Here is a 43,195-nt window from a genome sequence, read left to right as displayed (position 1 = left end):
GGCCCGCCTGGGCCTGGGCCCGGGGCCCGCCTGGGCCTGGGCCCGGGGCCCGCCTGGGCCTGGGCCCGGGGCCCGCCTGGGCCTGGGCCCGGGGCCCGCCTGGGCCTGGGCCCGGGGCCGGGGCTGGGGCTGGCCTGGGTCCGGGACTCGTCTGGGTCTGGGTTCCTAGCCTGCGAGCTCGCGCCCTTGGCCCCAGCTCCGGACCACGGTCAACGACTCTGGGCGATTCGTTTACGACATCAGCTCCAAAGGGAGACTGGGGTGGGTGCTCGACCCTGCTGGGCCGGTCGTTTCCACGCGCTGTTCCGCCCGACGGCGTCCGCCGCAGTTCGTGCCGCCACCGCGATCCGACGCAGATCACAGTCCCGAATCACACTCCCGAATCACAGCCCCGAATCACAGCTGCGCGTCACGGTCGCGGATCACAGTCGTGGGGTGGGCGCGGGCCCCGAACGGAGGGCGGGGGCTACCGTGCGGGTGTGGCGCTCTCCCTGGCGATCTCGCCCTGCCCCAACGACACGTTCGTCTTCCACGCGCTGGTGCACGGGCGGGTGCCCGGCGCGCCGCCGGTCGAGGTGACGTACGCCGACGTGGACGTCACCAACACGGCGGCCGAGCGGGGCGCGTTCGACCTGGTGAAGGTGAGCTTCGCGGCGCTGCCCTGGCTGCTCGACGACTACCACCTGCTGCCCTGCGGCGGCGCCCTCGGTCGCGGTTGCGGTCCGCTGGTGCTCACCAGGGGCGACCGTGACGGCGGGCCGGACCGCACCGACCTGACCGGCGCGACGGTGGCGGTGCCGGGCGACCGGACCACCGCGTACCTGCTGTTCCGGCTCTGGTCGGCCGGGCGACCGCCGGCCCGGATCGAGGTGGTTCCGTTCCACGAGATCATGCCGGGCGTGGCGGCTGGGCGCTACGACGCTGGGCTGGTCATCCACGAGGCCCGGTTCACCTACCACCGGCACGGTCTGAGCGCCCTGGTCGACCTGGGCGAATGGTGGGAGGCCGATACGGGCCTGCCCATCCCCCTCGGCGCGATCCTGGCCCGGCGCGGGGTGGTCGACCCGGAGGCCGCGGCCGGCTGGATCCGCGAGTCGGTCCGGCAGGCCTGGGCGGACCCGGCGGCCAGCCGGGAGTACGTGCTGACGCACGCTCAGGAGATGGAGCTCGACGTGGTCGACCGGCACATCGGCCTCTACGTCAACGAGTTCACCGCAGACCTGGGCGAGGCCGGTTTCGCCGCGGTGGCGGCACTGCTCGACCGGGCCGCCACCGCCGGCCTGGTGCCTCAGACCTCCAGCTCGCGGGCCACCGCGTGGACCAGCTGAGCGATCTTCTGCGCGGCCTTCTTGTCCGGGTACCGACCCCGGCGCAGGTCCGGCTGGACCTTCGCCTCCAGCACCTTGATCATGTCTTCGACCAGGCCGTGCAGCTCCTCGGCCGGCCGACGGCGCAGCTCTGCCATCGACGGCGGCGCATCCAACAGCTTGACCCCCATGGCCTGCGCGCCCCGGCGGCTGTCCACCACGCTGAAGTCGACCCGCTGGCCACCCTTGAGGTCGGTGACACCCGCCGGCAGCGCCCCCTTGGGCAGGAACACGTCGCCGCCCTCGTCACTCGTGACGAAGCCGTATCCCTTGGCCGTGTCGTACCACTTCACTCGACCCGTAGGCACCTGAAAACCCCTGCTTCACTTGAGCCGCTACTGCTCCAAGGCTAGCTGGATCATCCCGTCGAGCGCCGCTGGGAATTCAGTGAGCTCGTCCAGCACCACTTCCGCGCCGGCCGCGCGCAGCTCGTCGGAGGAGCAGGGGCCGGTTGCCACACCGATGCCGGGCACCCCGGCCGCTGCCGCCGCCACCATGTCCGCGACATGGTCACCGACGTAGTGGGTCGCGCCGTGCTCCCGCAGAGCGGTCGCCTTCTGCTCGGCGAACAGGTCGCCGGCCAACTCGTCGACAGTGAGACCGAGGTGGTCCAGGTGCAACCGGGCCAGCCGGCCGATCTTGGACGTGACGACAAGCACCCGGCCACCCTGCGCACGGATCGCGTCGATGGCCTCCCGCGCGCCGGGCAGGAGAAGCGTCGGGGTGATCGCGTACGCCGGGTAGAGCTCGCGATACACCCGCACGGCCGACTCGACCTGCTCCGGCGGGAACCAGTGCGCGATCTCGGTACGCAGCGGCGGCCCGAGCCGGGACACCGCCAGTTCCGCGTCGACCGGCACACCGGTCCTCGCGGTCAGCGCCCGGTACGCCGCGGCGATGCCGGGGCGGGAGTCCACCAGGGTCATGTCGAGGTCGAATCCGACGGTCAGTGCGGGCATGTCGAGAAACGTACCGGCTACTCCCAGTCGACCGGACGTCCGAGGGGCGCGGAAGCCCGGTACCGGGCTAGCGTGGAAAGACGATGACCACCTCACTCGCCGACCACCTGCGGTCGCTGCCCGACGAGTCACTGGCCGCGCTCCTCCAGCTGCGGCCGGACCTCGTCGTGCCCGTGCCGGCCGACGTCTCCGCCCTGGCCATCCGGGCCCAGTCCCGGGTCTCCGTGGCCCGCGCGCTGGACGGTCTGGACCAGTTCACCCTTCAGATCCTCGACGCCGCCCGCCTCACCCGGAGTCCGGACGACGCCACCACGGCCACCGACACCGTGCTCGCGATGGCGACCTCGGGGCCGCAGCCGCCGGCTCCGACGGCCGTCCGGGCCGCCGTGGGGCGACTGCGTGCACTCTTCCTGCTGTACGGCCCGGAGCACGCGCTCCAGGTGCTGCCCGCCGTCGACGAGGTCTCCCCGTACCCCGCTGGGCTCGGCCGACCGGCCGCTGAGCTGGACCCGCGCACGGCCGCGCTCTGCGCGGACCCGGCGAAGCTCCGACGGACGGTGCTCGCCGCCCCGCCCTCGGCCCGGGCGATCCTGGACCGGTTGGCGGCCGGCCCGCCGGTGGGCAGCGTGCCGCCGGGGGCGTTGCAGGCCCCGCCGCTCGGTGCGGAGGACCCGGTCCTGTCCGACCCGACCAACGGGGGCGCCCCGACCGGCTCCCCGGTGCGGTGGCTCGTCGACAACCGGTTGTTGGTCCCGGTGACGACCGGTTCGTCCACGGCCAGCGGAACGGTGGAGCTGCCCCGCGAGGTCGGCCTGCTGCTGCGCCGCGACAGCGGCCCGCTCGGGCCGCTGCGTACCAGCCCACCGCCGGTGGCCGCCGCGCCGCGCGAGCCGAAGGCGGTCGACTCGGCCGGGGCCGGGCAGACCATGGAGGTGGTCCGGCACACCGAGGGGCTGCTGGAGCAGCTCGGCGACGAGCCCGCGCCGGTGCTGCGTTCGGGTGGCATCGGGGTACGGGACCTGCGCCGGTTGGCGCGTACCGCCGGGCTGGACGAACCGACCACAGCGCTGCTGCTGGAGGTGGCGTACGCGGCGGGGCTCCTCGGTGAGCTGGAGATGCCCGGTGCGACCACCGGCCGGTACGGAGCGGATCAGCAGGTGCTGCCGACCGGCGGGTACGAGGTGTGGCGGGCCGCCTCGCTGGCCCAACGGTGGGAGCAGCTCGCCCGAGCGTGGCTGACCATGACCCGGCAGGTGGGGCTGGTGGGCCGCCGTGACGACCGGGACCGGCCGATCACCGTGCTCTCCTCGGAGGCCGAGCGGGCCAGTGTGCCGGCCACCCGACGGGCGGTGCTCGGCGTACTCGCCGATCTGGAGCCGGCGACGGCACCCACCCCGGAGGAGGTGCAGGAGCTGCTGGACTGGCGGGCACCGCGTCGCAGCCGGGGCCGGGACGCCGCCCACCGGGAGGTGCTGGCCGAGGCCGCACAGCTGGGCGTGACGGGGCTGGGGGCGCTCACCTCGTACGGTCGGCTGCTGCTGGGGGATCTGACGTCGACCAACGAGCGGGGTGACGACCCGCTGGGCGTGCACGCCGACGTCGAGAGCGGCGACCCGTCCAGTGCCGCTCGGGCGCTGGACGCCCTACTGCCCGCACCGGTCGACCATTTCCTGGTGCAGGCCGACCTGACCGTGGTGGTGCCCGGCCCACCCGAGCCGGCGCTCGCCGTCGAGTTGGAGGCGATGACCGAGCTGGAGTCGGCCGGCGGGGCCAGCGTGCACCGGGTCACCACGGCGAGTGTGCGGCGGGCCCTGGATTCCGGCTACACGGCCGACGATCTGCACGACGTGTTTCGGCGCCGGTCACGTACCCCGGTGCCGCAGGGGCTCACCTACCTGATCGACGACGTGGCCCGTAAGCACGGCGGGCTGCGGGTCGGCCTGGCTGGGGCGTACCTGCGCAGCGACGACGAGACGCTGATCAGCGAGGTGTTGGCCGACCGGCGGCTGGAGTCGTTGGCGCTGCGCCGGCTCGCGCCGACGGTGCTGTGTACGCAGTACCAGGTTGGTCGGCTGCTGGGCGCTCTGCGCGACGCGGGGTACGCCCCGGTGCAGGAGGACGGCACCGGCAGCACGGTGCTGGCCCGGCCGCGGATCCGGCGGGCCCCGCCCCGGGTGTCGGTGACCACCCGGACGATCGACCCGCTGGCCGCCCCGAAGCTGCCCATGCCCCGGCTGCTCGGCGTGGTGGAGCACATCCGGCGAGGCGACGCGGCGGCGCGGGCGGCCCGACGGGCACCGGCGGTGGTGCGCGGCGGTGCGCCGGGGCTGGGCGGCGGCCCGGTGCCGGCGCACACCCACAGCGAGGCCCTGGCGGTGCTCCAGCAGGCGGTCCGGGACAAGGCGCTGGTCTGGGTGGGTTACGTCGACGCGCACGGGGCGACGGCGTCACGCCTGCTCAAGCCGGTCTCGATCGGTGCCGGCTACCTGCGGGCCGAGGACGAACGGACCGAGATGCTGCACACGTTCGCACTGCACCGGATCACCGCGGCGGTGGTAGCGGACTGACCTCCACCGCGCGGGCGCCGTCGGTCAGCGGCGGCTGCGGCGTACGGTGCCGACCACCGAGATGATCAGCAGCAGCGCGAAGCCTGCGCCGGCGGATTCCCCGACAGAGTCCACGAAGCCCTGTTGGAGCACCAGCCAGCCGAAGAGGAACCACCCGAGGAGGAGCGTCGCCGCGACGGCGTACGCGATCACCGTTGCTCGGGACACCTCGTCGGGTGGTGCGTGCTCATGCTCCGCGATCACGTCACGGTCGACCGTCATGCCCAGCCTCCCCGCCGGTCCGGCACTGGACTCCAAGGGTGACACTCGTTAGTCCGGTCGGACAGGGGGTTACCGCCGCGATTCGCTCCGTGTCACTCAGGTGCCGGGGCGCCGGCCGATGAGCACCACCCGGGTGCCGACCTTGCCGAGCTCCCACATCCGTACGGCGTCGGCGTGCAGCAGGTTGACGCACCCGTGCGAGCCGATCGACTTGTCGTGCAGGTAGGTGGTGGTCTCGTGGAAGCCCATCCCCTGGGTGAAGTGCTGCCAGTACGGCAGCCACACCTCGTACGGGTTGGACCACTCCTTGGGGTTGCGGTAGTTGACGGCGTACGTGCCGGCCGGGGTGCGGTAGCCGGACATGCCGGTGCGGGTCACCGTCGGAGCCATGATCACCTTGCCGCCGCGGAGCGCCCAGACGGTCTGCCGGGTCAGGTCCACGCAGAACGTGGTGCCGGTGCCGGCCTTGCAGCGGGTCGTGTCGGTGGTGGCGAGGCGCTGGGCCACGTCGAGGGTGGTGGGTCCGGCGCGACCCTCGACGGGGCGAATGCCGTACCTCTTCTGGAACTTCTTGATCGCCGCGCAGTCGGCGGCGGACTGCCGGCCGTCCACTGTCACCGCCCCGAACCCGCCCAACCGGGCCAGGTGGGTCTCCACCGCCCGCTGGTGCTGCCCCTGGGGGCAACCGGCGACGGTCGGCGTACCGGTGCCGGGGGTTTTCGTGGGTGCCGGGCGGGTCGGCTTCGGCGTGGGTTTCCGGGAGGGTTTCGGGGTGGGCGAGGCCGGGGTGGGCCGGCCGTGCTGGTCGGGCCCGGGTGTGTCGCCCGCCCCCGTTGCCTGTTCCGCGGCACCGGCTGGGGCGGCTCCCCCGCCACCACTCCCGCCGGACTGCGGATCGAACGCGCACGCTCCCGCGCCGACCAGCACGACCACCACGAGGGCAACCAGCCGGGAAGTGATCCGGACATGCTTCATGGGCCCTCCCCAGACAGTCGTCCCTTTACTAGACGTTCGTGAGTGCCGTCACGGTTGCGCCCGGTGAGCATCTTTCTTCCGCAGTCCCGCATCGTGCAACACTGGATGGTCGGCCAGCAGCGGGTATGCGACCCGTTCGGGCCGGTCGGCCAACCGAGGAGAGGACGCTGGCGTGAGCGGTGGACCACTGATCGTGCAGTCGGACAAGACCCTGCTGCTGGAGATCGACCACCCCGACGCGCAGGCCTGCCGGATGGCGATCGCGCCGTTCGCGGAGCTGGAACGCTCGCCGGAGCACGTGCACACCTACCGGCTGACCCCGCTGGGTCTGTGGAACGCCCGCGCGGCGGGCCACGACGCCGAGGGTGTCGTGGATTCGCTGCTCAAGTACTCCCGTTACCCGGTGCCGCACGCGCTGCTGGTGGACGTGGCCGAGACGATGGACCGGTACGGCCGGCTTCAGCTCGCCAACGACCCGGCGTACGGGCTGGTGCTGCGCGCACTGGACCGGCTGGTGCTGATCGAGGTGGCCAAGAGCAAGAAGCTCGCCGGGATGCTCGGCGACAAGATCGACGACGACACCATCCGGGTGCACCCGTCCGAGCGTGGCCGGCTCAAGCAGGCGCTGCTCAAGCTGGGTTGGCCGGCGGAGGACCTGGCCGGTTACGTCGACGGCGAGGCGCACCCGATCGAGCTGGCCGAGGCCGGCAAGGACGGGCGCAAGCCGTGGACGCTGCGGTCGTACCAGCGGGAGGCCGTCGAGGCGTTCTGGGCCGGCGGGTCGGGGGTGGTGGTGCTGCCCTGCGGCGCCGGCAAGACCCTGGTCGGCGCGGCGGCGATGGCCGAGGCGAAGGCGACCACCCTGATCCTGGTCACCAACACGGTCGCCGGCCGGCAGTGGAAGCGGGAGTTGATCGCCCGTACCTCGCTGACCGAGGAGGAGATCGGCGAGTACTCCGGCGAGCGCAAGGAGATCCGCCCGGTCACCATCGCCACGTACCAGGTGCTCACCTCGCGGCGCGGCGGCGCGTTCACCCACCTGGACCTCTTCGGGGCCCGCGACTGGGGCCTGGTCGTCTACGACGAGGTGCACCTGCTGCCCGCGCCGATCTTCCGGTTCACCGCGGACCTCCAGGCCCGCCGCCGGCTGGGCCTGACTGCGACTCTGGTACGCGAGGACGGCCGCGAGGGTGACGTGTTCAGCCTGATCGGGCCCAAGCGGTACGACGCGCCGTGGAAGGACATCGAGTCGCAGGGCTGGATCGCACCGGCCGAGTGCACCGAGGTCCGGGTGACGCTGACCGACGCGGAGCGGATGTCGTACGCGACGGCGGAGGCGGAGGAGCGCTACCGGATGGCGGCGACCGCCCGCACCAAGCTGCCGGTGGTCAAGGCGCTGGTCGACCGGCACCCGGACGACCAGGTGCTGGTGATCGGCGCGTACATCGACCAGCTGCACCAGCTCGGCGAGTACCTCGACGCGCCGATCATCCAGGGCTCGACCACCAACAAGGAGCGGGAGCGGCTGTTCGACGCGTTCCGGTCCGGTGAGTTGCGCACCCTGGTGATCTCGAAGGTCGGCAACTTCTCGATCGACCTGCCCGAGGCGGCGGTGGCGATCCAGGTGTCCGGGACGTTCGGGTCACGCCAGGAGGAGGCGCAGCGGCTCGGTCGGGTGTTGCGCCCGAAGGCCGACGGTCGGCAGGCGCACTTCTACACGGTGGTGTCCCGGGACACGATCGACACGGAGTACGCGGCACACCGGCAGCGCTTCCTCGCCGAGCAGGGCTACGCGTACACCATCGTCGACGCCGACGACGTCCTCGGCCCGAAGCTACCGACCGTCGACTGACCCGCGCGCGGCCTTGATCGACTCGGTTTTCCGGCCTTGATCGACTCGGTTTCCAGGAAGTCGCGGTGTCCGGGACGCTCCGATGCCCCGGTTTCCTGAAAGCCGAGTCGATCAGTGGGTTGGGCGCGGGCGCGGGGCAGGGACGAGGTGTCTCTCGCGCTCGCCATGGAGCTGATGCCGTAGACGAATCGCCCGTCCGGCGTGGACGGCGGCCACGGGCAACTCCGGTCGGCCGGCCTTCGCCCAGCGCACCCCGAGCGGGCGGCCTCACCCAGCTTGCTCCGAGTGGGCGGCGAGCGTCAGCGCTTGCGGGATTCCGCGACGAAGACCCCGCGCCCCGGACGGCCGACGAGCACGCCCTGTTTCCGCAGCTTCCCCACCGCACGACTGATCGTGGACTGCGAGACGTCGTACTCGTCTGCCAGCACGCGCCCGGACGGGAGCTGGGACCCAGGTGAATAGGTCCCGTCCTTGATCTTCTTCAGGAGATCGTCGAGCAGCTCGTCCATTGTGGGCGGGATCGGCACGTGGAGCCCCTTGCAGTCGGTTGGCTCGCTCAGTATTGATCAGCCGCTCCGACGCAGGCAACGCATGTAGCGCGAGTGACACAGGTGGGTAGATGACTCGGAGACGTTCTTGACATAGGTGACTCAGTGTCGGTAGCGTCGCTCTCGGTGATGCGGTGCTGCTGCGGTCGGTTGGCGCCTCTCGTACTGGTTTCGCATCGCTGCCAAGATCCGACCCGTCGAGACTCCACCCGCCGCGCTCCCCGGCGCGGTCCTGCCGCCGTACCCCCGAACGGCCGCGGGCGGGCGGTCTCCGCCGAGCGCAACCGGCGGAGACCGCCCCTCCACGTCGATTCCATCCGACGAAGGGCAGTCACCGTGCGCAACCTGATCCTTCGGCTAGCGAGCCGACGCGACGAACCATGTCCGACGAGAAGGCGGGACGAGTCGCCGCACCCAGGGCAGCTCCTCGAACGGCGCCGCTACCAATGAGCGACCGTTGGGTGATCCACCTGCCGATCACCGCACCTGACCTGCTGCGCGCCCGGATCTTCGCGCGTACCGCCGCTCGGGTGTTGGTCCGGCTCAGCGCGCGGGTCGAGCCGGGCGGGGTGACGGTCTCGGCGGAGGACCAGCAGGGCGTACGACATTGGGTTTTCTGTGATCGACCACTGCCCGGCGGCGCCCGGTGCGCCCTTCCCACCGACCACCTCGCGCCGTGCGCGCGACGACCGGGTCAGCCCTGACCGACGACGCTCACCGGGAGAAACGGTCGACCAGCACCGCCAGCCGGCGGTCGTGGCCCGGGCGGCGGAGCCGGCCGCTGCGCATCAGCGTGACCAGCCCGTGCAGGCCGCTCCAGAATGTCTCGGTGACCGTCTCCAGGTCGTCGTCCCCCGCCACTGGGCGCACCGTCTCGGCCAGTTCGGCGAAGCCTCGGGCCAGGTCCGTCGGGACGTCCTGAGTGGCGAACGGCAGGTCCACGGCGAGGGTGAACATCGCGTCGTAGATCGCGGGACGTTGCTCGGCGAACGTGACGTATGCCGCCGCGACGTCGGCGATCGCCTGCCGGGGACTGGGGGCCGAGGCCCGGGCCGTGGCCAGGGCGTTGGCCAGTTCGGCGAAGCCCTCGACGGCTACCGCCGCCATGATGGCGTCCTTGCCCTTGAAGTGGCTGTAGAGGACGGGCTGGCTGTACTCGATCTCGGCGGCGAGCCGGCGGGTGGTCACCGCGTCCCAGCCTTCCGCCAACGCCAGGTCGCGGGCTGCGGTGATGATCGCCTGCTCCCGTTCCGCCCGCTCGCGCTCCCGGCGCCCCTGTGTCGACATGACAGCCATCCTAGCACCGCTAGCGTTTCTGTCGATGCTCTGCTAGCGTCGCTCTCATATCTAGCAGCGCTAGGAATTGGAGCAGACTCATGCTGGCACCCCTCGCCTACGGGCTCGCCGTCGTACTCAGCCTCTTCGTCGCCTTCATCGGCGCACGGTTCCTGCTGGTGCCCCAGGCTGCGGCCGCCGGGTACGGCGTGCCGGCCCGCCCGGACGGTGATCCCGCCTACCTGACGGTCAAAGGGCTGAAAGACCTCACCTTCGGGCTGCTCGGCCTCGCCCTGATCGCCTTCACGACCGCCGACGCGGTCGCGTGGTTCATGCTCGTCGTCGCGCTCGTCCCGCTGGGCGACACCCTCATCGTGCTGCGGAACGGCGGGACGAAGGCCGTCGCCTTCGGCATCCACTTCGCCACCGCCGTCGTCGTCCTCCTCGACGCCGCCCTGCTGTTCGCCCTGTAACCGGACCTGGCCCCAAACCTGACCCCGCCCGTGTCGATCAAGAGGTTTGCGTCATCATCAGGCCGATCGATGACGCAAACCTCTTGATCAACGCAGTCGGTGGAGGGTGCGCGTGGGACGGGCCCGTCGGATCCTGTCCATTTGATATCGAGGAGCGCATGATGTGAGGGTGACTGCGCGGCGGGTAGCCATCCTGGTGACGTGTCTGGTGGTAGGAGCGCTCGGAGCAACCTTCGCGTTGAACCAGTGGGACCAGGCAGATCGAATCGCTACCGTGGCGTCGGCCCTGGCCGCCGTAGCGGCGCTAGGTGTGGCGGTGTGGGCGGCGTTGCCGGGCAGTAGCCCAGGCCACCGTGCCGGCAACACCGGCAGTGCCACCGCACGTGGGCTGGGCAGCCGAGCGAACAGTGGGGTGACGGGCTCGTCCACGATCGCAGGGCCAGCAGTAGCGGATCGCACCGGTGACGCTCAGGCCAGCAATGGCGGCAGCGCCAACAGCGGCCTGAACCTTCACCCCTGACATCGAGGCCCTGCGCGGCGGAAGGGCTCGCGGTGAGCTTGAGACGATTACCCGACGCATTGGCCCGCGAGACCGGCAACGCGACAGCTCACGGCGGCGGATTCGCCAACACCGGCGTGATCAAGGGGTCAGTCACCATCGCTTCGCGGCCTGTTGCCCGGTCGGCCTACCGCCAGCAGGTGCACCGCATCGCCCCATCGGATCTGCTGGACCGGGAACAGGAACTGGCCGAGCTCACGGCGTTTTGCACGCTGCCTGATGCCGCCAACTACCGGTGGTGGCGTGCGGACGCGTGGGCTGGCAAGTCGGCGTTGATGTCCTGGTTCGTTCTGCACCCGCCGAACGGGATACGACTCGTCTCGTTCTTCATCACGGCCCGATGGGCCGGACAGAGCGACAGGGTCGCCTTCACGGACGTGGTCATCGAGCAACTGGCCGAACTGCTTGGTGAGCCCATGCCGGCCCATTACACGGACGCGACTCGCGACCAGAGCTTTCTCGATCTACTCGACCGTGCAGCCGAGGCCTGCCAGACACGAGGCGAGCGGCTGATCCTGCTCATCGACGGCTTGGATGAGGATCGCGGATCGGACGCCCACAGTATCGCCGCACTGCTGCCCGCAACGCCGCCGGCCGGAATGCGCATCGTCGTTTCCGGGCGGCCGAACCCCCCGATCCCCACCGACGTGCCGGACAGGCATCCGTTACGCGATCCCCGGATTGTTCGACTACTGAACCGATCGCCGCAGGCGGAGGTGAACAGGGCAGACATGCTGCGGGAGTTGACCCGGCTGCTGTCGGGCGCTCCAGCCGAACAGGACCTGCTAGGTCTTCTCACGGCCGCCGGGGGCGGCCTCAGCGCCAACGACCTTGCTGAGTTGACCGGCTGGCCGGAATGGCAGATTGCAGACCACCTCAGCACCGTCGCCGGTCGCTCGTTCACACAACGCCCGAGCCGCTGGCAGCCCAACACCGGACCCGACTTGTACGTGCTCGGTCACGAAGAACTGCAGAATGCCGCAGTCGAGCGCCTTGGCCAGGCGCGACTGCGGGGCTACCGGCAGCGTCTACACGTCTGGGCCGACACCTTCCGCGAGCAACAATGGCCGGCCGGTACCCCCGAATATCTGCTGCGTGGCTACTACCGGATGCTGCTTGCCACCGGCGATGTATCCAGGTTGATCGCCTGCGCCGTGGACCCTCACCGACACGACCGGATGCTCGACATCACCGGGGGCGACACTGCTGCCCTCACTGAAATCACCACCGCTCAGGACGTCATTCTCGCCCAGCCCGAGCCTGACCTGGTGGTCATGGCTCGCCTTGCGATTCACCGAGACAACCTCGCGGAACGCAACGCCACCATTCCGACCGGGCTACCCGCGGTCTGGGCATCCCTCGGCCAGCCTGTTCGGGCCGAGGCATTGGCACGCTCCATCGACCAACCCGGTCGGCGGGCGTTGGCGTTGGCTGACCTCGCGATGACGGTCGCCAACGATGGCGACGTCGAGCGGGCTGGCGTGCTGGCCGACCGCGCCGAGGCGCTGATTCACTCCGTCGCTGATCCGCATCGGCGGGTGCAGGTATGGATCGCTTTGGCCGGGGCAGTTGCCCAGGCAGGCGACGCTGAGCGGGTTGGCAGGCTGGCTGACCGCGTCGAGGAGCTGGTTCGCGCGGCCGACCGCGCTGACTGGCAGGCGTGGGCGCTGACTGGCCTGGTCGTGGCGGTGGCCGCAGCAGGCGACACCGCGCGGGCTGGCGGGCTGGCTGACCGCGTCGAGGAGCTGGTTCGCGCGTTCGACGGTGCGGAGAGGCGTGCGCGGGCGTTGGCCGGACTGGCGGCGGCAGTGGCAGCGGCGGGCGACAGTCATCGCTCCTACACCCTGGCCTGCTCGATCGGTCAGCCTGAGCCGAGGGCGCGCGCATTGATCGCCGTGGTGAGGGCGGTGGCCGCAACCGGCGACGGCGAGCGGGCCGGTGCGTTGGCTGATCAGGCCGAGGATCTGATTCGCTCGCTTCCTGACCCACACCAGCGGGCGCAGGTATGGATCGTCCTCGCCGGGGCAGTCGCCCAGGCAGGCGACGCCAAGCGGGCTGGGGCGCTGACCGAGGGTGCCGAAAACCTGATTCATTCGATGGACCCGACTGACCGAGCGCAGGCGTTGATTGGCATGGTCGCGGCAGCTGGCGGAGCTTACGACTCCGAGCGGACGATTGTGCTGGCCGACCGGGCCGAGAGGGCAGTCATCTCGATGGTTCGCCCGGACAGAAAAGCGTGGGCGCTCAGTGAGTTGGCGAGGGCTGTCGCGGAGGCTGGCGACGCGGAGCGTGCCGTTGCGCTGGCTGACCGCGCCGAGGAACTGGCTCGTTCGGTCAGCGACCCGGACCGGCGGGGGCGGACGTTGGCCGCTCTGGCCCCGGCGCTGGCTGCGGCCGGCGACTTCGATCGGGCAGAGACACTGGTCCGATCGATCAGCGGTGGAAGGCTGGAGGCAGAAGCCTGGGCATCCCTGGTGCGAGTGATGGCTGCGGCAGGCGAAATCGAGCGGGCGGAAGGGCTGGTGCGTTCGATCAGCGGCCGTGACCGCCAGGAGCGGGCACTATGTGCGCTCGCGCCGGCGATGGCCACAGCGGGCGAAATTGAGCGGGCAGAGATGTTGGTCCGTTCGATCGCGAACCGCGACCGACAGGAGCAGGCGCTGTCTGCGCTGGTGCCGGCGATGGCCACAGCGGGCGAAATTGAGCGGGCGGAGAGCCTGGCTGGTTCGATCACCAACCAACGTTGCAGGGAGTGGGCCCTGAGCGCGCTGGTGCCGGCGATGGCCGCAGCGGGCGAAATTGAGCGGGCAGAGACGTTGGCCCGCTCAATTGGTCGCCGTCAGGGGCGGGCCAGAGCGATGACCGCGATCGAGGACACGGCGGCAGGCATGGCGGAGACCGCGGCCGCCGACGGCAACACGAAGCGGGCGGAAGCGATCATCCGCTCGATCAGGAGCCCCGACCGGCAGGCGTCAGTGGTTACCGCTCTTGCCCGACGGATCGCTGCGGCTGGCCAGATCGAACAGGCAGAAGCGTTGGTGCGGTCCGTTCAGCGTCCCAAGCAGCAGGCCGAGGCGCTCAGCGCAATGGCGGAGGCGGTGGCTGCAGGGGGCGACGCGGAGCGAGCGGAAGCGTTGGTCTCCTCGATCGACCGCCGCGACTGGCAGGTCCCGGCGTTGGCGGCTCTGGTAACGACGGTCGCCAACGCTGGTGATCCAGAGAAGGCGGGCACCCTGGCCGACCGGGCGGAAGAGTTGGCTCGGTCGATCAACCATCTGGACCGGCGTGCCCGGGTGATGGGCGTGCTGGTTGCGGCGGTTGCTGGGACCGGTGACATCGATCGGGCCACCAGGTTCGCCCAATTGATCGACAGCCCGGAGAGTCGGGCGAGAGCCTTGACCGCAATCGTGATGTCGAAGGCCGGGACAGGGTGCACTGAGCCCGTCTGGGCGCTTGCTCACCGGGCCGAGGAGCTGGTCCACCTCATTGAACGTCTGGACAGCCGGGCGCGGGCGTTGGCACGGTTGGCATTGGCAATGGCGGTGGTCGGCGATGCGGAGCGGGCCAGCGCGCTGGCTGACCAAGCCGAGGAAATGGTTCGTTCAATCAGCAACCGGAACCAGCGTGCACAGATTTCTCTCACGCTTGCGGAGATGGCTGTGGCAGGCGGCAAGATCGAGTGGGCCCAGAAGCTGGTCCGTTCGAATGGCCGCCCGGATCTGCAGGCGTCCATCTTGGCCGCGCTGGCAAGGACGGCGATGGAAGCCGGGAACGTCGAGTCGGCCAAGGAGTTGGCCCAGTCGATACGGAATCAGGAGCGGCAGGCGTCGGTGCTGACCGGGCTCGCCAAAACAGCGATGGCCAGCGGCGACACCGAGAGTGCCGAGAAATTGGCCCGCTCGATCGGAAATTCGGAGCGACAGGCAGCGGCGCTGGCCACGTTGGCAGAAATGGACCCTGCCCGTGGACGGATGCTCATCGCGTGGGCGTTCCGTCTAGGAAGCTGGACGACTCCGTTGAGGGCTCTGGTTCAAGTCCAGCCAGCTGCACTGACGGCGATCGCTGACGAATTCCTGGACCTCGCCTGAAAGACTAGATGCGCTACGACGTGGGGGGTGGGCAGCGGTCGGGGAGGGTGACCTCGCCGGGGCGGTGGTCGAAGGTGTCCATGGTGAACCACTCGTCCAGTTCCGGGTCGAAGAGGTTCTGCAGACCGAACTGCAACACCTGCCACCACCGGCTCGGGTCGTGCTGATCAACGTAGATGTCGCCGAGCGCGATCGGGAACCGGAAGAACTCCCCCGGCACTGTGGAACCGCCGACGACCCCGACCCGCCAGTGGTCCACGTGCCGGTCCTTCTCACCTTGCAGGATCTCCGGCCCCACATAGCGGGCTGTCTTCAGCTTGTCGTTGAAGATCTGCCGGTTGAAGAACCCCGGCACCTTGCTGCATGCGCGGGGCGGGAACAGCGGGATGTTCGGCCACCTGTAGGTGAGCGTGTAGAGCGTGTTCTCGTAGATCAGGTTCGTGAACCAGATCGGGTGGTCCGGGCCGCCGGCGGTCATCTGGCTGTTGCCGTTGCGGCCCTGCCAGGAGAACGGCACGTCGATGCCGAGGTCACGGACGATGTACCGGCCGGTGCCCTGAAAGTCGGCGGGGAGCAGCGGTGGGCGCGGCTCGCGCGGCTCGGGAACGGTCGGGCCGTCGGCCTGGGCCGCGCGGGGCAGCGGCGCCGCCGCCGGGCCGGGCGCGACCACACCGAGGGCGAACAGTCCACCGGCGACCGCCGCCATCAGTGTCCGACTTGTACGCCCCGACGCCATGTGTCCTCCGCCGATGAAAGTGCCAGATGCCTTCGGCGAAGCGTAGGAGCAGGCAGAACATGAGGATCGGCGGAACGAGCGGGCTCCACCGGAAGGGTGAAGCGGTCGGGGCCGACGGTTCGCCGCAGAGCGACCCGCCGGCCCCCGACTTTCAGTGGGCTATCCGGCCCCGCCGGCGCGGAACGCCACCCAGGCGTCGCTCATCCGGTCGGCCTGCCCGGCGGTGAACATGTTCATGCAGGAGTCCTGCGTGTAGTCCATGAAGTTGTGGATCGGGTCGAGCCCGGGCGCGGTGCAGGAGTCCGCGCCCACCGGGCAGTCGAACTGCGGCGCCGCCTCGCGCGGGGTGTCCGCGACGAAGTCGCCGGACGCGGAGCAGCCGTGCGCGAAGGTGTGCTCCAGCATCAGCCAGTGCCCGACCTCGTGCGTCAGCGTGTCACCCAGTGCGTACTTGCCGGCTGTACCGCCCGGCATCGACTCGTCGAGCATCACCACGCCGTCGATGTAGTCGCGCCCGTTGTTGTAGCCCTTCGGGAAGTACGCCCAGCCGAGCAGCCCGCCGCCGATGTTGGCCGCGTACACGTTCAGGGTCTCCGAGTCACCGGTGTACAGCGCCTTCTTCATGTCCCGCTCGTTCTTGCCCGGCACGACCGTGTACCAGGCGCTGTTCACCGTCCACGTCGTGTCGACGAGCGAGAACCGGAACGGAGTGTTGGAGGCGTCTCCGGCCGTGCGGCCCGCGAACGAGTCGTTGAGCACCGTCATCTGCGCGGCGATCAGGGTGTTCCACCTGGTCGTCTCGGCTGCGGTGAGCGGATGGTCGGAGATCATGTGGAAGACCGTCGGCACTGTGACACTGCCGTTCGGCAGGCGCGGCGCGTCCTTGATCACGCCGTAGGCGTTGGCTTCGTTAGTGGAGTACAGCTCCGGTTCCTGGGCGGTGGCGCCCTCGGCCAGCCGGCCGGCGCTGTGCGCGTCGGCGCCTGGCTCACACGCGGTGACGCCCGGGGAGGCGGTCGCTGGCGCGGCCGTGGCGAGCGCCCCGGAGGCACCGCCGGACGCCAGGAACGTCGCGGCGGTGGCGGTGAGGACCGCCAGTCGGAAGGTTTGTCTTCTGCGCATCGGTGCACCTTTCGATGAGGGAGGCGGTGCGGGGTCGATGACGTCGCTGTTCGGGTATGAGAACACGCCGACGGCATCGACAAAAGACCCTCTGAACAGGGCAGATGGCGATGTAACGGAACCGGATCGGCGAGCGCTGTTTGGGCGCTCCGGCGGGGGTCAGAGAACCCGGGTCACCTGTTCGGCGGCGACCACCGCGTCCCGCCGCGCCGGGTCGAGGTTGGCGCTGATGACCACTGACGCGCCGGCCGAGAGCGGCGCGAGCAACCACTTCAGCGGCTGCTCGGTCTCGGCGGCGTCGACCAGCAGCCGGTCGCCGGCGCGCAGGTCCAGCATCGTGGCGAACTCCTGGGCGAGCGCACCCCACTGACCGTAGGTGGTGCCGTCCGCTGTGGCCGGGTCCGACGGGTGGATGGCGGTGTGGTCGGGCGCGCCGTCGCCGTGCCGAAGCACCTCGGCGGACCAGTCCAACCAGCCCAACGGCACGTCGTCCAGCCGCCCCGGCCCGGTGCCGACGAGATAGCGGTGCGGCGCGTCCGGCACGTCCTCCAGCCAGTCGTCCTGCCGCTCCGGCGTCACGAAGACCGCATCGAACGGCCGGTCGCCGCCCGGTTCGAGCACCGCCAGGCCCGCAGTGGCGCGCGGTCGGAACGACACCGCCAGGCCCGAGGCCCAGGCGCCCAACAACACCGCTGCGGTACGCCAGTGCGGCGGCAGCAGGACCGCTACGCGGCTGCCGGGGCCGAGACCGCAGCCGTCCCGCAGCAGGCTCGCGCTGCGTGCCGCCCACTGGCCGACCTGCTGTGCGGTCAGGTCGACGCGCTCGCCGGTCGCCTCGTCGCGGTAGCTGAGCAGCGGACGCTCGGCCTCGACGGGCCGGGCCGCCAGGTTGGCCGTGACGGTTGGCTGCATCTCCACGCTCCCCGGGTCGACGTCGGCACCACAGTACTCAACGACTTTGGTCGCACCGGTCGTCGGCCGATGGCCGTATCGGCTGACCGGGTGGCCCGCGCACGGTGCAGGGAACCCCCGAAACGCCGCCGAGGAGCGCCCATGCCGACCGGACCCGAACCCGTCACCGCCGACCCTCCCGCCGCCCGTCTGCCTCTGCGCCGACGGCTTCTGCCGGTCATCGCGTTGCTGCTGCTCGCGCCGTGGGCGGCCGAGTGCTCGTGGGGTGGCTTCGCCATCGACGACTTCCTCCCGGTGCTGATCTTCCTGGGCCCGATGTACGGCGGCGCGGCGATCCTCATCCGGGAGACCGCCCGGCACCTCGGCGCGGGCTGGCCGACCATAGTGCTGCTCGCCGCCGCGTTCGGCGTACTCCAGGCCGGGCTGGTAGACCAGTCGCTGTTCAACCCCGACTACCTCGACGACACCCAGTACGCCGACACCCGTGGCGCCGCCGAGGCGTCCCTGGTGCCGGGGCTCGAATTCAGCCTCCGGCAGGCGCTCGACTACGTCGGCAACCACATCGTGCTGACCATCTGCGCGCCGATCGTGCTCATCGAGTCGTTCCTCGCACCGGAGCGGCGGCTCCGGCCGTGGCTGGGCCAGCCCGGTCTCGCCGTGGTCGGCGTGCTCTACCTGCTCGGCAGCCTGTTGATCTTCTCCGACAGCAGCGGCCGGAAGGACTTCCTGGCCAGCCCGCTCCAGCTGGCGTTCGCCGCCGTGCTGGTCCTCGCCCTCGTCGCGGTCGCCCTGCTACCCCGTTGGCGCCGCGCCGTCCCGCGTCGGCGCCGTCGGGTGCCGCATCCGCTCTGGGTGGGTCTGCTGATCGTCCTCGTCCGAATCGGCGCCGACCTGACGCCCGGCTGGGCGGGAGTGACCATCGCGCTCTCACTCGCCGCCGCCGCCGGAGGGCTGATCGCGTACTGGTCGTCGGGCAACGGTTGGGGGCAGCGGCACGTGCTTGTTGCCGGCACCGCGGGCCTGGTCAACGCCGCCGCGTTCGCGTACCTGGTGCCGCCGTACTCCCCGGCGAGCCCTGCCGCGGCCCTGGCCGGCGACGTCGCGGTCACCGTCATCACTGTCGCCCTGGTCGGCGGTGCCTGGTGGCGGCTGCGCCGTTGACGTCGGGCCTCGCACCCGTCACTGGGTGGGCAGTTCCGGGCCGCCGTCGAGCAGGGGGCCGAGCAGGTCGTCGTACTCCTCGACCCTTGCCAGGACCTCGGCGGCGGTGAACTGGCGGACGGCCGGCTTCCGGCCCCGCGCGCCGGCCTCGACCTCGTCCCAGGTCAGCGGCGTCGACACCGACGGCACCGACTGGGCCCGCAGCGAGTACGGCGCGACTGTGGTCTTCGCCGCGTTGTTCTGGCTCCAGTCGATGAAGACCTTGCCCGGGCGGAGGTTCTTCGCCATCTTCGACACGATCAGCTTCGGGTGGGCCTTCTCCAGCTCCTGAGCGATCCGCCGGGCGTAGTCGGAGACGAGGTCGGACGGCTGGGTGCCGGCGATCGGGCAGCAGAGCTGCATGCCCTTCTTGCCGGAGGTCTTCGGGTACGACTCGATGCCGTCGTCCGCGAGCCGGTCGCGCATCAGCACCGCCACCGGGCAGCACTCGGCGAGCCCGGCCGGCGGCCCCGGGTCCAGGTCGACGACCATCATGTCCGGGTGTTCGCCCACCTTCCACTGGGGTGTGTGCAGCTCCAACGCGGCCAGGTTGGCCAGCCAGACCAGGGTGGGCAGGTCGTCGGCGACCACGTAGTCGATGGTCTCCCGGCCCTTCGTCGACCCGGGCGCGGGTAGGTTTTCCACCCGCACCCAGTCCGGGGTCGCGGCCGGTGTGTTCTTCTCGAAGAACGACTTGTCGTCCACCCCGTTGGGGAAGCGGATCCGGGTGAGCGGTCGGTCGCGCAGGTGCGGCAGCAGCACCGGGGAGATCCGGGTGTAGTAGTCGATCACCTCGCCCTTGGTGAACCCGGCCGCCGGGTAGAGCACCTTGTCCAGGTTGGACAGCTCCAGCGCGCGACCCTCGACTTCCACTCGTAGCCGTTCAGCCGGCATCGTCGACCTCCTCCGGAGGCTTGTCCGGGCGCAACCGCAGCACCCGGGGGAAGCGCAGCCGGCCGTCGGGGGTGCGCTGGCCGTACTTCACCTCCACCACCACCTGGGGTGTTACCCAGATGGCGCCCCGCGCATCGTCGCGCGGCACACCCGGCGCGAACGGTGACACGCCGGAGCGCAGCGGCTCCAGCTCGGCGAGGAGCTGCCGCTCGATGGCCGCGCCGATCCCGCCGCCGACCCGACCCCGGTAGATCAGTCGGCCGTCCGGGCCGGGCACCCCGACCAGCAGCCCGCCGATCCGGCGGGCTCCCGGCCGCCAACCGCCGATGACGAAGTCGCCGGTCACCTCCAGCTTGACCTTCACCCAGTCGGGCGAGCGCACTCCCGGGCGGTAGACGGCCCCGATCCGCTTGGCCATCACCCCCTCCAGGCCGTGCTCTCCGGCCGCCTCGTAGGTGGCCGGCCCGTCGGCGAACATCGGCGGCACCGCCCACCGGAGGCCACCGAGCGCGAGCGCGTCGAGTGCCTCCCGGCGGCGCTCGTACGGCCAGCCGGTCAGGTCGTCGCCGTTCAGCCGGAGCAGGTCGAAGATCATGTACGTCACCGGCATGACCGCCGCCAACCGGGCCGCCTTGGCCCGGTCCCGGACGTGCATCCGCTCGGCCAGCGCGGTGAACGACGGCTGCCCGCCCTGGCCGAGCAGCACCACCTCACCGTCGAGCAGCGCGTCGTCGACCTGCTCGGGCAGGGTGGCCAACTCCGGGTACGCGGCGGTGATCTCCACGCCGGAACGGGCATACAGGTGCTGACCGCCACCTGAGATGTCGGCCAGAGCGCGGACGCCGTCCCACTTGAACTCGTAGGCCCAGCCGTCACCCGCCGGGAGCGGCCCGGTCATCGCGAGCATCGGCTTGAGCGGCGCGCCGGGCACGACCCGACTGTAGTAGCAGCCCGAACACCTCGCGTCCGGTTCTTTCGGATGCGAGCATGGTCGATACCGGGGAAGGGAGCGCAGGATGCGTGCCATCTGGAAGGGAGCCGTGTCGTTCGGGCTCGTCTCGATCGGGGTGAAGCTCTACTCCGCGACCGAGGAGAAGGACATTCGGTTCCACCAGGTGCACCGCGAGGACGGCGGCCGGATCCGCTACAAGCGCACCTGCTCGGTCTGCGGCGAAGAGGTCACCTACGACGACATCGCCAAGGGCTACGACATCGGCGGCGGCGAAATGGTGATCCTCACCGACGAGGACTTCGCCGACCTGCCGCTGACCAGTTCCCGTGCCATCGACGTGCTGGAGTTCGTGCCGGCCGAGCAGGTCGACCCGATCCTCTACAACAAGGCGTACTTTCTCGAGCCGGAGGGCGCGGCGACCAAGCCGTACGTGCTGCTGCGCGACGCGCTCATCGACTCGGAGCGGGTGGCCATCGTCAAGGTGGCGCTGCGCCAGCGGGAGCAGCTGGCCACGCTGCGGGTCCGCGAGGGTGTGCTGCTGCTCAACACCATGCTCTGGCCGGACGAGATCCGTACCCCGGACTTCGGTTTCCTCGACGAGGATCTCAAGGTGCGCCCGCCGGAGCTGGCCATGGCCAGCTCACTGATCGACTCGATGACCGGCGAGTTCGAGCCGGACGTCTTCACCGACGACTACCGGGCCGCGTTGCAGGAGGTCATCGACGCCAAGGTGGAGGGTCGGGAGGTCGTCCAGCCCGAGGAGGTCGAGGAGGCCCCGGCCGCGGCGGTGGACCTGATGGCGGCGTTGAAGGCCTCGGTGGAGCGTGCCAAGGCGGCTCGCGGCGAGCAGCCGGCCCGCGGCGGTGGTGGCGGCGGCGAGCCGACGCCCATCTCGTCGGCCCGCTCGGCGCAGAAGGCAGCCGAGAAGAAGGCGGCCAAGGCTCCCGCGAAGAAGACCGCGGCGAAGAAGACGGCCGAGAAGAAGGCGGCCGAGCCCGCGAAGAAGACCGCCGCGAAGAAGACCGCCGCGAAGAAGGCGGAGCCGGCGAAGAAGACCGCCGCACGCAAGACCGCACCCCGCAAGAGCGCCTGACCGTACGGCAGCGGCGGCGGTGTCCGCCTCGCCGGGTACGCTCCGCCGGCCGCTGGCGACCGGAGGAGCCCCCCATGCCGTACACCCCTGATCTGGACCGGTTACTGACACCCGGCGCACGCTTCACCGACCAGCACGGCGCGTACCTGATCGAGGGCCACCCGGCGGGCGACGTCGTGCTGCCCACCGGCCAGGTGGTCGGGTGTGACCCGCTGGTCTGCCCGGAGGCCGAGCCGTTCACGGTCACGGTGCCGCCGGGGCGGTATGCCGCCCGCGCCTGGGTGGCCGTGGTGCTCCGGGAGGACGCCGAGGTGGACCGGCGGGTGGCCGCGTTTCAGCTGGTGGTCTCCGACGAGCCGACCACCCACTGGGAGCCGGCCGTCGCGGGCGACCAGGACGTCGCCACGCTCGGCGCGGACGACTACTTCGGCTACGGGGTGGACGCCGGCGTCGGCACCCTCGCCGACCCGACCGCGCTCGCCGTCCTGGAGAGCTGGGACGAGGACCGGGTCGAGGAGGTCTTCATCCCGACCGAACTGCCCTCGTCCCCGGTCCCGGGGCTGATCAGCGCCGTGTTGGACGAGGCCACCGGCGCCAACGTCCTCACAGTGGCCACCGGTTGGGGCGACGGCTGCTACGGCACCTGGATCGGCCGTACCGCCGACGGACGGATCACCTCGTTCGTGACCGACTTCATGGTCGTCCCGGAATAACCGCCCAGGAAAGCCCCGGAACTGTCGCGCTGGGCGATCCGAGGCGTCCGCGGCGGGCACGGTAGGCCGCGGTGCGGGTACCGTGTGCGTCGGCTTTCCCCCCGGCACCGGGTGCCGGCCACACTTCGCAGCAGGGAGTCGACGACGTGAGCGAGCGGACGCAGCAGACGGGCCCGGACCAGAGCCCGGCAACCAAGTCGGGGCGCCGCCTGGCCGCCCAGTTGGCGGAGAAGAAGGCAGCCGACGCGAGGCGCAAGCGCAACGCGTGGGCCAGCGGCCTCGCCGCCGTCGCCGTGGTCGGGGTGCTGATCGGCGTCTTCGTGACGATCGGTGGGGGCGACGACAAGCCCAAGACCCAGGCCGACGCGACCCCGTCCGCCTCCGCCCCGGCCCCCGACGAGGCCGGCGCGCCCCCCGCTCCGCAGCTGCCCGAGGGCGCCGACCCGGCGCTGGGCACCAAGCCGGCGGTGACACCGGGCACTGGCGACCTCAAGAAGCTCACTGTCACCCCGCTGATCAAGGGCAAGGGCCCGGCCGTGCAGAAGGGCCAGAACATCACCACCAACTACGTGGGGGTGTTCTACAAGGACGGCAAGGAGTTCGACTCCTCCTGGAAGGCCGGGCAGCCGGCCACCTTCCCGATCGGCGTCGGCCAGGTCATCCCCGGCTGGGACCAGGGTCTGGTCGGGGTGACAGTGGGCAGCCGGGTGCAGCTCGACATCCCGGGCGAGCTGGCGTACGGCAACGACGAGGCCGCCGCCGGTGGACGTCCCACCGGTCCGCTGCGCTTCGTGGTGGACGTGCTCGCCGCCCAGTGACCTGTCCGGGTCGTCCCGGTTGTCGCCGGGACGCGATGGAGTTGTTCACATGGGGCTTCCGGCCCGTCACCCTGCGGCAGTAGGTTCGGCGTCACCCCGGGCGGTTCGCCGCCCGGGGTGAGCATCCGGAACCGGGACGCGGAGGTGCATGTGACGGCGCTGGACGAGCCTGGGCGGACCGCCCGGTCGATGTGGGCGTACTTCGAGCCGGTGCACACTGTCACCTACCTGCACCCCCGGGCCCGGGCCGCGTACGAGGCGGTCGGGCTGCGCGGCTACTGGCGCGGTTACTTCGCCGGCCGGGCCGCGCCGCTGGGAGCCGCCGAGGCGGCCCCGGTGATCGCCGCCTTCTTCAACTTCGCGCCGCCGATGGTGGCCCGCGCGCTGCCGGCGGTGTGGCGGTTGGCCACCCCGCAGGAGGCGCTGCGCGCCCGTCTCACCGGTGCCGTGCAGGCGCTCGCCGAGCTGACCTACGAGCTACCGGAGTCGCACCTGGTGGAGGCCGCCGACCTGCTGGAGCGGGCCGCCGCGGCGGCGCAGACCGCCGGCCGGGTGCTCGGCGCGGCCAACGCGGCCCTCCCGGCGGGCGAATACCCGCTGGCGCGGCTCTGGCAGGCCGCCACCACGCTGCGCGAGCACCGGGGGGACGGGCACGTGGCGGCGCTGGTGGCCGCCGGCCTCGACCCGGTGGAGACGCTCACCGGTCGGGTCGCGCTGGACGGTTCGCCGCCGCAGTACCTGCTGGGCCGGGGCTGGTCCGAGGAGCAGTGGCAGGCCGCCCGCGAGCGGCTCACCGAGCGGGGCTGGCTGACCGGGGACGGCGCGGCCACCGACCACGCCCGGGCCGAGTTCCAGGCCATCGAGGACGCCACCGACCGGGCCGCCGCGCACCCGTGGCAGGCGCTCGGCGCCCACGACACGGACCGGCTCCGGGAGCTGCTGGAGCCGATCGCCCGTTCCGGTCACACCCTGCTCCCCGAGGGCAGCCCGCTCGGTCTGCCCGCGTTGCCCGGCTGACCGGGCACCCACCGGTCGGGCAGGATGGGCCCGTGACTGATGCGGTGGTCTTCGACCTGGACGGCGTGATCGTGGATTCCGAGCCGGTGTGGGAGGAGGTCCGTCGGGCGTACGTAGCGGCCCACGGCGGGGCGTGGCAACCGGACACGCAACGCCGGCTCATGGGGATGAGCACCGGTGAGTGGGCCCACTACCTCAGCGGAGAGCTGGGCGTCGACCGCACCGCCGAGCAGGTCGCAGTCGAGGTGGTCGAGGAGATGACCCGACGCTACCGGGACCACGTACCTCTCATCGACGGCGCCGACCAGGTCGTCCGCCGGCTGGCCGCGCGGTGGCCGCTCGGGTTGGCCAGTTCGTCGCCGACGCGGCTGATCGAGGCGGCGCTGGCGGCGACCGGCCTGACCGACGCGTTCGGCGCGACCCTCTCCACCGAGCAGACCGAGCGGGGCAAGCCCGCACCGGACGTGTACCTGAGCGTGGCGCAGCGTCTCGGCGTCGACCCGACCCGCTGTGTGGCGGTGGAGGACTCGTCCAACGGGGTGCGCTCCGCCGCGGCGGCGGGGATGCGGGTGGTGGCGGTGCCGCACGGCTCGTACCCGCTCGATCCGGACGCCGCCGGGCTGGCGGTGGCCACGCTGAACGCGATCGGTGAGCTGACCCCGGAGCTGGTGGATCAGCTGGGTTGACAGGGGTCGAGCCGGGTAGAGACCACGGATGAAGGCCATCGTGTACGAGCGCAACGGCGACCCTTCGGTGCTCGATCTGGTCGATCGCCCTGTGCCGGAGCCGGGTGCGGGCGAGGTATTGGTGCGGATGGCGGTCTCCGGGGTGAACCCGACCGACTGGAAGTCCCGCCGCAACGCCCCGCCGAACGGGTGGCAGATCCCCGGGCAGGACGGCGCGGGGGTGGTCGAGGCGGTCGGCGATGGGGTCGACCCCGACCTGATCGGTGAGCGGGTGTGGATCTGGGAGGCTGCCTGGCAGCGACAGTGGGGCACGACGGCGGAGTACACGCTGGTGCCGGTCCGGCAGGCGGTACGCCTCGGCGCCGCTCCGTTCGAGCTGGGCGCCGCCCTGGGCATCCCGTTCCTCACCGCGCACCGCTGTCTGACCGCTGGCGAGTTCATGCCGGACACGCTGCGGGCCGGTGCGCTGGCGGATCACACGGTGCTGGTGCAGGGCGGCGCGGGCGCGGTCGGCAACGCCGCGATCCAGCTCGCCCGCTGGGCCGACGCCACTGTGATCGCCACTGTGAGCAGCGCGGAGAAGGCGCAGCTCGCAGCCTCGGCCGGTGCCTCTTTCGTGATCAACTATCGGGAGCAGGACGTGGTCGAGGAGGTCCACAAGATCGCCCCCGACGGGGTCCACACGATCGTGGAGGTCTCCCCCGCCCGCAACGCCTCGGTCGACGCACGGGTGCTGCGGCACGGCGGCGCGGTCTGCATGTACGCCGACAACGGCGGGGACGAGGTGAGCATCCCGATCCGGGCGATGATGGCGCCAAACGCCCGCTGGCAGTTCGTCCTGGTCTACACGGAGCCGAAGTCGGCCAAGGCGCAGGGCGTGAAGGACGTGGCGGCGGCGGCCAGCCAGGGTGGCATCCGGGTCGGCGCGGACGCCGGTCTGCCGCTGCACTACTACCCACTGGCGGAGGCGGCCGCGGCGCACCAGGCGGTGGAGGACTCGACGGTGGGCAAGGTGCTCATCAGCACCAGCGACGCCTGATCGGGTCACCGACCACCCGATTTTCCCGTCAGCAGGACAGAAGCGAATAACTTTCGCAACAATGACGGTGCGGGTCACCCCGCGTGGAGCGGGCGGCCCCGGCGCGGTGCGAACGCCGGGGCCGCCCCTGGGGAGGGTTCAGGAGTACTCCCACCCCAACAGGCGACAGTGCCGGGGAAAACGTTACGGGGCTGTCAGCTCCCGGACACTCAGCTCGCCCCCGGCGTACCGCGAACGGACGACCTTCTTGTCGAACTTGCCGACGCTCGTCTTCGGCACCGCGTCGATGAACGCCCAGCGCTCGGGCAACTGCCAGCGCGCCACCGACCCGGCCAGAAAGTCCCGCAACTCCTCGGCGGTCACCGAAGCGCCCTCCCGGACCACCACGGTGGCCAGCGGGCGTTCGTCCCATCGCTCGTCCGGGACCCCCACCACGCACGCCTCCAGCACCGCCGGGTGGGCCATCAGCGCATTCTCCAACTCCACCGACGAGATCCACTCACCACCGGACTTGATCACGTCCTTGGCGCGGTCGGTCAGGTTGATGTACCCGTCCGGCGAGAGGGTGCCCACGTCGCCGGTACGCAGCCAGCCGTCGCGGAACTTCTCCTCGTCCGGGGCGTCGTCACCGACGTACCGGGCGGTCACCCACGGCCCTCGGACCTCCAACTCACCCACCGCCGTGCCGTCGGCGGGCATCGGGTCGCCCGCCGGGCCGACTATCCGCGCCTGCACGCCCGCCGGCACCCGCCCCTGGGTGTAGCGGTAGCGCCAGGCCTGCTCACCGGTCGCACCGGCGGGCGGACGCGAGACCGACCCCAGCGGGGACATCTCGGTCATCCCCCAGGCGTGGATGACATCGATTCCGTGCCGCTCGTCGAATGCGTGCATCAGCGCCGGCGGGCACGCCGAGCCGCCGACGATCACCTCACCGAGCGAGGAGGTGTCCACGTCGTGGGTGTCCAGGTAGGCCAGCAGGTCGGTCCAGATGGTCGGCACCGCGCCGGCCAGGGTGGGCCGCTCGGCGGCGATCATCTCGGCAATCGGCGCGGCCTGGAGGAACCGGTCCGGCATGATCAGCGACGCGCCGGAGAGGAAGGCCGCGTAGGGCAGGCCCCAGGACATGGCGTGGAACATCGGCACGATGGCCAACTCGCGGTCGGTCGGCCCGAGGCCGAAACCCTCCGGCATGCAGACCTGCAACGAGTGCAGATAGATCGACCGGTGCGAGTAGGCCACGCCCTTCGGGTTGCCGGTGGTGCCCGAGGTGTAGCAGAGCGCGGCGGCGTCGCGCTCGTCCACCTCGGGCCAGTCGTACGTGTCGGGCCGGTCAGCGAGCAACGCGTCCCAGTGATGCACAGTGATCCGGTCGCCGGCCGCCGCCACCAGCGGCGCCGGGTCACCACCGCCGACCACCACGACGTGCCGCACAGTGGTCAGCTCACCGATCACCCGGGCCAGCAGCGGGATGAGCGTGCTGTCGACGAGGACCACCCGGTCCTCGGCGTGGTTGGCGATGTAGACGACCTGGTCGGGGAAGAGCCGGATGTTGAGCGTGTGCAGCACCGCGCCCATGCTCGGCACCGCGAAGTAGGCGACAAGGTGCTCGTTGTTGTTCCACATGAAGGTCGCGACCCGCTCGTCGCCGGTCACCCCACACTCGTCGCGCAGCCCGTGTGCCAGCCGGGCGGCGGTCCGGCCCACCTCGGCGTACGTCATCCGGCGGGGTTCGGCGCCCGTCCAGGTGACCACCTCGGCCGTGCCGTGCACCAGTGCACCGTGGTCGAGGATCCGGGAGATCTGCAGAGGGGCGTCCATCATCGTGCTACGCATGGGTAACAAGCTAGTGTCGGCGGTCACACGTTGGGAACCCCCGTAAGTTGTCGCAGGTGAGCATCTCCTGGGCCGACTCATACGTGGGGCAGTTGCGCGCGCTCGCCGGGGACCGGACGCTGATGTTCGTCGGCGCCCGTGCCGTGGTCAACGACGACGCCGGACGCATTCTGCTGATCAAACGCTCGGACAACGGCCAGTGGGCCATGCCGGCCGGCGCGATGGAGCTGGGCGAGTCGATCGCCGACTGCGCCGTACGCGAGGTCCGTGAGGAGACCGGGCTGCGCGCACTGCGGGTCTGCGCGTTCGCCCTCTACACCGGCCCGGACCGCACGAGCACCAACATGTACGGCCACACCTACCAGGTGTTCACGACGGCGTTCAAGGTGGAGGAGTGGGACGGGCAGTTGGCCCGGGTCACCGACGAGACCACCGATGCCGGCTTCTTCGCCCGCGACCGGTTTCCCGCCCCACTCTCCACCTCGGTCATCGAGACCCTTGCCGACCTGGACGTCTTCGAGCAGACGAACCGGCTCATCCTCAAGTAGGGCGGCCCCGGGGCCACCGACCCCGGGGCCGTTGCCTCACTGCGGCAGGCGGAGCCCGGCGAAGAACCCTTCCTGGATCCAGTTCGGGTACGCGACCGGCAGCTTGGTGGCCTCGTCCAGCTCGGTGAGGTCCTGCTCGGTCAGCGTGAGATCCGAGGCGGCGATGTTGTCGACCAACTGCTCGTGCTTGCGGGCACCGACGATCACGCTGGTCACGGCCGGTCGGGACAGCAGCCAGGCCACCGCCACCCGGGCCGGGCTCACCTCGTGCCGCTCGGCGACACCCTTGAGCACGTCGACCACGCCGAAGGCGTGCTCCGGGTCGAACGGGGTGAAGCTGGCGTACCCGGGCTGGGCGCTCCGCGCGCCACTGTCGGCGACGCCACCGTCCCGGCTGACCTTGCCGGAGAGGAAACCACCGGCGAGCGGGCTCCAGACGGTCAGCCCGACACCCTCGTTGAGCGCCATCGGCACCACGTCGCGCTCCACGTCCCGGCCCAGCAGCGAGTAGTACTCCTGCACCGAGACGAACCCGGCCAACTTCTCCCGGGCGGAGATACCCAGCGCCTTGGAGATCTGCCAGGCGGCGAAGTTGGCGGCGCCGATGTAGCGGACCTTGCCCTGCCGGACCGCGTCGTCGAGCGCGCGCAGCATCTCCTCCATGGGAGTGATCTGGTCGAAGTTGTGGATCTGGTACAGGTCGATGTGATCGGTGCCCAGTCGGCGCAGGCTGTCCTCCAGGTTCTGCATGATGTGCAGCCGGGAGGTGCCGACGTCGTTCGGGCCGGGGCCCGTCCGGGAGTGCACCTTCGTCGCCAGTACGACGTCGCGCCGCCGCTTGCCGAGCGCCTTGCCGAGCAGCTCCTCGCTCTCGCCGTCGCTGTAGCCGTCGGCGGTGTCGACGAAGTTGACGCCCGCGTCCAGCGCGGTGTCCACCAGCCGCTGCACCTCGGGCAGCGCCAGCCCACCCAGGGTGCCCCAGAGCGGGTGCCCGCTGCCGCCGAAGGTCATCGCGCCGAGCGAGATCTCCGAGACGTACACCCCGGTGGTGCCCAGCAGTCGGTACTTCACGTGTGTTGCTCCTCGTGGTGGGTCGGAGGCCGAGGTCAGGCACTCCGTGGTCACTATGTCGGACACTGTGTCCGGCAACGAGCGTACGTCGCCGAGCCGACCCCCGGCCACCTAGGATTCCGGCTATGCCCTCGATCACCCGCCGCCGCCCGCGCAACCCCGACGGACGCGCGGCCGTCGAAGCGCGGGTGCTGGCGGCCACCGAACGGCTCCTGAAGGAGGGGATCCGCTTCACCGACCTCGGCGTGCAGCGGATCGCCGCCGAGGCCGGCGTGGCGCGGTCGACCTTCTACACCCACTTCCGGGACAAGACCGAGCTGCTCATGCGCCTCGCCGGCACCATGCGGGAGAGTTCCTTCGACCGCACCGGCGAGTGGGACCCGGGCGGCCCCGGCGACCCGCTCGCGCGGCTGACCGAGGTCTTCGCCGACGTGATCCGGATATACCGGACGTACGCCCCGGTGCTGGCCGCGGTCAGCGAGGTCGCCGCGTACGACGAGGCGGTCCGGGAGTACTGGGCGGCCGGGCTGGAGCAGTTCGTGGCCCGCACCGTGGACGCGCTCCGGACCGAGCAGCAGGCCGGACGTAGCCCCGCCGACCTGGACGTGACGACTGCCAGCCGGCTGATCGTGGTCGGCGGCGACCGCTTCCTCGCCGACCACGTCAGCACGACCTCGGCCGACCCCGAGACCGACGCGGCAGCCGCCCGGGAGCTGGCCGCGACCTGGTGGTACGGCGCCTACCGCCGCCCCGCCTGACCACCTGGGCCCGGCCGACACCGACCGCCCCGGAGCGGTCCGGGGCGGTCGGTGTCGAGACGCTCAGATCATCGTCTGGGACTTGGCCTCCATGTCGGCGGCGGCCTCCTCCTTCGACTCGCGGGTCAACGGCTTGCCGCCCGGAGCCGGGGCCTCCCCGCCGAGCGGGTCGGCACCACCGGTGGCCCCCTGCGGGCCGGCGCCCCGAAGCTGCGTGTTGGGCAGCGTCAGGGTGACCACCACCGCCACGATCGCGATCAGGCCGGCGGTCAGGAAGACCATGTCCAGCGCGTCGACGAAGGCGCCCTGGATGGCCGCGCGCACCGGCCCCGGCAGGGCCAGGATGGTGGCCGGATCGTTGATCGAGATGTTGGCGCCGCCACTCGCCGCCACCGCGGCCTGCTCCTGCGGCGGAAGCTGCGCGATCGCGCCGGGCAACCGGTCGGCGAGTCCGCTGGTCAGCCGGGACGAGAGCACAGTGCCGAGGATCGCCACCCCGAACGAACCGCCCAGCGACCGGAAGAAGGTCGCCGAGGAGGTGCCAGCACCCAGGTCGCGGACCGAGACCGCGTTCTGCACCGCCAGGATCAGCGACTGCATACACAGACCCAGCCCGACGCCGATCACCACCATGTACCCGAACGCCACCCAGAGTGAGGTGGCCACCTCCAACTGGGTGAAGAGGAACATGCCGACCAGGAGGGTCGCCGAACCGGCCACCGGGAACCACTTGTAGCGGCCGATCCGGGTCATCGCGCGGCCGGTCAGGATCGAGGTGATGATGATGCCGGCCATCATCGGCAGCATCAGCAGACCGCTACGGGTCGGCGAGGCGCCCTTCACGATCTGCAGGTACAGCGGAATGAAGATGATCGAACCGAACATCACCAGACCGATGATGAGCAGTGCCGAGTTGGCCAGCGCGAAGGTGGCGCTCCGGAACAGCCGCAGCGGCAGGATCGGCTCGGCCACCCGGGCCTCCTGGAGGACGAAGAGCACCCCCAGCACCACGCCGGCCACGAAGAGCCCGATGATCACTCCGGAGCCCCAGGCGTACTCGTTGCCACCCCAGCTCAGCGCGAGCAGCAGCGAACTCACCCCGGCCACCAGCAGGCCGGCGCCGAGCCAGTCGATCGAGTGGTCCCGACGTTCGAACGGGATCAACCGCATCACGTGGTAGCAGACGACGATGGCCAGGATCGCCAGCGGCACGTTGATGTAGAAGATCCACCGCCAGTCGGTCTCCGCGAAGTAACCGCCCACCAGCGGCCCGGCGACCGACGAGATCCCGAAGACCGCGCCGAACAGGCCCTGGTACCGACCACGCTCCCGGGGTGACACCACGTCCGAGATGATGGTGAACGCGAGCGTCAGCAGACCACCGGCGCCGAGACCCTGGATACCCCGGGTGACGATCAGCTGGGTCATGTTCTGCGACAGCCCGGCCAGCAACGACCCGAGCAGGAACGTGCCGATCGAGAAGAGGAAGACCGGCCGACGCCCGTACAGGTCGGCCATCTTGCCGTAGAGCGGCGTCGACGCGGTCGAGGCGAGCAGGTACGCGGTGACCACCCAGGAGTAGTGGTTGATCCCGCCCAACTCGCCCACGATGGTCGGCAGCGCCGTACCAACGATGGTCTGGTCGAGTGCGGCCAGCAGCATGCCGGTCATCAGGCCCAACATGAGCAGCCGGATCTGCTGACGGTTCAGCACCGGCGCATCCGAGGCTTCGGTGGTCATGTGGCCTTCTATCCCGCGAGCCGCAGAACATGCGCAGAACCATCAAAAAACCAACCCCGGGCCCGCTCCCCGCCCACCCGCGCGCTCCCCCTCTCACGCCCCCGCACCCTGGCGTTGATCAAGAGGTTTGCGTCATGACGCACCGCGTTCCTGACGCAAACCTCTTGATCACCGGGAAAGGGCTGGGGGCGTTAGGGGGTGGTGAAGGTTTTGGTGATTGCTGCGCAGAAGGCGGGGAGATCGTCTGGTTTGCGGCTGCTGGTCAGGTTGCCGTCGGTGACGCACTCCTCGTCCACCCAGGTGGCTCCGGCGTTGGTCAGGTCGGTACGCAGTGTCGGCCAGGAGGTGATCCGCCGGCCCCGCACCACGTCCGCCTCGATCAGCGTCCACGGGCCGTGACAGATCACGCCGACGGGCTTGCCAGCGTCGAAGAACGCCTTCACGAACCGCACCGCGTCCGGGTCGCCACGCAGGAAGTCCGGGTTCGCCACCCCTCCGGGCAGCACCAGCGCGTCGTAGCCGGCCGCGTCGGCCTTGTCGACTGTCACGTCCACGTCGTACGTCTTGGAGTGGTCCAGGTGGTTGAAGGACTGGATGGAACCGGGCTTCAGCGAGACCAGCTCGGCCGTCGCGCCGGCGTTCTCGACCGCCTCGCGTGGCTGGACGTACTCGACCTCCTCGACGCCGTCGGCGGCCAGGAAGGCGATCCGCTTGCCCTGCAATGTCGCTGCCATCTCGGTACATCTCCTTTCCGAGGGGTACCTCAATCCCCTTCCCGCCCTCGAACGCCCGAAACAGGTCGGACAGGTTCGGACCGGTCAGGACCGGCCAGGAGCCGCCGAAGGCCGCCTGACCAGCGGCGGGACCGGTCGGCGCGCAGGTTTGTCCGCCAGGCCGCTGGGGACCCCGGGAGGCATGGCAGGAGCAGCAGCGGAGCAGCGCCGGTTCGCCACCGTCGTGGAGAGCTGGCTCGGACGCCCAGTCCTGATCGTCGGTGACGCCATGTTGGACGAATGGCGGTTCGCCGACTCCGACCGGCTCTGCCGGGAGGCGCCCGCCCCGGTCCTCACCCTGCGCCGGCGGATCTCCGCCGCCGGTGGGGCCGCGAACACCGCCGTCAACGTCGCCGCCCTCGGCGGCCGGGCGGTGCTGGTGGCGCCGGTCGGCGCCGACGTCGCAGGGGACGAACTGCACGACTGCCTGGACCGCGCGAGCGTCTGGGACCGCACTGTCAACCAGCCCGGGCGACCCACACCGGTCAAGCGGCGGATGTTGGCCGGCAACCAGATCCTGCTGCGTGAGGACTCCGGCGACCCGGAGGACGCGCTGGACCACGACGGGGTTAGCCGGCTGCTCACCGCCCTGAGCTGCGCCACCGAGGAGTTGCGCGCCGCCGCCGGTGGGGAGGCGCCGACCCTGGTGGTCTGCGACTACGGCCTGGGCGCGCTGCCCGCGCCGGTCCGCGCGTGGCTGGTCGAGAACCGCCAGCGGTACGCCACTGTCGCGCTGGACGCCCACGACCTGGCCGACTGGCGGGGCCTCGCGCCGACAGTGGTCACCCCCAGCTTCGCCGAGGCGACCCGGCTGTTGGCCCGCGCGGGCGGTACGACCCGACCGACCGGCGGGACCGAACTGCACCTGGAACACCCAGACGGCGACCCGGTCGACGGACCGTCCGAGATGACCGTCGGCGCGGCCCCGGGGGCGGTACGCGCCGACGACACCGCCGCCGAGCTGACCCGGGCCGACCGCCCGGGGCCGGTCGGCGAGCCCACTCCGGGTGAGGGACGGGTCGCCCTCACCGGTGACGGGCTCAGCGTCACCGGCACCGGCGTCACAGTGAACACCCGGGCCGGAGAGGGCGTCGACCGGGCCGTCCTAGCCAGGTCACGGCTGGCCGAACTGCGTGCGCACACCGGTGCCGACGTGGTGGCGGTGACCCTGGACACCGAGGGCGCGGTGGTCGGCGGCGCCGACGGGGAGCCACGACGCAGCCACAGCACTCCGGTGCCGGCAAGCCACGCCGTGGGTGCCGGCGACGCGTACCTGGCGGCGATGACGTTGGCCCTGGCGGCCGACGCGCCCCTGCCCACCGCCGCCCAACTCGCCCAACTCGCGGCCACCATCACCGTCTCGGACACCGGCACCTGCGTCTGCCGACGGGACGACCTGCTCGCCGCGCTGGACCAGCCAACCGAGACCACGAGCCACCCCGCGCTGGTCAGCGGCGACGAGTTGGACGCGATCGTCGCCGAGTACCGCGAGGCGGGACGGTCGGTGGTCTTCACCAACGGCTGCTTCGACGTGCTGCATCGCGGGCACGTGCGCTACCTGGAGCAGGCCCGCGCGTTGGGCGACCTGCTCATCGTGGCGGTCAACTCGGACGGCAGCGTACGACGGCTGAAGGGCCCGGACCGGCCGGTCAACCCGGTCGAGGACCGGGGTGCCCTGCTCGCCGCACTCGCCTGCGTTGACCACGTGGTGGTCTTCGAGGAGGACTCACCGGCCGCGCTGATCGAGGCGGTCCGACCGGACGTGTACGTCAAGGGCGGCGACTATCCGCCGGAGCTGGTGCCGGAGGCGCCGCTGGTGCGCCGGCTCGGCGGCCAGGTGCGCACCCTGGGGTACGTGCCGGACCGGTCCACCTCCGCGATCATCGAGCGGATCCGGTCGCACAGCCAGGACCCGTCGCCGCACACCAACGACCGGGAGCCCGACCCGTCGCTGCGCACCCGCACCCAGGCGTCGTGAACCGCCCCCTCGACCTCGGCACCCCGGAGGAGTTCCGCGCCGACCGGCTGGTCGACGTGCTGATTCCGACCCGGAACCGGCCCGCCGAGCTGGCCGTCACCCTGGGCGGGCTCGCCGCCCAGGACGGGGTACCCGGCTTCGGCGTGGTCGTCAGCGACCAGTCCGACGGGGACCCGGCGTACACGCATCCCGCCGCGGCAACCATGGTCCGGGCGCTGCGCCACCGGGGCCACCCGGTGCTGCTGACCCGCCGGCTGCCTCGACGGGGGTTGGCCGAACACCGGGCGTACCTGCTCGCCGCCTCGGCCGCCCGGTACGTCCTCAGCCTCGACGACGACATCTGGCTGGAACCGGGTGCGCTGCACCGACTGGTCACCGCGATCGGTGAGCTGGGCTGCGGGTTCGTCGGCAACGGCGTACACGGGCTCTCGTACAGCGACGACGTACGGCCGGAATCGCACGGCCACTACGAGGAGTGGGCCGGCCCGCCCACACCGGAGCGGATCCGACCCGACACGGCCGAGTGGAACCGGGCCCGGATCCACTCGGCCGCGAACCTGCTGCACATCACCGAGCAGTTGGCGCTGCCGCCGGGCGCGTGGCAGGCGTACAAGGTCTCCTGGATCGGCGGGTGCGTGCTCTACGACCGGGCCAAGCTCGTCGACGCCGGTGGCTTCGACTTCTGGCGTCGGGTGCAGGAGAAGCACCAGGGCGAGGACGTGGCCGCGCAGCTCGCCGTGTTGTCCCGCCACGGCGGCGCGGGCATCCTGCCCAGCGGCGCGTACCACCTGGAGTCCCCCACCACTGTCACCGACCGGGACGTGGAGGCTTGGGAGGTCGTCCTCGCCGACGAGGACACCCCGCAGCCGGCCTGACCTACGGGGTGAGCAACTCCCGGGCGGCTTCCAGCACCTCGATCACCGGTACGTCGGTCACGAACGAGTCCCGGTGCGGGCACTCACCGTCGCCGGGCCGGTGCGGATAGACGCCCGGTGTGCAGTCGACACCGCAGACCGGGCAGTGCACAGTCCACGAGGCGATCGGCCGGTGCCGACCCCGCAGCGGGCTGGCCCCGTTGATCAGGTTGCCGATCCAGAAGATGCCCACAGTGGGCGCGCCCACAGCGGCGGCCAGGTGCAGCGGGCCGGTGTCGTTCGAGACGACCAACGCGCAGTCGGCGTAGCAGCCGACCAGCCCGCCCAGGCTGAGCGTGCCCACCTGTGGGCGCACCGGCACCTGCGCCGCAGCGACGACCCGGTCCACCACCTCCTGCTCGGAGGGCGTGCCGGTGACCAGCACCTCGTAACCGTCCTCGTACAGCGCACGGGCCACCTCGGCGAAGCACTCGGTGGGCCAGCGGCGGCGGGTGTCGGTGGCACCCGGATGCAGGGCCACCCGGGGACGGCTTGCCGGGCCGAGCACCCGGGCCGCCTCGGCCCGGTCGGCGTCGGTCACCGCCAGCGTCGGCGTGATGGTGGTGGCCGGCGCTCCCGCCAGCGCCACCACCTCCAGGTAGCGGATCACCTCATGCTGGTAGTAGACGTAGCGCAGCCAGCGGTCCAGCGGCGGCGCGTCGTCGGCGCGCAGGCCCACAGTCAACCGGGCACCGAGCCGACCGATCAGCGGGTTGGAGTTGGCACCCCCGCCGTGGATCTGCACCGCCAGGTCGAACTCCGCACCGGCGGCAGCGGCCACGAAGTCGTCCATCGACGACTCCGGTTCGCCCGGCTCCGGCGTACGGATGCCGGCTGCCGGCGGCACCACCAGCACCCGGTCCACCGGGCCAGGCCGGTCGCGCCAGAGCTTCGCGTGCCACGGCGCCCCGAGCAGCACGATCTCCGCCGAGGGGTACGCGCTGCGCAACGCGTCCAGCGCCGGCAGGGCGAAGATGAAGTCACCGAGCGCGTTGGCGCGCAGCACGGCGATCCGCCGCACGTCGGGAAGGCGCTCGGCGGTCGGACCGAGCACGGACGGGGTGACCACCCGGCCCGCTACGGCCGGTCGATCTCGCCGGCGGTGTCCGGGCGGTGCAGCTCCCGGTCCGCTGCGGGATCGGCTGGCATCGGCGTACCCGTGGAAAGGTCGCCGGAGCGCGGCCCGGTGCGGCCGACGGTGATGGTGCGCGGCGCGGGCCGGGTCGCCCGTGGCAGCCGGACCCGGAGCAGGCCGTGGTCCATCACCGCGTCGATGGAGTCCGGGTCGACCCGCGCCGGCAGATTGACCCGGTACTCGAAGCCGCGCGTCTCGAAGCCGCCGGGGATGCCCTGGTCGGCGTTGACCTCCGCCTCCGAGCGGGCCCGCACGCACAACTCGCGGTCGTCCAACTCGACTGCCACCTCCTCCGGCGCCACTCCGGGCAGCCGGACGACGACCTCCCAGCCGTCCGAGGTCTCGGTCAACTCGACGTCGGACGCCCCGCCGCGGCCACCGACCAGGCGACTCAACTCGGAGCGCAGCGACTGCAACTCCCCCATCGGGTCCCAGCCCTGCTGCCGGCTGCCGCGCCACCCCCGGCCGAAGCCGCCAAACTGCTGCTCGCTCATCACACCTCTCCGATCCGCTGGGTGGCCGCCGGCGGCCGTAGTGAGCTGGGCGCGTCCAGGCCGGCGTCGCTGTCGACGCCCACACCGAGCCGGTCGACCAGCTCACCACCGAGCCAGGCGCTGATGCCGAGAATCGCCAGCGCGACCACCTCGATGGCGACCAGTGCCCCGCCGGCGGCCCGGGAATCCGCGTTGAGCCGCACCGCCCACACGGCGGCGAAGAGCAGGATCACCGCGACATTGGCGCCCGCGTGCAGCAGACCCACCCGCTTGGCGCGGGTGCCGGTCGGGATCGCCAGCAGGTCGAACGAGCCGGCCGCCGCGGCGAGCAGGCCGCCGATCAGGCCGACGGTGATGTTCCAGTACGCGACCTCGCCGAGGAAGTCGGGACCGCCGACGGTGTCCACCACGTCGAACAGCACCGCCGTGGCCAGCAGCGCGACCGGGAACATCACCAGCATCGGATGGACTGGGTGGCCCAGTACCTTGAGTCGGCTCTCCATCTCCCGGCCTCCACTGGTCGGCGTCCTGCGGAACGGTCTCGTGCGGCGAGCGCGTCGGGTGAGGCCGTACCCCCGGCAACCAGGCACAAACCTCGCGCTGGTCACGGCGGCCTAGGCTGACGACGGTGGTGCCCGCCACCGGGTCAACGGCTGAGGGAGGATCAACGTGACGGTGGAGATCACCTCGCACGAGGAGTTGCGCGAGCTTCTCGGCGTGCCGAACGCGCGGGCCGCCAGCAAGGAACGCACCCGGCTGCACGAACGGGACCGCGAGTGGCTCGGCGCCTCGCCGTTCTGTCTGATGGCCACGGCCGGCGCGGACGGCAGCTGCGACGTCTCGCCCAAGGGCGACCCGGCCGGGTTCGCCCTGGTGCTGGACGACACGACCATCGCGCTGCCCGAGCGGCCCGGCAACAAGCGGGCCGACGGCTACACAAACATCCTCGACAACCCGCACATCGGGCTGCTCTTCCTGATCCCCGGGCGAACCGACACGCTGCGGATCAACGGGCGGGCCCGCCTGGTCAGTGACGCGCCCTGGTTCGACGACATGGTGGTCAAGGGGCACCGGCCGGTGCTCGCCGTGGTGGTGGAGATCGAGCAGATCTTCTACCACTGTGCGAAGGCATTCCTGCGGTCGGCGCTGTGGCGGCCGGAGACCTGGCAACCCGAGGCGCTGCCGTCCCGGGCACGCCTGATCAAGGAGGTCGAGGCCCCGACGGAGAGCCTCGAAGACCTGGAACGGCACTACGGCCCGGCGTACGCCACGAAGATCTACGTCTGACCCCGCTGCCCGACGACATCGATTTGTCAACCCATGCTTACCGAGAGCTATCGCCCTGGCGGTCGCCTGATAGCTTTCGTCGATGAGCTCGACAACTGAGCAGGGTGCGTCCGGCCATGTTGGTCGCGTCGCTGACTACTACGACGACAACACGCGTCGGTTCCTCTTGGTTGCCGAGAGCCCAGGCAGTGACGCCATCCATCGTGGCGTGTGGACGCCGGACGTCGCGAACACGGCAGCGGCCATGGACACCGTCAACCGCCTCATGATCGAGCGTTTGCGCGGGCATGTTCCTGCGGGGAGCGCAAGGGTGCTTGACCTTGGCTGTGGTGTCGGCGGGACAATGGTTCGCTTGGCCCGCGAGGTGGACGGGTTCGTCTCCGGGGTGACCATCAGCCGAGTGCAGGCCGAGATCGCAGCGAAGCGGTTCGCCCGCGAAGGACTGACCGACCGCTGTGACGTGATCTGTGCCGACTTTGCCGAGCTGCCCGCGGAACCGCACTACGACGCCATGGTCGCCGTGGAGGCGGTCGTTCACTCGCCGTCGCTCGAAAACCTGATCCCGTCCCTGGTGGAGCGGTTGCGCCCTGGAGGCCGCCTCATCCTGTGCGACGACTGGGCGACCGAGAAGGATCGAGGGGTCGCCGCTCGGGAGCGCTGTCTCGACCAGTTCCGCGCCGGCTGGCGCGTCGGAAGCTTGCATACCGTGGCCGAGCTGGTCGCCATGTCTGAGCGCGCCGGCTTGCGCTTGGTCGAGGACCTGGATCTCACCCCGTACCTGCACCTCGGTCGGCCCCGCGACCGCCTGATCAAGCTGGCTGTCGGCGCCACCGCCGTACTTCCACGGCTTCGCAACCGTCTTGTCGAGATGCCATTCTGGGCCAACATGATTGGCGGTTCAGCACTGCAGGCTGGATTGTCACGGCGTTGGCTGGAGTACCACTTGATCGTGCTTGAGAAGGCGTGAGGTTACGGCCGATCACTTGTGGCGCGGTGGCCGGCGACGGAGTAGCCCACCTCCGGGAACACGACAGTGACTGATTCGCCGGGCTCCGGTCAGGCCGACCAGCCGGCAGGGTTGCCGAACGACTCCCGGGAAATCCCGGAGCTGGTCTCCGGCCACGAACCGAACCGGTCGTTGTGCAGGTGCGCGAAGAAGTAGCACATGCCTTCGCAGTCGGCGTCCAGCAACGCCATCGCGGGGTCGGCTAGGACCGCCTCGTAGTACGACCGCCCCAGGGCCACGATGAAACCCCGGGCGTAGAGGAAGCCGTCGTCCGACCCGTCGGTCACCTCGTGGATGTCCTCCCGATCGATGTCGTGCAGCTTGCGCTCCACCACCCGGTCGAGATCCGTCAACTCCTGCCCGGTCAGCTCGACGGTCAACTGCCCGAGGTGGTCCAGGAAGGCATCAAGCCAGGCGTCGATCGCGTAGGAGGGACCGTCGTCGCCGTTGTCGCCGGCGGGGTCGCGCTCGATGAGCGCCTGCCGCAGCGCCAAGGGCTCGTCGCCCAACTCGGCCCAGGCCGCTTCGATCAGCGCCCACAGTCGGGCCTCGTCGGCGGGGGTGGGCAGCTTCCCGGGGGCATCGGTGGTCACGGTCACGGTCGGACCGTAACCACCACCACCGACGGTTTCAGGACTTCGAATCCGCGGACACCATCCACAAGTGACCGTCCGGGTCCGCGAGGACGCCCGCGTACGCCCAGGGCTGGTCTGCCGTCTCGGTGATGATCTCGGCGCCGGCAGCGCGCGCCCGCTCGACGAGCGCGTCCACTTCGGTGGGCGAGGCGACACCAAGGTTGAGCAGGCATTCGCTCTGGCCCCTCGGAGCGACCTCGTGCCGGCCGATCACCCAACCGAACCCGCCGGTCGGGATGAGCATCAGCCGCAGCCCGTCGTTGACCACGAACTGCAACGGCTCCGGGATGCCATCGTCTGCCAACTCGCCCACGGCGTCCAGGCCGAGTCCGTTGCGATAGAAGCGGTAGGAGGTAGCCCGGTCGGAGATGGGCAGACTCACGATCACCGGTGCGGAAGTCATGGGTGGACGCCTCCAAACTGTCGGTCCGGCAAGGTCAGGCATCAGTGTGACGCTGAATTAGCGTTGGACTCGTGACCGTAGACGAGTGGTTGACAGCGACCCGCATTTCCTACGACACGGTCGCGGTCAGCTACGCGCACCTGGTCCGTGACCTCCTGGCGGAGGCACCGTACGAACGAGCCGCCCTGGCATCGTTCGCCGAGCTCGTGCAGGGTGCCGGCGGCGGGCCGGTCGCGGATGTGGGCTGCGGAACGGGGCGAATCACCGCCCACCTGCACACGCTCGGCGTCGACGCCTTCGGGATCGATCTCTCGCCCGGGATGATCGCCGTGGCCCGCCGTGACCACCCTGAGCTGAGGTTCGAGGTCGGCTCGATGACCGACCTCGAGCTGGCCGACGGCTCGGTCGCCGGCCTGGTCGCCTGGTACTCCCTCATCCACATCCCCGACGACCAGATCGGCGTCGTGTTCGCGCACTTCCGGCGGGTGGTCCGCCCCGGTGGCCCCCTGCTGCTCGGCTTCCACGTGGGCGACGAAACGACAGTCAAGACCGAGGGCTACGGCGGACACCGGATGAACGTGCACGTCCATCGTCGGCAGCCGGCCCAGGTGGCCGCCTGGCTGCGCCAGAGCGGCTTCACTGTCGACTCGCAGACCACCGTCGCCTCGGCGGAGAGCCGGCTCGGCGGGATCCTCGTCGGGCGACGCGAGCCCTGATCGCCCGTTGTCAATCCATCTTCGCCACTGTTACCTTAAACTGCGTACAGCGTTTGCAGTATTCGACCGAATGAGGCAACTGATGACGGACGACGCGCGGCCCGTCTGGGTGCTCGGTGGCGGTGGAGTGGCCGGCATCGCCTGGGAGGTCGGCATCCTCACGGGGCTCGCGGACGAGGGAGTGACCGTCGCCCCGGAGGCCGTCCTCATCGGCACCAGTTCCGGTGCCGTTGTCGGAGCTCAGCTCGCCAGCGGCACTCCACTCGCGGACCTCTTCGAGCGCCAGCGCGGCGGTCTCGCCCACGAAACCTCACCCGCACCGGGCCTTCTCCACCTGCTTCGGCTCGCGCGGGCACAACTGTTCGCGCGTAACCCCGAGCAGGCCGCTCGCCGCCTCGGTCGACTCGCCCTCGCCGCACGCATCGACGACCCGTCCCGGCAGCAGCGGATAGCCGAGGCCCGCCTGCCCAACCATGCCTGGCCGTACGACGTGGACCTTCGCATCCTGGTCGTCGACACCGAGACCGGCGCCAGCCGCACCATCACCCGGCACGACGGCGTCCCCCTGGTGGACGCCGTCGCCGCGAGCTGCGCCATGCCGATCTCCGCGGCCCCGGTCAGCATCGGCGACCGCCGCTACATGGACGGCGGCATGCGGTCGACCCTCAACCTCGACCTCGCCCCCGGAAACGGCCCGGTCATCGCCCTCGCGCCGAGCACCGCCGCGATCGGCCCCTGGGCGCGCATCGACAAGCAGCGAGCCGCGCTGGGAATGGGTCGCCGGGTGGAGTTGCTGCTCCGGGACCCGGCCTCCAAACGAGCGCAGGGGACCACCGTGATGGACCGCTCCGTCGTACCCGCGCTCGTGGCCGCAGCCCGCGAGCAGGGCCGACGCGAGGCGCCCCGGGTGGCCGCCGCACTTGCGGAGACAACGCCGGGACGGGAAGCGCGAAGCTGACACCCCAGGCCTTCGCGTGCCGTCGTTCCGTACACCACAGGCACGGTGGCGGTTTCCCAGCATGGGTGCCGCGCCTACCGCGGGCCGACCGGGTTCCGGAACAACCTTCGGGTCGCGACGGTCATCCACTGTCGAACGTGACAAGTCCTTGGGATCAAGGGCCCGCAACGCGATGGCCAGGGCTTATGGCCCTATCGCAAGTAAGTTCCGCCTTTTCCTAAATGTACCCAAGTACGGTCAAAACCCCTCTCGACCGATCAATCAGTCGAATACGCTACGACTCGCCAATGATGACGTCAGGTGACTAGTAGGTAGCTCTGGGTGTATCCAGGGTGGCTCTGGAGGGGTCATGAGCAACAACCGACGGCTGCGGCGCAGCCGGAACCATGGCCGGGCCGCTTCAGGGCTGAGTTCCGCCCTACTGGTAGTCGGAATGACGGGTGGGCCCGCAACCGCAGCGCAGCCGGTGGAAACGAAGCCGTCCGCACAGGACGTACACATCGGTACGCCCGGTCCACTGGGCCAACACGGCGGCTGGCCATCATCCTGGGCAACTGTCAGCCAAGACGGCGACGGACCTGGCGATTCGTGGGACCAGTACCCCGACGGACAAACGGACTACGGTCCGCAGGGCTGGCAGAGCCCCTGGGGTGGTCACGACAAGGACAAGGGGGACTACCCGCACGACAAGCATGGCCCTCAAGGCCCCCAGGGTGCCCAAGGCCCCCAGGGCGACGCGGGCGCTCAAGGCGCCCCCGGTGTTCAGGGCCCGCAGGGCGATGCGGGCGCACAAGGTGCTCAAGGCTTCCAAGCCGCCACCGGCGCTCAGGGCGACGCGGG

General features: G+C 70.8%; 41 protein-coding genes. 21 read left to right on the top strand and 20 right to left on the bottom strand.

What is annotated here, in order from left to right; translation table 11 throughout:
* The first annotated feature begins 479 nt into the window (after positions 1-479).
* Positions 480-1,328 (top strand): 1,4-dihydroxy-6-naphtoate synthase, encoded by an 849-nt coding sequence (locus FB453_RS28155; protein ID WP_145795144.1) that lies wholly within the window; start codon positions 480-482, stop codon positions 1,326-1,328.
* Here the strand turns inward: FB453_RS28155 and FB453_RS28150 are convergent.
* Together FB453_RS28150 and FB453_RS28145 are read right to left on the bottom strand one after the other, a co-directional pair.
* On the bottom strand, positions 1,289-1,675 hold the full coding sequence (locus FB453_RS28150) for a cold-shock protein (protein ID WP_074316242.1): 387 nt from the start codon (positions 1,673-1,675) through the stop codon (positions 1,289-1,291). The genes FB453_RS28155 and FB453_RS28150 overlap by 40 nt on opposite strands.
* A 27-nt stretch (positions 1,676-1,702) precedes the next feature.
* Complete coding sequence (locus tag FB453_RS28145; protein WP_145795100.1) at positions 1,703-2,326, bottom strand: HAD hydrolase-like protein; 624 nt, start codon at positions 2,324-2,326, stop codon at positions 1,703-1,705.
* 83 nt (positions 2,327-2,409) lie between these two features.
* Between FB453_RS28145 and FB453_RS28140 the strand changes: the two genes are divergently transcribed.
* The gene (locus FB453_RS28140) at positions 2,410-4,893 is read left to right on the top strand and encodes a helicase-associated domain-containing protein (protein ID WP_145795098.1); all 2,484 of its coding nucleotides are present in this window, start codon (positions 2,410-2,412) and stop codon (positions 4,891-4,893) included.
* A gap of 24 nt (positions 4,894-4,917) precedes the next feature.
* Here FB453_RS28140 and FB453_RS28135 read toward each other — a convergent pair whose 3' ends face one another.
* Both FB453_RS28135 and FB453_RS28130 read right to left on the bottom strand, forming a co-directional pair.
* Complete coding sequence (locus FB453_RS28135; protein WP_091395293.1) at positions 4,918-5,154, bottom strand: hypothetical protein; 237 nt, start codon at positions 5,152-5,154, stop codon at positions 4,918-4,920.
* Positions 5,155-5,250: 96 nt separating this feature from the next.
* Positions 5,251-6,129, bottom strand: coding sequence for a L,D-transpeptidase family protein (locus FB453_RS28130; RefSeq protein WP_112602139.1), 879 nt, complete (start codon positions 6,127-6,129; stop codon positions 5,251-5,253).
* 172 nt (positions 6,130-6,301) lie between these two features.
* Between FB453_RS28130 and FB453_RS28125 the strand changes: the two genes are divergently transcribed.
* Positions 6,302-7,981 (top strand): DNA repair helicase XPB, encoded by a 1,680-nt coding sequence (locus FB453_RS28125; RefSeq protein WP_091395299.1) that lies wholly within the window; start codon positions 6,302-6,304, stop codon positions 7,979-7,981.
* 299 nt (positions 7,982-8,280) lie between these two features.
* Here the strand turns inward: FB453_RS28125 and FB453_RS28120 are convergent, their stop codons facing one another.
* Positions 8,281-8,490, bottom strand: coding sequence for a winged helix-turn-helix domain-containing protein (locus FB453_RS28120; protein WP_145795096.1), 210 nt, complete (start codon positions 8,488-8,490; stop codon positions 8,281-8,283).
* Between the two features lie 485 nt (positions 8,491-8,975).
* Here FB453_RS28120 and FB453_RS28115 point away from each other — a divergent pair, with 485 nt between their 5' ends.
* Positions 8,976-9,233: a hypothetical protein gene (locus FB453_RS28115; RefSeq protein WP_112699944.1), complete on the top strand. Its 258-nt coding sequence runs from the start codon at positions 8,976-8,978 to the stop codon at positions 9,231-9,233.
* Positions 9,234-9,243: 10 nt separating this feature from the next.
* Here FB453_RS28115 and FB453_RS28110 read toward each other — a convergent pair whose 3' ends face one another.
* Positions 9,244-9,816, bottom strand: coding sequence for a TetR/AcrR family transcriptional regulator (locus FB453_RS28110; RefSeq protein ID WP_145795094.1), 573 nt, complete (start codon positions 9,814-9,816; stop codon positions 9,244-9,246).
* A gap of 89 nt (positions 9,817-9,905) precedes the next feature.
* On the opposite strand from FB453_RS28110, the gene FB453_RS28105 reads away from it, so the two are divergent.
* Positions 9,906-10,277, top strand: coding sequence for a DUF4267 domain-containing protein (locus FB453_RS28105; RefSeq protein ID WP_145795091.1), 372 nt, complete (start codon positions 9,906-9,908; stop codon positions 10,275-10,277).
* A gap of 552 nt (positions 10,278-10,829) precedes the next feature.
* Positions 10,830-14,924, top strand: coding sequence for a hypothetical protein (locus FB453_RS28095; RefSeq protein ID WP_145795089.1), 4,095 nt, complete (start codon positions 10,830-10,832; stop codon positions 14,922-14,924).
* A gap of 13 nt (positions 14,925-14,937) precedes the next feature.
* Here the strand turns inward: FB453_RS28095 and FB453_RS28090 are convergent, their stop codons facing one another.
* From FB453_RS28090 to FB453_RS28080, 3 genes are all read right to left on the bottom strand, one after another.
* On the bottom strand, positions 14,938-15,660 hold the full coding sequence (locus FB453_RS28090) for a hypothetical protein (protein ID WP_145795087.1): 723 nt from the start codon (positions 15,658-15,660) through the stop codon (positions 14,938-14,940).
* A gap of 159 nt (positions 15,661-15,819) precedes the next feature.
* The gene (locus tag FB453_RS28085; protein ID WP_145795084.1) at positions 15,820-16,782 is read right to left on the bottom strand and encodes a zinc metalloprotease; all 963 of its coding nucleotides are present in this window, start codon (positions 16,780-16,782) and stop codon (positions 15,820-15,822) included.
* Between the two features lie 159 nt (positions 16,783-16,941).
* Positions 16,942-17,694: a TIGR03089 family protein gene (locus FB453_RS28080; protein WP_112585824.1), complete on the bottom strand. Its 753-nt coding sequence runs from the start codon at positions 17,692-17,694 to the stop codon at positions 16,942-16,944.
* A gap of 141 nt (positions 17,695-17,835) precedes the next feature.
* On the opposite strand from FB453_RS28080, the gene FB453_RS28075 reads away from it, so the two are divergent.
* Positions 17,836-18,855 (top strand): hypothetical protein, encoded by a 1,020-nt coding sequence (locus FB453_RS28075; RefSeq protein WP_145795082.1) that lies wholly within the window; start codon positions 17,836-17,838, stop codon positions 18,853-18,855.
* 18 nt (positions 18,856-18,873) lie between these two features.
* Here the strand turns inward: FB453_RS28075 and ligD (FB453_RS28070) are convergent, their stop codons facing one another.
* Both ligD (FB453_RS28070) and ligD (FB453_RS28065) read right to left on the bottom strand, forming a co-directional pair.
* Positions 18,874-19,788 carry a non-homologous end-joining DNA ligase gene (ligD, locus tag FB453_RS28070; protein ID WP_145795079.1) on the bottom strand — a complete coding sequence of 305 codons (915 nt, stop codon included), beginning with the start codon at positions 19,786-19,788 and terminating at the stop codon, positions 18,874-18,876.
* Positions 19,778-20,719: a non-homologous end-joining DNA ligase gene (gene ligD, locus FB453_RS28065; RefSeq protein ID WP_145795076.1), complete on the bottom strand. Its 942-nt coding sequence runs from the start codon at positions 20,717-20,719 to the stop codon at positions 19,778-19,780. The genes ligD (FB453_RS28070) and ligD (FB453_RS28065) overlap by 11 nt, the downstream gene beginning before the upstream one ends.
* A gap of 85 nt (positions 20,720-20,804) precedes the next feature.
* Here ligD (FB453_RS28065) and ku point away from each other — a divergent pair, with 85 nt between their 5' ends.
* The 6 genes from ku (at position 20,805) to FB453_RS28035 (ending at position 26,106) form a co-directional block, all read left to right on the top strand.
* On the top strand, positions 20,805-21,833 hold the full coding sequence (ku, locus tag FB453_RS28060; protein ID WP_091395326.1) for a non-homologous end joining protein Ku: 1,029 nt from the start codon (positions 20,805-20,807) through the stop codon (positions 21,831-21,833).
* Positions 21,834-21,907: 74 nt separating this feature from the next.
* Positions 21,908-22,546, top strand: coding sequence for a DUF4241 domain-containing protein (locus FB453_RS28055; protein WP_145795074.1), 639 nt, complete (start codon positions 21,908-21,910; stop codon positions 22,544-22,546).
* Positions 22,547-22,692: 146 nt separating this feature from the next.
* Complete coding sequence (locus FB453_RS28050; protein ID WP_112585811.1) at positions 22,693-23,364, top strand: FKBP-type peptidyl-prolyl cis-trans isomerase; 672 nt, start codon at positions 22,693-22,695, stop codon at positions 23,362-23,364.
* 189 nt (positions 23,365-23,553) lie between these two features.
* The gene (locus FB453_RS28045; protein WP_112585858.1) at positions 23,554-24,381 is read left to right on the top strand and encodes an SCO6745 family protein; all 828 of its coding nucleotides are present in this window, start codon (positions 23,554-23,556) and stop codon (positions 24,379-24,381) included.
* Positions 24,382-24,413: 32 nt separating this feature from the next.
* Complete coding sequence (locus FB453_RS28040) at positions 24,414-25,067, top strand: HAD family hydrolase (protein WP_112585809.1); 654 nt, start codon at positions 24,414-24,416, stop codon at positions 25,065-25,067.
* A 28-nt stretch (positions 25,068-25,095) separates the two neighbouring features.
* A complete protein-coding gene (locus FB453_RS28035; protein WP_145795071.1) occupies positions 25,096-26,106 on the top strand; it encodes an NADPH:quinone reductase in 1,011 nt (336 codons plus the stop codon).
* Positions 26,107-26,289: 183 nt separating this feature from the next.
* Here FB453_RS28035 and FB453_RS28030 read toward each other — a convergent pair whose 3' ends face one another.
* Complete coding sequence (locus FB453_RS28030) at positions 26,290-27,924, bottom strand: fatty acid--CoA ligase (protein WP_186718609.1); 1,635 nt, start codon at positions 27,922-27,924, stop codon at positions 26,290-26,292.
* 71 nt (positions 27,925-27,995) lie between these two features.
* Here FB453_RS28030 and FB453_RS28025 point away from each other — a divergent pair, with 71 nt between their 5' ends.
* Positions 27,996-28,487 (top strand): NUDIX domain-containing protein, encoded by a 492-nt coding sequence (locus FB453_RS28025; protein ID WP_030334282.1) that lies wholly within the window; start codon positions 27,996-27,998, stop codon positions 28,485-28,487.
* A 36-nt stretch (positions 28,488-28,523) separates the two neighbouring features.
* Here FB453_RS28025 and FB453_RS28020 read toward each other — a convergent pair whose 3' ends face one another.
* On the bottom strand, positions 28,524-29,558 hold the full coding sequence (locus FB453_RS28020) for an aldo/keto reductase (RefSeq protein ID WP_145795067.1): 1,035 nt from the start codon (positions 29,556-29,558) through the stop codon (positions 28,524-28,526).
* 125 nt (positions 29,559-29,683) lie between these two features.
* Here FB453_RS28020 and FB453_RS34690 point away from each other — a divergent pair, with 125 nt between their 5' ends.
* Positions 29,684-30,316: a TetR/AcrR family transcriptional regulator gene (locus FB453_RS34690; RefSeq protein ID WP_222431427.1), complete on the top strand. Its 633-nt coding sequence runs from the start codon at positions 29,684-29,686 to the stop codon at positions 30,314-30,316.
* Positions 30,317-30,379: 63 nt separating this feature from the next.
* Here FB453_RS34690 and FB453_RS28010 read toward each other — a convergent pair whose 3' ends face one another.
* Both FB453_RS28010 and FB453_RS28005 read right to left on the bottom strand, forming a co-directional pair.
* Positions 30,380-32,056, bottom strand: coding sequence for an MDR family MFS transporter (locus FB453_RS28010; protein WP_112585799.1), 1,677 nt, complete (start codon positions 32,054-32,056; stop codon positions 30,380-30,382).
* 191 nt (positions 32,057-32,247) lie between these two features.
* Positions 32,248-32,790 carry a type 1 glutamine amidotransferase domain-containing protein gene (locus tag FB453_RS28005; protein ID WP_112677663.1) on the bottom strand — a complete coding sequence of 181 codons (543 nt, stop codon included), beginning with the start codon at positions 32,788-32,790 and terminating at the stop codon, positions 32,248-32,250.
* Between the two features lie 181 nt (positions 32,791-32,971).
* Between FB453_RS28005 and rfaE2 the strand changes: the two genes are divergently transcribed.
* Both rfaE2 and FB453_RS27995 read left to right on the top strand, forming a co-directional pair.
* Complete coding sequence (rfaE2, locus tag FB453_RS28000) at positions 32,972-34,807, top strand: D-glycero-beta-D-manno-heptose 1-phosphate adenylyltransferase (protein ID WP_112735494.1); 1,836 nt, start codon at positions 32,972-32,974, stop codon at positions 34,805-34,807.
* The gene (locus FB453_RS27995) at positions 34,804-35,682 is read left to right on the top strand and encodes a glycosyltransferase (RefSeq protein ID WP_145795065.1); all 879 of its coding nucleotides are present in this window, start codon (positions 34,804-34,806) and stop codon (positions 35,680-35,682) included. The genes rfaE2 and FB453_RS27995 overlap by 4 nt, the downstream gene beginning before the upstream one ends.
* Before the next feature lies 1 nt (position 35,683).
* On the opposite strand, the gene FB453_RS27990 is transcribed toward FB453_RS27995, so the two are convergent.
* The 3 genes from FB453_RS27990 to FB453_RS27980 are packed head-to-tail and all read right to left on the bottom strand — an operon-like array spanning position 35,684 to position 37,853.
* Positions 35,684-36,790, bottom strand: a complete 1,107-nt coding sequence (locus FB453_RS27990; protein WP_145795062.1) for a glycosyltransferase family 9 protein — start codon at positions 36,788-36,790, stop codon at positions 35,684-35,686.
* An 8-nt stretch (positions 36,791-36,798) separates the two neighbouring features.
* Positions 36,799-37,350, bottom strand: coding sequence for an Hsp20/alpha crystallin family protein (locus FB453_RS27985; protein ID WP_145795060.1), 552 nt, complete (start codon positions 37,348-37,350; stop codon positions 36,799-36,801).
* Positions 37,350-37,853 carry a DUF2231 domain-containing protein gene (locus FB453_RS27980; RefSeq protein WP_091395370.1) on the bottom strand — a complete coding sequence of 168 codons (504 nt, stop codon included), beginning with the start codon at positions 37,851-37,853 and terminating at the stop codon, positions 37,350-37,352. Before FB453_RS27980 ends, FB453_RS27985 begins: the two co-directional genes overlap by 1 nt.
* Positions 37,854-38,019: 166 nt before the next feature.
* On the opposite strand from FB453_RS27980, the gene FB453_RS27975 reads away from it, so the two are divergent.
* Both FB453_RS27975 and FB453_RS27970 read left to right on the top strand, forming a co-directional pair.
* Positions 38,020-38,637, top strand: a complete 618-nt coding sequence (locus tag FB453_RS27975) for a pyridoxamine 5'-phosphate oxidase family protein (protein WP_145795058.1) — start codon at positions 38,020-38,022, stop codon at positions 38,635-38,637.
* 82 nt (positions 38,638-38,719) lie between these two features.
* Complete coding sequence (locus tag FB453_RS27970) at positions 38,720-39,604, top strand: methyltransferase domain-containing protein (protein WP_145795055.1); 885 nt, start codon at positions 38,720-38,722, stop codon at positions 39,602-39,604.
* 89 nt (positions 39,605-39,693) lie between these two features.
* On the opposite strand, the gene FB453_RS27965 is transcribed toward FB453_RS27970, so the two are convergent.
* Together FB453_RS27965 and FB453_RS27960 are read right to left on the bottom strand one after the other, a co-directional pair.
* On the bottom strand, positions 39,694-40,242 hold the full coding sequence (locus tag FB453_RS27965; RefSeq protein WP_145795052.1) for a DUF4240 domain-containing protein: 549 nt from the start codon (positions 40,240-40,242) through the stop codon (positions 39,694-39,696).
* 31 nt (positions 40,243-40,273) lie between these two features.
* Positions 40,274-40,681, bottom strand: a complete 408-nt coding sequence (locus FB453_RS27960; RefSeq protein ID WP_145795050.1) for a VOC family protein — start codon at positions 40,679-40,681, stop codon at positions 40,274-40,276.
* A gap of 71 nt (positions 40,682-40,752) precedes the next feature.
* Here FB453_RS27960 and FB453_RS27955 point away from each other — a divergent pair, with 71 nt between their 5' ends.
* Positions 40,753-41,397, top strand: a complete 645-nt coding sequence (locus FB453_RS27955) for a class I SAM-dependent methyltransferase (protein WP_145795048.1) — start codon at positions 40,753-40,755, stop codon at positions 41,395-41,397.
* 82 nt (positions 41,398-41,479) lie between these two features.
* Complete coding sequence (locus tag FB453_RS27950) at positions 41,480-42,355, top strand: patatin-like phospholipase family protein (protein WP_186718605.1); 876 nt, start codon at positions 41,480-41,482, stop codon at positions 42,353-42,355.
* The last annotated feature ends 840 nt before the right edge of the window (positions 42,356-43,195 follow it).

Source organism: Micromonospora sp. CNZ322 (genome assembly GCF_007827755.1).
The sequence above is the reverse complement of the archived record's forward strand: the minus strand, read 5'-3'. Positions and strand labels throughout refer to the sequence as shown.

Excerpts from the sequence above, each read along its gene's own strand:
- FB453_RS28145 (WP_145795100.1), bottom strand. The coding sequence starts at position 2,326 with ATGCCCGCACTGACCGTCGGATTCGACCTCGACATGACCCTGGTGGAC.
- FB453_RS28140 (WP_145795098.1), top strand. The coding sequence starts at position 2,410 with ATGACCACCTCACTCGCCGACCACCTGCGGTCGCTGCCCGACGAGTCA.
- FB453_RS28135 (WP_091395293.1), bottom strand. The coding sequence starts at position 5,154 with ATGACGGTCGACCGTGACGTGATCGCGGAGCATGAGCACGCACCACCC.
- FB453_RS28130 (WP_112602139.1), bottom strand. The coding sequence starts at position 6,129 with ATGAAGCATGTCCGGATCACTTCCCGGCTGGTTGCCCTCGTGGTGGTC.
- FB453_RS28120 (WP_145795096.1), bottom strand. The coding sequence starts at position 8,490 with ATGGACGAGCTGCTCGACGATCTCCTGAAGAAGATCAAGGACGGGACC.
- FB453_RS28115 (WP_112699944.1), top strand. The coding sequence starts at position 8,976 with ATGAGCGACCGTTGGGTGATCCACCTGCCGATCACCGCACCTGACCTG.
- FB453_RS28110 (WP_145795094.1), bottom strand. The coding sequence starts at position 9,816 with ATGTCGACACAGGGGCGCCGGGAGCGCGAGCGGGCGGAACGGGAGCAG.
- FB453_RS28105 (WP_145795091.1), top strand. The coding sequence starts at position 9,906 with ATGCTGGCACCCCTCGCCTACGGGCTCGCCGTCGTACTCAGCCTCTTC.
- FB453_RS28090 (WP_145795087.1), bottom strand. The coding sequence starts at position 15,660 with ATGGCGTCGGGGCGTACAAGTCGGACACTGATGGCGGCGGTCGCCGGT.
- FB453_RS28085 (WP_145795084.1), bottom strand. The coding sequence starts at position 16,782 with ATGCGCAGAAGACAAACCTTCCGACTGGCGGTCCTCACCGCCACCGCC.
- FB453_RS28080 (WP_112585824.1), bottom strand. The coding sequence starts at position 17,694 with ATGCAGCCAACCGTCACGGCCAACCTGGCGGCCCGGCCCGTCGAGGCC.
- FB453_RS28075 (WP_145795082.1), top strand. The coding sequence starts at position 17,836 with ATGCCGACCGGACCCGAACCCGTCACCGCCGACCCTCCCGCCGCCCGT.
- ligD (WP_145795079.1), bottom strand. The coding sequence starts at position 19,788 with ATGCCGGCTGAACGGCTACGAGTGGAAGTCGAGGGTCGCGCGCTGGAG.
- ku (WP_091395326.1), top strand. The coding sequence starts at position 20,805 with ATGCGTGCCATCTGGAAGGGAGCCGTGTCGTTCGGGCTCGTCTCGATC.
- FB453_RS28055 (WP_145795074.1), top strand. The coding sequence starts at position 21,908 with ATGCCGTACACCCCTGATCTGGACCGGTTACTGACACCCGGCGCACGC.
- FB453_RS28045 (WP_112585858.1), top strand. The coding sequence starts at position 23,554 with ATGTGGGCGTACTTCGAGCCGGTGCACACTGTCACCTACCTGCACCCC.
- FB453_RS28035 (WP_145795071.1), top strand. The coding sequence starts at position 25,096 with ATGAAGGCCATCGTGTACGAGCGCAACGGCGACCCTTCGGTGCTCGAT.
- FB453_RS28030 (WP_186718609.1), bottom strand. The coding sequence starts at position 27,924 with ATGGACGCCCCTCTGCAGATCTCCCGGATCCTCGACCACGGTGCACTG.
- FB453_RS34690 (WP_222431427.1), top strand. The coding sequence starts at position 29,684 with ATGCCCTCGATCACCCGCCGCCGCCCGCGCAACCCCGACGGACGCGCG.
- FB453_RS28010 (WP_112585799.1), bottom strand. The coding sequence starts at position 32,056 with ATGACCACCGAAGCCTCGGATGCGCCGGTGCTGAACCGTCAGCAGATC.
- FB453_RS28005 (WP_112677663.1), bottom strand. The coding sequence starts at position 32,790 with ATGGCAGCGACATTGCAGGGCAAGCGGATCGCCTTCCTGGCCGCCGAC.
- rfaE2 (WP_112735494.1), top strand. The coding sequence starts at position 32,972 with ATGGCAGGAGCAGCAGCGGAGCAGCGCCGGTTCGCCACCGTCGTGGAG.
- FB453_RS27985 (WP_145795060.1), bottom strand. The coding sequence starts at position 37,350 with ATGAGCGAGCAGCAGTTTGGCGGCTTCGGCCGGGGGTGGCGCGGCAGC.
- FB453_RS27980 (WP_091395370.1), bottom strand. The coding sequence starts at position 37,853 with ATGGAGAGCCGACTCAAGGTACTGGGCCACCCAGTCCATCCGATGCTG.
- FB453_RS27970 (WP_145795055.1), top strand. The coding sequence starts at position 38,720 with ATGAGCTCGACAACTGAGCAGGGTGCGTCCGGCCATGTTGGTCGCGTC.
- FB453_RS27960 (WP_145795050.1), bottom strand. The coding sequence starts at position 40,681 with ATGACTTCCGCACCGGTGATCGTGAGTCTGCCCATCTCCGACCGGGCT.
- FB453_RS27950 (WP_186718605.1), top strand. The coding sequence starts at position 41,480 with ATGACGGACGACGCGCGGCCCGTCTGGGTGCTCGGTGGCGGTGGAGTG.